Consider the following 57,671-nt stretch of genomic DNA (forward strand, 5'->3'; position numbering starts at 1 on the left):
GATGTCCATCGTCATAGTCGAGGTTGAAGGCCACCTGCTGCTTGGGCGTTTGGGGTGCAAACTTACCCTTGCTGAACACGTAGTCACCGCTGCTGCCAGCCGCGACATTGCTGTCCGTCCGAGCGTTAATGTACTCGGCAGAGATATAAGGGCGCAGATGATAAAGGATGGGGCGGGTGCCGATCTCGAAATCGACACCGTCAGCATGTGAACCACCGCCATTGATGCTCTGCGAATAGTAGGATCCGTTCGGCAGGACGACTGTCTGAGTATAGAGACGGTTGGTGAAGTTATAATGGAAGTAGGTCAGTGTGCTGTTGAACAGGCTTCCCTGGTAACGCACACCGGCTTCCTCTGAGATCGAGATCTCCGGCTTCTGATTCGGGTTCGCCTTCGTGCTGTAGCCCACGCCCTTGGTGTATGTGCCTGCATCATAAAGCGATGTATTCATCGGGATGCGGAAATTGGTCGTCCCGGAAGCAAAAAGCTGGAACTGGTCATTCAGCTTATAGCGTATGGACGCGGCTGGCAGCGGCTCATTCCAGCTTCCGTTGATATAGGGACCTGTCGACGTGTCAGGTAGATAGTTCTGACCCTGGCGCGTAATCATCGCATATTTAAGACCGCCCTCGATGGTCAGGCGATTGTTCAGCAATGAGAGCGAGTCATCGATGAAGAGCGTGTGAATACGCGTCTGCGTTAGCGTGTCGCGATATTGAGCGGTCGTGCCGTTGGCAAGGACGAGGTTCGGGCCGCCACCATATTCATCCAGCGGCGCACCCGTCGCAGGATCGACAAGACTATAAGGCGACGTCTGGATCTGCTTTGAATACTCGAACCAGTAACCAATCATCAGACGATTGGCCCCGGTATGCAGAGCCAGCTTTGTTACGGCACCCGGGCGATAAGTCTGTGTGTTGGACGGGTTATACAGGAGCAGGCTCTTTGTGTTCGATGGGTTGTATGGACCGATCGAGCCGCTCAGAGACTGCGAACCATACTGCTGACTCGTCAGGCTCTCATTATAAGCACCGCCGCCATTGCCGTTACCATACCAGAAATACGGTGTTTCCGTCAGCGTCAGGTTGTCCGTCAACGTAAATGTGGACGGCGCGCTGGCATAGATGTTTGTGAACGGGTTCTGATGCAGCTTGTAGTAGTTGGCGCTCGGACTTTTCGGATTCCACTTGGAATCATACGTGTAGGATGTGCCGTATTTCTGCCAGTTCGCGAGGCTCATGGACGGGAAGAGCGTGCTATCGCTTTGGTTGCCGACAATCGCCAGCGCGATACGATTGCCCTGCCCCCATTCATTCACCCATTTGGTCTCGCCGTGCAGCTTCTTCTGTGCACCGGGACCCCGCCATGAATCCTCATGGGCAGCCGAAAATGAGATATAGCCCTTGAGATGCGTGTTGCCGATGCGACCAGTATCCACGCGGCCAAAGATGCGGCGGGCATTATAGCTGCCATACGTACCGTCGAGATGGCCGCTGAATTTTTCAGTCGGGTCCAGCAGATACATATTTACAGCACCGCCCGAGGCGCTGATGTGGGGGCTATCGAGATCTGCCGAGCCCTGCTCCACATTGATCGTGCGCAAATTCTCTGAATCGACGATTTCCTGAGGATAGACAGCATAGTTGCCGATATCATTGATCGGGAAACCTTCAAGCGTAAAGCCGATCTGGCTGGCATTCAGGCCACGCAGCGTCAGGTTGCCACCGTTCAGGCCAAGAGGGTCAACCGAGGTGGTATTGACGCCGGGCAGCGAGGCGATGAGCTGCATCGGGTTGAGACCGGGCGTCTGTTTGGCGATAAACTCCTGCGTGACGGTCGAACGTGACTTCGCCGCGTCCTCATGCACCATGAGGCCGCCCCCCGCAGACGTGTGACGGCTCGCCCGTACCTGGACGGTTTCACTGCGTGCCGCATCCGCAGGAGACGTCGAACCCATCATGGACGGCCCAGAATCCGTACTCTGCGCGGTTTTAGACGAGGCCGTCTTACGACCGGTCTGGCTTTGCTCGGCCTGAGCGGCAGAGACACTCAACGCGAGGACGGATGTCGCACATAAAAAATAGCGGGCGTTAAAGCGCATCATACTTCCCGGAACACATACTGGATTATTAACGAACATAGATCGTTACGTTAATGTTCCTATCACAACGCATTGCGGTCGCGGGATGAAAATTTGATGACGATACGAAATATTAAAATCGTTTTATAAGAGTTACATGGGGTATCATTACGATACAATACAGACCGTCCGGCGCGACGCCATTATGTCGATACGAGTAGTTTTATAAGTTTAAGAAATGGTAACTTATATTTACGATTCTGTATTTGTTAATTTCGATGAAGTTTACTACTATATAGGTCTAATCATACGATAATTATTTCGATAACCACGTTCATGTGGGCGCCACCTCACACGAACAACGCCGAAGCCGCCCTCGTCGCGCGATATCAATACCCCCCCTCCACGGAACCGTCCCAGGTCGTTTTGTGCGCCGCCCCTTGGGAAGCAATGGCGATTGGTCCTGCGACCAACGTCCCTACGCCTGCTCAAACAATTCATTGCTTCGGAAAGCGCCGTAGGTAAATCGTTTGCCGAGCGCTGTTTCAGCGCGAATACCAAGACAAACATAGAGCTCTGCCCGGACAAGAGGATAGACGCGGCGACCGGCGATGTCTGACGCTGTTCATAGCTTCGCCCCGTGAAGCCAAATCCATGAATGCCGCGATGGCTGATCAGCGCCTTTCCTATATGCTGCGTGATATGGGTCACCGCTACAGCAAAGAGCCTCAGCTATCGTCACCCCACCCGGTCGGGACACTATTTTATCTTTGAGAAGCGCAGCACCATCGGTGATACCGGACTGATCGCTCGGCGCGGAACCATACGAATGAGAAGAGTGAGCGCAAGGGGCGGCCTAGCGCCGTGTCGCAGCACCAAAATCCAAGCTTGGATGACATTTGACAGCACCCCGTCGAACACGGTGCGGGATTTCGGCTAAACGGGAAAAGGCCCACGCAACTGCATCGTCTGCCCCCTTACTCTTTCAGCGGGGGCCATTCCAGGATCGTATCGCCAGACGATACAAGCTTCGAAACGTTTCCCACACCAAACACAGAGCTTTACGGGCGTGAGCGTTTGGCTCCCCCGATCAAACGCATACGAGAGGGTCACGCCAACTCGCATAATCTGCGCCTTCTCGACCCAGAGCAGGTCTCAGCTTTCGCGATACGACCAGCGCCTAAGCATTCCTGAGCGGCCTAACTCGCGAGCAAAGATACCCTACGGGGCATGCTCCTCTCTGCGCCAGATCGCAAAGGAAGGGCGCAACTCATGAACGAGATGGCGTCATCCGGACGTGCCTATGGCATGCGAACTAAGCAGGCAGTGACCTGTGCAAATCTTGATTTGGAAAGTTGGACCCGAAGGAAAATGGCTGGGGGACCTGGATTCGAACCAGGGCTGACCGGGTCAGAGCCGGTAGTTCTACCGCTAAACTATCCCCCAGCAGTTGAGCCGTAGCTCAGTGCCTTGCGGTGGCGGTCAGATAGCATCCACCCCACAGCGCCGCAACCCCCCTTTTTGCATTTTTTTCGACAAATCAGTCTTTGTCCCGTCACAAAATCCTTGCTGTGCTGTGCCAGCGCTATCACATTGTTTTTTACACAAGATTTCCGGTGCATCGCACCATCACAAAAAGGGGACGATCATGGGCTACCGCCAAAGCGATGCTGCTTCCCCCTCGATCGGGGGGCACGCCCCCAGGCATTTTGCCGCCCTCGATCTCGGCACCAACAATTGCCGCCTCATGATCGCCAGGCGAAGCGGGCACGGTGTGCAGGTGCTCGACCGCCAGAACCGCATGGTCTGCCTCGGTGAAGGGCTGGTTGAAACCGGCGAACTGAGTTCGCGTGCCATGGATCGCGCCATCCGAACACTCGACAGCTACGCCGCACGCATGGATGGCCTCCCCTCGCTTCAGGTGCGCGCCGTCGCCACGGAAGCGTGCCGCCGCGCCCTCAATCGCGACAGCTTCCTCTCGCGCGTGCGCTCGGAAACCGGCCTCTCTCTGGAAATCATCTCCCCAAGGGAGGAGGTAGAACTTGCTGTTGAGGGATGCCGGACCTTGCTGCACCGCGACCCCGAAGGGGGTCGACGGGCTATTCTTTTTGATATCGGCGGCGGCTCGACGGAAGTAGCGTGGCTTAGATTGCATCCAGAGACGCACGAGCACGAGGTTGTCGGCCTCGTCAGCCTGCCCTTTGGGGTTGTGACCCTCTCGGAGCAGTTCGGACACAAGCGCGGTGAGCAGCGTGGCGAAGACCCCGCCAGCCTGTATGAAGACATGGTTCGCCTCGTGCAGGAGCCGCTCACGGCATTCGAACGTGTTCATCAGATCGGTCAGGAAATGCGCCGAGGTGCCGTGCAGATGCTCGGTACGAGCGGCACGGTAACAACTTTGGCCAGTGTCGCGCAAAACCTGGCGCGCTACAGCCGCCATGCCGTTGATGGCTTCACGCTCACAGCAGAAGCCGCTTACGACGCCATCGGGCTTGTACGTCAGGCCGCCTCAGGCCAGCAGGAAACGCCTCCCGGCCTCACCCCGGACCGACAGCATTTCATGCTACCTGGCTGCGCGATTTTCGACGCCATCCATCGTGTCTGGCCATCACGCGAAATCATTGTCGCGGATCGGGGGCTCAGGGATGGGATGGTGGCCCGCATGGCGTCGCAGTCGCATCGCTCGCGCGTTCATGCTCAAGGTATGCGTCAACACGCGCCCTCCCATGACAGACACGCGAATTATCGTGGCCATCATGCACCGTCTTCCTTTATGGGACGCGCATGAGCAAAGATAATGACAAGCGCGGCCGTCAGGGCGGCAAGGTGCAGGAGCGCCGTATTCCGGGCAAGGCCCTCAAGAGTTCGGCCGCACCAGGTGAGTCAGACAGCGCATTGGATGGCAGCTCTGTCCAGACGGCGCGTAACAAGACAATCATGCTGCGCACGGCGCGCGGGCGCTCCACGGCGCAGCAGCGTTGGCTGAACCGCCAGCTCAACGACCCTTATGTGGCCGCAGCCCGCAAGCAGGGCTGGCGCTCGCGCGCTGCCTTCAAGCTGATTGAAATCGATGACCGGCTCAAGCTGATCAAGCCCGGGATGAGAATTATCGATCTTGGCGCTGCGCCGGGAGGCTGGACACAGGTTGCGGTCAAGCGCGGTGCCAGCGCTGTCGTGGGCGTGGATCTGCTGCCGGTCGACCCTGTCAGCGACGCTACAATTATAGAAGGCGACTTCACAGATCCCAACATGCCTGCGCGACTGATCGAATTGCTGGGCGGCCCCGCTGATCTGGTCTTGTCCGACATGGCACCCAACACAACAGGCCATGCGCCAACAGATCACCTGCGCATCATGGGACTGGCGGAAGGTGCACTCGATTTTGCAATGCAGGTTCTGGCGGTTGGCGGCGGATTCGTCGCCAAGGTGTTTCAGGGCGGTTCCGAGCGGCAGATGCTCGAGCCCATGAAACTGGCCTTCTCAAGTGTGCGTCATCTCAAACCCCCTGCGTCGCGCAAGGAGTCGAGTGAGCTCTATGTTGTGGCGACCGGCTTCCGCCCCGATCGCCTCAAGCAGGACTGAGAGGCGCCCCTTACTCGGTCACGTCCCACAGCCAGGCGGCACCGCGCACGCCTGAGCTGTCGCCGTGCTTGTTGCGCACGATGGGGGTGGTGCAGGTCGGGGTGATCACATGACGTGCCAGCAAGGGCGGCACACGTTCATAGATGCTGTCGAGGTTGGACACGCCACCCCCAAGCACGATGATGTCAGGATCAAGGAAGTTGATCGCTAGAGCACATGCGCGCGAGAAGCGGTCCATGTAGCGATCGAGCGCCCCGATCGCAGCAATATCACCGTTAGCGGCGGCTTCCTCGATCCCTGCCGTGTTATGGTGCCCGACGCCCTTCCAGTCCTTCGCCAGCTCCGGTCCGCAAAGATAGCGTTCAAGACAGCCCTCATTGCCGCAGAAGCATTTCGGCAGGGGGAATTCTTCCAGACGTACCCAAGGAAGTGGTGTGTGCCCCCACTCGCCCGCGATGCTGTGCCGACCGCCAATGACCTTTCCATCGACAACAATACCAGCGCCCATACCGGTACCGATGATGATGCCGAACACCGTACGGTTCCCTGCGCCAGCGCCGTCTGCGGCTTCCGACAAGGCGAAGCAGTTCGCATCGTTCTCAACACGTACCGAGCGATTGAGGGCACGATCGAGGTCGATACCGAAAGGCTGGTTGTTCAGCCAGGTCGCATTGGCGTTCTTGATAAGGCCAGTCTCGGGCGAGATCGAACCCGGAATACCGATGCCGAGTGTCGAGGTGAGCTGGCCCGGCGCCGCAAGATGCGAGGCCACGCTGCCAAGGCGCTGATCGACGCTGGCGACGAGATCGCGCACAGCGATCACGGCATCTTCATAAATTCCCGGGTTCGGTACGCGTTCGCGCAGTTGCAGATCGCCAGCGCGATCGAGAACTGCGATTTCGATTTTTGTGCCACCGAAATCGATGCCGAGGCGATAATCAGCCATCTCATGCCTTACTGATGTTGCTTCTGAAAACTGCGGCGCATGTTGCGGACGAATACGGTCCGAGTAAAGATCTATTGGTCAAACAGAGCGGTCAAACAGCGCCCGATCTTGAAACACACATGGCGCTGCGCGCATAGTCCTGAAAATGACAGCCTCGCCCCCAGAAACCCTGCTCGACGTTCGTGGAATGGCCTGCCCCTTGCCGGTGCTCCGGGCCCATCGCAGCCTCAAGACCCTCTCGCCGGGTGCAAAGCTGCGCGTTTTGGCCACGGACAGGGCAAGTGTTGCTGATTTTCAGGCATTCTGCCGCGAGACCGGCCACGCGCTGATAGCGTTTTCGGAAGATGGCGAGACACTCTCCTTTGTGATTCGTCGCAAATCGGACACAGCTGTGTCCTTGCCTGTCACGGAATAATCATACTCTCTCCACCCTTGGGCTTGGAGAATGGAGTGCGACAGGTTATCCCTCCATCCCAATGGCCGTCATATGCTGACGGCATTTTTCCGAAACAGCGGAGCGGGACGGCAGTTACGGCATGGACGCACAGCTATCACAGCTCTCTTTCGAGGATGCCCTGTCAGAACTCGACAGGATTGTACGCGGCCTCGAAAGCGGTCAGATGAAACTCGAGGACGCGATAAGCGCCTATGAGCGAGGTGCTGCCCTGCGCCGCCATTGTGAAACAAAACTCTCGGAAGCCGAAATGCGCGTTCGGGCTATCACACAGCGTGATGGTACGACAGGCACAACGCCGCTTGCCGAGTTCGACGAGAATTCTGGCGGAAAAGCCCCATGACGACCACCTCATCACCCTCAACTGCATCGCCCGAGACCCTTGCGGCCTCACTTGGCACGGCAGCGCGCGCGATCGAAAGCACTATTGATCGCCTTCTTCCCATGGTTGAAGGCGACGAATCGGTTCTGATTGAGGCCATGCGCTACGCAGCCCTTGGCGGTGGCAAGCGACTGCGCGGCTATCTCGTGACAGAGATTGCCGGCATTTTCGGGGCAGAGCCCGAGGGCGCCCTTCGTGTCGCGGCCTCGGTCGAAATGCTTCACGCCTACAGTCTGGTTCATGATGACCTGCCTGCCATGGATGATGACGATCTACGCCGCGGGCAGCCCTCAACGCACAAGAAGTTTGACGAGGCCATTGCCATCCTGGCTGGCGACGCCCTCCAGACCTCTGCCTTTGAGATCCTGGCGGACGAGGCCACCCATTCCGATCCTTCCGTGCGTATCGCCCTGGTGACCGCACTGGCACAGGCGTCGGGTGCGGCAGGCATGGTCGGCGGTCAGGTGGTCGATATCCGTGGCGAAGGCAAATCGCTGCCGCTCGATCAGGTGCGACGCCTACACGCCATGAAAACCGGCGCGCTGATCCGCTACGCCGCCGAGGCCGGTGCCATTCTTGGTGGCGCAACGCGCGTTCAGCGCGACGCCATCATTGCCTATGGTCGTGATATCGGCACCGCCTTTCAGGTGGCCGATGACGTGCTCGACACCACGGCCAGCGCCGAGGAACTCGGCAAGACGGCCGGCAAGGATGAAGCTGCCGGCAAATCCACCTATGTCTCCCTTCTCGGCATTGACGGCGCACGTGCGGAAGCCGCGCGCCTTGTCGAGCAGGCCACACAGGCCCTGACCTCTTTCGGGACCGAAGCAGCCGCGCTCAGAGCCCTGGCACACTACATCGTCGAGCGCAGGAATTAAGAGAATGAGCGATACCACCAAACCGAACCAAGCCTCGTCGATCCCGACCATGGGTCGTTTTCCTCATCTCGACCGGGTCGTCATTCCCGCCGATCTGAGAAACTTCTCGACCGACCAGCTCAAGCAACTGGCTGAAGAGCTGCGTTCCGAGACGGTAGACGCGGTGTCCACCACGGGCGGCCACCTTGGCGCTTCCCTTGGCGTGGTCGAGCTGACCGTGGCCATGCACGCCGTGTTCAACACGCCCGATGACCGAGTCATATGGGATGTCGGCCATCAGGCCTACCCGCACAAGATCCTGACCGGGCGCCGCGACCGTATCCGCACGCTGCGCCAGCCAGAAGGTCTCTCGGGCTTCACGCGTCGTTCGGAAAGCGAGTACGACCCGTTCGGTGCAGCCCATTCCTCCACGTCCATCTCTGCCGGTCTCGGCATGGCCGTGGCGCATCATCTGCGTGCCAATGATGATCCGTCCTATGAAGAGCGCAATGTGATTGCGGTCATTGGCGACGGGTCGATTTCGGCTGGCATGGCCTATGAGGCCATGAACAATGCCGCCGTGGCCGGTCCTGGCGCCAAGCGGCTGATCGTCATTCTCAACGACAACGAGATGTCCATCGCGCCTCCGGTCGGCTCGATGTCCAACTATCTCTCCCGTCTCATGACCTCGCGTCAGTTCCTGAGCCTTCGCGATCTGGCAGGCAAGCTGGCGAAGCGCCTGCCTGCCGGGCTGGAACGCACCGCCAAGCGTGCTGACGAACTGACGCGCGGCCTGATCACGGGCGGCACGCTGTTCGAGGAACTCGGCTTCTATTATGTCGGTCCGGTTGACGGTCATGACCTCAACCAGCTGGTGCCGATCCTGCGCAATCTTCGCGACAGCGATGAAGGCCCGGTCCTGCTGCATGTCATCACCGAGAAGGGACGCGGCTACAAGCCAGCTGAGTCCGCGGGCGACAAGTATCACGCTGTCAGCAAGTTCAACGTGATCACGGGTGAGCAGAAGAAGGCTCCCGCCGGTCCGCCGAGCTACACCTCCGTCATGGCACGCGAATTGCTGCGTCATGCCGAGATGGATGAGCGCATCACGGCCATTACTGCGGCAATGCCCTCGGGCACAGGTCTGGACAAGTTTGCCCAGAAGCATCCCGAGCGCTTCTTCGATGTCGGCATTGCCGAGCAGCACGCCGTAACCTTCGCTGCCGGCATGGCTTCGGAAGGGCTGCGTCCTTTCTGCGCCATCTATTCCACCTTCCTGCAGCGCGCCTATGACCAGGTAGTGCATGATGTGGACCTGCAGAACTTACCCGTTCGCTTTGCCATTGACCGTGCCGGTCTTGTCGGTGCCGATGGTGCTACCCATGCTGGCTCATTCGACCTGAACTATCTGTGCTGCCTGCCGAACATGGTGGTGATGGCCCCGAGTGACGAGGTCGAACTGACCCATATGACCGCCACGGCCTGCGTGTACGATGCGGGTCCGATCGCGTTCCGTTACCCCCGTGGTGGTGGCACGGGTCTCGATTTGCCGGAGAAGGGCGAGGTTCTCGAGATCGGTCGTGGCCGCATCGTCCGTGAGGCAGTTCGTCAGCCCGGCAATAAATCCGGCGTCGCCATTCTCTCGCTGGGTACGCGCCTGACCGAATCGCTCAAGGCAGCCGATCACCTTGCTGCGCAGGGCATTGCCGTGACTGTTGCCGATGCACGCTTCGCCAAGCCGATCGATACGGCTCTCGTCGAACGTCTGGCCCGTGAGCACGATGTCCTGATCACAATCGAGGAAGGCGCAGCAGGCGGCTTCAGCAGCCTCGTGGTCCGTCATCTGGCCGAGACGGCTCTTCTCGATCAGGTCAGGTTCCGCCCCATGGCGCTGCCTGACACCTATATCGATCATAACCTGCCGGACGTGCAGTATGACGAGGCCGGGCTCAATGCGCCGCAAATCGTCGATACGGCGCTTGCCGCGCTTGGTGCACAGAACGCCCAGCAGACGGCCTGATGGCCAAGAAGCGGGCAGACGTCCTGCTGGTCGAGCGCGGGCTTGTCGAGAGCCGCGCCCGCGCGCAGGCGTTGATCATGGCGGGGCTTGTGTTCACCAAGGACCGCCGCATTGCCAAGGCGGGCGATATGCTCGCCGAGGATACTGTGCTTGACCTCAAGGGGCAGGATCACCCCTGGGTCTCGCGCGGCGGTCTCAAGCTGGACCATGCGCTCAGCCATTTCGGGCTCGATCCCGCGGGAGCGATAGCAGTAGATGTCGGTGCCTCCACAGGGGGTTTCACCGATGTGCTGCTGACCAAGGGCGCCACAAAAGTCTATGCCGTCGATGTCGGGCACGGTCAGATTGCATGGAAGCTGCGGTCAGACCCGCGCGTTGTCGTCATGGAAAAGACCAATGCCCGGACGCTGGATGAGACGATCATCCCTGACCCAATTTCCATTGTTGTCTGTGATGCGAGCTTCATCGGGCTACGCATCGTACTGCCCCCTGCCCTCGCTCTCTGCCAGCCGGGTGGATGGGCGGTGGCCCTGATCAAACCGCAATTCGAAGCCGGACGATCCGAGATTGGCGCGAAGGGCGTCGTGCGTGACGCCGCGGTGCATGAGCGTGTTTGCGCTGAAATCCGTGCCTGGTGGGAAGAACTCGAAGGTTGGGAGGTTCTTGGCATTGAACCAAGCCCCATCACTGGCCCCGAGGGGAACCGCGAATTCCTGATCGCCGCCCGACGCGTTTGAAGAGTCGGGCGCACTGCATCTGAACGTAGCGAGAGGGTCAGCCCAGCAGCGCCCCGTGCCCTGCAGCGGTTTTGCTTGCGTTCCCGGTGCCTATTCGTGATAGAGCACCCCCATGTCCGACATCTCGACCACACTCGACCTGAATGAGCAGGAGCGCGCGCGCATCCTTGCCAAATCCGCGCTTTTTGCTCCGCCCCCGGCGGTCCTGCCCGACGGGCGGCGTGACCTCGTGGGCCTGTCCCGCGAAGAGCTGATTGCGGAGATGGCGGAATTCGGTGAAAAACCGTTCCGGGCCAAGCAGCTCTGGCATTGGATCTATCATCAGGGCGCCACCGATTTCGCCCGTATGAGCAGCATCGCGAAGCCGCTTCAGGCGAAACTTGCAGAGCGTTATGTCGTTGGCCGCCCTGCGACGAGCCTGGAACAGACCTCCAGCGACGACACACGCAAATTCCTGTTCCGTTTCCGTGATGGGCAGGAAGCCGAGACCGTCTATATACCGGACCGTCGCGAGGACCGCGGCGCGGTCTGCATCTCGTCTCAGGTGGGGTGCACTCTTTCCTGCACATTCTGCCATACCGGCACACAGAAGCTGGTGCGCAATCTGGGTGCGGCGGAGATCGTGTCGCAGTTCATGGCTGCCCGCGATTCCTATGGTGAATGGCCCAGCCCCAAGGGCGAGACACCGCGCCTGCTCTCCACCATTGTCCTGATGGGTATGGGCGAACCGCTCTATAACTACGACAACGTGGCCAAGGCGATGCGCATCGTGATGGATGGTGAGGGGATCGCCCTGTCACGCCGCCGCATCACGCTCTCGACGTCGGGCGTGGTGCCGATGATGGATCGCTGCGGTGAGGAACTGGCCGTCAACCTCGCGATCTCGCTGCATGCGGTAACAAACGATCTGCGTGACAAGATCGTACCGCTCAATCGCAAGTATCCGATCGAGGAGCTGATGGCGGCGTGTCGACGCTACCCTGCAGCCTCGAACTCCCGACGTATCACCTTCGAATACATCATGCTGCGCGGCATCAATGACAGTGAGGCCGATGCCCGTGAGCTGGTGCGGCTGATCAAGGGCCTGCCCGCGAAGGTGAATCTGATCCCCTTCAATCCATGGCCGGGGTCGGAATTCAAACCCTCGACGCGTGAGCAGCTGCAGAAATTTGCCGCCATCGTGATGGATGCCGGATTTGCTGCGCCAATTCGTATGCCACGCGGGCGCGATATCCTGGCAGCCTGTGGTCAGCTCAAGACCGAAAGCGAAAGACTGCGCCGCAGCACAACCGCCGAAGCAGAATAACCCGGTGCCGGTCAGCCTGTCAGGCTGGCCAGTGCGCGAGGCGAGTGATAAGAATGACTCTGTATTTGTCATTCTATCAGAGGGAAGCCTGGCCTCATGACTGCCCGGGACGTCAAAAAAGTTGTTCTCGCCTACTCGGGCGGGCTGGATACTTCCGTCATTCTGCGCTGGCTGCAGAAGGAATATGGCTGCGAGGTGGTCACCTTCACCGCCGATCTCGGTCAGGGTGAAGAGCTGGAACCGGCACGCCGCAAGGCCGAGATGTTCGGCGTCAAGGACATCTTCGTCGAAGACCTGCGCGAAACCTTCGTCAAGGATTTCGTGTTCCCGATGTTCCGCGCCAATGCGCTGTATGAGGGGCAGTACCTGCTGGGTACGTCGATCGCGCGTCCGCTTATCGCACAGCGCCAGATCGAGATCGCCAAGATGGTCGGTGCCGATGCCGTGGCCCATGGCGCGACCGGCAAGGGCAATGATCAGGTTCGCTTCGAGCTTGGCTATTATGCGCTGCAGCCCGACATCAAGGTCATTGCGCCGTGGCGTGAGTGGAACCTGACCTCGCGCACCAAGCTGCTGGCTTTTGCCGAGGAAAACCAGATTCCGGTCACCAAGGACAAGCGCGGCGAGGCGCCTTTTTCGGTCGATGCCAACCTGCTCCACTCGTCTTCCGAGGGCAAGATCCTCGAAGATCCCGCAGTTGCTCCCGATGAAATCGTTTTCCAGCGCACCATCTCGCCCGAAAACGCGCCCGATGTCGCAACTGAAATCGCCATCGATTTCTTTGAAGGTGATCCGGTTGCGCTCAATGGCGTCACGCTTTCCCCCGCCGAACTGCTGACGCGCCTCAACAAGCTCGGCCATGACAACGGCATTGGCCGTCTGGACCTTGTCGAGAACCGTTTCGTCGGCATGAAGTCGCGTGGTATCTACGAAACACCGGGCGGTACGATCCTGCTCACGGCGCATCGCAGCATCGAATCCATCACGCTCGACCGCGAGGCCATGCACCTCAAGGACAGCCTGATGCCGCGCTATGCCGAGATCATCTACAATGGCTTCTGGTTCTCGCCCGAGCGGCACATGCTGCAGGCACTGATCGACACCAGCCAGAAATCGGTCACGGGCCGCGTGCGGCTGAAGCTCTACAAGGGCAACGTGATCTGCGTCGGCCGCGAAAGCCCGAACAGCCTGTACGACACCCGCGTTGTCACCTTCGAGGACGATGAAGGGGCCTATAACCAGATCGACGCTCAGGGCTTCATCAAGCTCAATGCGCTGCGCCTGCGTCTGGGTGGCCAGATTGGCCGCACCGGCGGCCAGCCCTGATCGCCAGCGTTCAGAGGTACACCATGCGTATATCCCGCTCCATCAAGACCCTCGTTGCCGGGGCGTCTTTCCTCGCTCTCGCAGCCTGCGGCGGCCCGAAAGAAGAGCCGGAGCTGACGCCCGAGCAGTTCATGGCCAAGGTCCGCGCGGAGCCGGGGGTCAAGACCCTGCCCGACGGTCTGGCCTACAAGGTGCTGAAATCCGGCCCCAAGGACGGCGAACAGCCGTCCAAGGGTCGCCAGATGATGCTGATCTATGAAGGCCGCCTGCCCGATGGCGGAATCTTCGATAGTTCGGAACAGCATGGCAACGGCGCCTATATGCAGATGCCTCTCGACGGCCTCGTGAAGGGCTGGATGGAAGCCCTTCCGATGATGCATGTGGGCGATACCTGGATGCTCTATGTCCCGCCCGAGCTGGGCTACGGCAAGCGCTCCATGGGTATCATCCCGCCGAATAGCCCGCTCGTGTTCAAGATCCAGCTTCTGGGTCTGGGTGGTCAGGAACAGTAAGGGTCTGACCATGCGCGCGCCCCTCGCTCTTGCGCTTGTCGCCGCTCTCGCTTTGACAGCCTGCGGCAAGAAAAGCGCGGGGCAGAAGATCTACGGCCCCAATTGCGGCATCTGTCACCATGGCGGCAACGGCCTGCCCGGTGAAGTACCCCCGTTGGTCGGGCGCCTTGACCTGATTGCCAAGACGCCGGAGGGGCGCGACTATCTGGCGCGTGTCATGCTGAACGGTCTCGATGGCCCCATCGAAGCCAATGGCGGCCACTATAATTTCTCCATGCCAAGCTTCCGCAGGCTGAGCGATGAGCAGCTTTCGCTCATCCTCAACTGGTTGATCTCGCGTGGCGCGACACATCCCGCACCTCAGATCACGCCCGATGTCATCGCGGCGGCCAGAAAAGAAGAAATCGGCTCCAATCGCGTCCATGCCATGCGGCAGGCCCTTTCGGCCAAGGGACAAATTCCCTGATCCAAGGCTAGGCAAAAAGGGGCTCTTTGTCTTAACGAGCCTCCTACCCTGCCTTTACGGTAGCGTCGTGTGGGCGACAAACGCTCAGGGTGGCGCCCAGTGGCTTTCGCAACGGGCTTCGTAAAGATCGTCATCGCCCGTCTCGAGTACATACGCGGTCTGGCGCTTCTTGGCCGTCCAGTACGCCGGCGCCCCGCAAACATGGCAACGCGCCTGCAGCAGGACATATCGATCAGCCATGGCACGCAGTCGCGCCATGACATCGAATGCCTGACGCATGAAATCAGTGTCGAGGCCTGACACACTGACATGAATTCCCTGGCCCAGCGTCCGGTTGATATCGGCCACGACGTCACCCGCATAATGCGGCGCGATCATGAAATGCCCCTCATCAAGCAGGATATGCTCGTATTCTGTGGCGTCATCCGGCCATGCCCGTACCGATCGTGCGGGGCGGCTCAATCCCACACGACTATGGATAGCGGCACCTGAGCGCGTATCGAAGGCAGGGGCGAGACACAGTGTGGATCGGACATCCGGGTGCTCCTGCAACAGATGGGCAGATTTTCCCGCAAACATCGGGCCTGCATAGACTGTCAGAATTCCCCGTACCAAAAATCTTCTCCCGCTGCTCGATGCGCAGGGTCAAACGCGCATTGGCGAGGCATTACAGGCATTTGCATGGGCTCGGCAATCTTTCCACTTGACCGCTATGGCAGCACATTCGACAACACTGCCCATGCAACGTGTATTTTCCGGCATTCAGCCGACCGGTGTCCCCCAGCTTGGCAATTACCTTGGCGCAATCCGCAACTGGGTCCGGTTGCAGGACGATCATGACTGCGTTTTCTGCCTGGTTGATATGCACGCCCTGACCGTGTTCCGCGAGCCCGCGCAACTTCGTCAGGACAGCCTGGCGCAGGCCGCCTGCCTGATTGCCTCGGGCATCGATCCGCAGAAACACGTGCTCTACAACCAGTCTGCCGTCAGCGCGCATGCGCGTCTCGGCTGGATTTTCAACTGTGTGGTTCGCCTTGGCTGGCTGAACCGCATGACGCAGTTCAAGGAAAAAGCGGGCAAGGACCGTGAGCAGCATTCTGCCGGCCTGTTCGTTTACCCCGCCCTCATGGCGGCGGACATCCATGCCTTTCACGCCACACGCGTACCCGTTGGCGAAGACCAGAAGCAGCATCTCGAAATCGCAAACGACATCGCTGCCAAGTTCAACCATGATTACGGGGTCGATTTCTTCCCCACGATCGAGCCGCTCATCCCGCCTTCCGCCGCACGCGTCATGAGCCTGCGCGACGGCACAAAGAAAATGTCCAAATCGGATCCCTCCGCGCAATCACGGATCGAACTGACGGATACGGCTGATGAGATCGCGCTGAAGATCCGCAAGGCGAAATCGGACACGGAACCCCTGCCCTCGGAAAATGCCGGTCTCGCCGAGCGCCCCGAGGCACGCAATCTCGTCACCATTTTTGCCGCCATGTCCGATTTGAGTAATGACGACGTTCTGGCGCGCTTTGGCGGCCAGGGCTTTGGTTCTTTCAAATCAGCGCTGGCCGAATTGCTGGTGGAAAAGCTCGCACCCGTCGCCAACGAAACCCGTCGTTTGCTTGAAGATCGCGCGCATCTCGAACAGATCCTGCGTGAAGGCGCGGCGCGAGCCAACGTGATTGCCGAGCCGATCGTGACTGAGGCGGAACGCCTCGTGGGTTATCTGCGCTAGAACTGCCAGCAACATGCAGGGAGCCGGTGCAGACCACCGCGCTCCGGAGGAGGTCCATCTCATGAAGCAGGCATTTCACCGTCTGTCGGTACGCACCCGCGGCAAGGGCCTCACCATGATCACCGCCCCGATACTCGATTGGGTATCGGAGAGCGGAATAACGGACGGGCTCCTCACCCTGTGGTGCCGGCATACCTCAGCATCACTCATCGTGCAGGAAAACGCTGATCCGACGGTGCAACAGGACATCAACAGCTATTTTGAGGATCTGGTGCCCGAAAGCCGGGCCTATCGTCACGATTACGAAGGCGCTGACGATATGCCAGCCCATATCCGCTCCGTACTGACCAATGTTCAACTCACGATTCCGGTCATGGGCGGTCGGCCGGTGCTGGGCACATGGCAGGGTATCTACCTTTTCGAGCACCGCCGCGCCTCACACGGACGCGAGATTGTGCTGCATCTCCTCGGTGACTGAAACCTGACCGGCATGCGCCAGACATGCCGGTCAGACAAGGCTTCTACCAGCGCTTGACCCAGAATTCCGCCGGGCAGTTATCCTGATTTTGCGGCGATGCCAGATAGCTCCCTGCCGCAGGGAAGAGATGCATCTTGCCGGGTGCCAGCGTGAACCAGAGCTGCGTCAGAACAATGCGTCCCTCATGATCGGTCTCGCATCGCAGCTGCATGGCACGTGGCAGGGTGGTCTGGCTCGCTGTTCTGAAAAACGCCACAAGGTCATCATGACGCACCCGCAACCCGGCGCGTTCGGCAAGATAGGTACCCATCGGTGACTGCGCGAACCGCTCGCGCAAGGCGCTCGCCTTGGCGAAGAACGGACCCGCAGAATAGCCGAAGCAAGCCCCGTGTTTGACCCACTCATGTGTGATCAGCGAAGGCTGGGTGTGCGGCATGATCTGGTTCAGCGTCGCGCTCATGGCGTTATCGAGCACAGGTGCCTGAGCATCGGGCTCGAGCAGGCTGCACCCGTCACGCCACCAATGCTCAACCGGAATACTCTGCGCCTCCAGCGAATGGGGTTCTGACGCCCATAGACCGTGAAGCCCGATCAGGGGCTGGCGTGGCTGATCGGCGCTACATCCTTTGCCGACAGTGCAAAAGCCGGGCTGCCACGTCAAAGCCAGCGTGTTGTGATCGAAGTCAGCGTGACGTGTCGGTGTCAAGGCGGTCGGCCAGGGTGCGGGTCCGGTGCTGCATCCACCGAGCGCCGTCACACCCAGCGCCATGACAACCAGTGCGAAGCATGAGAGAGATCGCCATAACGCGCCCAGGCTCGCGGAAAGGGACTTGATCATCGGGAGGAAGCTCCGAGCAGGCTTGCGTGATGGGCCACATGGTCACGAATAACGGTCTGGATGAACCAGTATGAGTGATCGTATCCCTCATGATAGCGCAACGTGAGCGGCTGCCCTGCCGCCGCCGCCGCATTTTCGATCAGATCAGGCCTCAATTCCTGTGCGAGGAAAGGGTCCGCGACCCCCTGATCGATCAGGATGCTGGCAGGATGGATGCGATCCGCCTCAAGCAGCGAGACTGCATCCCATTGCGCCCAGATATCACGATCACTGCCTAGATAAGCCGTGAATGCTTTCTCACCCCAGGGAACGACCGAGGGATGCACAATCGGAGCGAGCGCGCTGATCGAGCGCCACTGATCAGGATTGCGCAGCCCATGCACCAGGGCACCATGCCCACCCATCGAATGACCCATGATCCCGAAAGATGCGCCATCGAGCGTGAATAGTCGCTTCAGCAGCGCGGGAAGCTCTGCGTCGATATAGCTGCCCATACGGTAATGTCGGTCCCAGGGTGTGATGAGCGCGTCCAGATAGAAGCCTGCCCCGGTGCCGAGATCATAGCTTTCCTCCTCGCCCGCAATGCCTGCACCGCGCGGCGAGGTATCGGGGGCCACCAGCATCAGCCCGTGCTCTGCGGCATGGGCAATGATTGTCGATTTCTGCAGGAACGTCTCATGCATGCAAGTGAGCCCAGCAAGCAGGAAAAGCACCGGAACGACCTCACCACGCAGCGCCTGCGCGGGCTGGAAAACACTGAATTGCGCATCCAGACCCAGAACTTCGGATCGGTGCCGCCAGCAAGTCACGCTGCCGCCGTGACAAAGCTGATCGGTGATTTTTTCCGGCGTCAAGCGTCGAATTCCACGACGGAGCGGATCGACTTGCCCTGGCTCATCAGCTCGAAGCCATAATTGATCTCGGACAGCTTGAGATTCTGGGTAATCAACGAATCAATATTGATGCGCCCTTCCATATACATGTCGACGATTCTGGGCACATCGGTGCGCCCCCTTGCCCCGCCGAAAGCCGAGCCGATCCAGCGCCGTCCCGTCACCAGCTGAAATGGACGCGTGCTGATTTCCTGACCGGACCCGGCCACGCCGATCACGCAGGAAACACCCCACCCGCGATGGGCGCATTCGAGCGCCTGACGCATCAGCTTCACATTACCCACACACTCGAAGGTGTAATCCGCGCCTCCACCGGTCAGCTCGACCAGATGGCCCACTAGATCGCCATTGGGGCCCAGATCGGCAGGGTTGACGAAATGCGTCATGCCGAACTCACGCGCAATGGTGGCACGCTCGGGGTTGAGATCGACACCGACGATCTGCCGGGCACCGACCATGCGGGCCCCCTGCACGACATTGAGCCCGATCCCCCCCAGACCAAACACCACAACAGTCGACTCTGCCTCAACCTTGGCCGTGAACAGCACGGCGCCAATCCCTGTCGTCACGCCGCATCCGATGTAGCAGATCTTGTCCAGCGGCGCGTCGCTACGCACCTTGGCCAGAGCGATCTCGGGCAGCACAGTGAAATTGGCAAAAGTCGAGCAGCCCATATAATGATGGACCGGCTGCCCCTTGTAGGAAAAGCGCGTTGTGCCGTCAGGCATAAGCCCCTTGCCCTGTGTGCCGCGTATCGAGGTGCAAAGATTGGTCTTGCGCGACAGGCAGGACGGGCAGTTCCGGCACTCGGGCGTGTAGAGCGGGATGACATGATCGCCCGGCTTGAGCGAGGTCACCCCAGAGCCGACCTCGCGCACAATGCCCGCCCCTTCATGGCCGAGGATGGCAGGAAACAGGCCTTCCGGGTCATCACCGGACAGGGTGAACTTGTCCGTATGGCACAGGCCTGTGGCCTTGATCTCGACCAGAACCTCGCCCGCGCGCGGTCCCTCGAGCTGTACCGTGTCGATTTCCAGCTTTCGACCGGCCTCGAGTGCAAGAGCGGCAATCACATCCATCTTATCAAATCTCCGATCACAGGCTGTTCACGATACGTCACAGAACAGATTACGTTTTAACGAGTTTTATCGGGGGCGTCCTGTCTAAGATATCGCCCCAGCCCAACAGCAGCTTTTGAGGACCAAAACACCTTGATCGTCGACAAGAATTACGGCCTTTGGATCCTGTTACGTGAGACAGCGGTCCCACTTGGTATTCTCGCCTTGTGGGATTTCGTCGTCGTCATTCTCTATCAGGTCTATCATCAGGAATGGATGGAGCAACCTGCACTTCCCATCTCACTGATGGGCTCGGCACTGGCCCTCTTTCTGGGTGTTCGGAACAATGCCGCCTACGCCCGCTGGTGGGAAGGCCGGTCACTCTGGGGCCTGATCACGAATAACTGCCGCTCCTTCGCCCGAGAGGCCGCAACGCTGCTGGGTGGCCGTCCTGACCTTGCACGCGCCATGGCCGCTTATCCCTACCTGCTGCGTACAGCGCTTTCCAATTTGGAGCAGGGTCCGGAAGCCCGACGCCTGCTCACGCCAGAGATGTATGAGCGCATCATGGCCCGCAACAACAAGCCCAACGCGCTGCTTTATGAAATCGGCCTCGGTGTGGCTGAGGAAGTGGCGCTCAAGAACATCGATGGCGCCGTGCATGGCACGGTTGATCGTATCCTGTCCGATCTTGCCAATGCCCAGGGTGGGTTGGAGCGCATCAAGAACACGCCGCTGCCCATACAATATTCCGTCCTGCCGCTGCTGGTGGTGCATGTCTTCTGCATCGTGCTGCCGCTTTCGGCCGTACAGTCGCTCGGCTGGATCACGCCGCTGGGTTCGAGCCTTGTGGGCTTCCTGTTTCAGGCGCTGGACAAGAGCGGTCGCGATCTTCAGGAACCGTTCGTCCCCAGCAAGCACGCCCTGCCCATGCTGACCATGTCGCGCAATATCGAGATCGACCTGTTGCAACCCATCGGCGACGATGTCGGCAAGCCCATTCCACCCAGCCGTGGCGTGCAGCCCTGATCGCTCTCGATACCTTGCCCGCCTGGCGGATGCACACCGGGCAACAGCCTGTCAGAGGCACAAGACAAACTGTGGAATTTCTGATATAGGCCTGTGCCATGAGCACGTTCAAAACCCCTCCCAAGGGAGGCATGACAGACGCGATGGCGCGTAGCGCCGCCGCGCTGACCGCAACACAGGCCGACTCTCATGCCGGAGACGACGATCCCTTCCAGGAAGGGGATTCCATCGTCTACGCCGCACATGGTGTCGGTCGCGTCGACCGCATCGGTGTCGATGAAATTGCCGGAACGAAGCTGGAAATCATCCAGATCTCGTTCCCCGGCAACCAGATGACACTGCGCATCCCTCTCTCGAAGGCCCGCAAATCGGGGCTGCGCAAGATCGTCACGCGCGATATTGTCGAGAAGGCGATGTCGATCATCAAGGGCAAGCCGCATGTCAGCAAGGGCATGTGGGCGCGTCGTGCCGTTGCCTATCAGGAAAAGATCAACTCGGGCGATCTGATCCAGATTGCCGAAGTGCTTCGTGACCTGCGCCGCAACGTCGACAGCCTCGATGGCAGCTTCAGTGAGCGCAAGCTGTTCGAAGCGGCACAGGAACGCTTCGTGAGCGAAGTGGCCGTTCTCGAAAACAAGGACCCTACGGCCGTCCTTCAGGCTCTGACAGAGACCATGAAAGCGGCCTGAGGTTTCAGGCATCCTTTCGCGCCCGGGTGCGTTTCACTCTTCAATCTGACCTGCCAGCCCTCAAGGGCTGGCTTTTCTCATGGAAGAGGAGCGCACCGCGTGGCTGAAGAAACGAGCAAACGTTTTGCCCACAAGAAGATCCTGATCACAGGAGCCTCACAGGGTATCGGCGAAGATGCAGCCATGCATTTCGCTCGCGAAGGCGCGCAGGTCGCCATCAATGGCCGCAAGGCGGAAAAGCTACAGCCTCTGCTGGAAAAACTCCCGAAACCGGTTGATGGCAATCATCTCATCGTCGCCGGCGACATGTCGGTCGAGGAAGATGTCAATCGCGTGATGAAGGAAACACTCGAAGGCTTCGGCGGTCTCGACGTGCTGATCTGTAACGCTGGTATGCAGATCGAATGTCCGTCGGAGGAGATCGCCCTCAAGGACTTCAACATGGTGATGGCCGTGAACGTCACAGGCGTTGTCCTTTGTGCCCGTGCCGCGCTGAAATACTGGCGTGAGAACGATGTCCCCGGCAATATCATCGTCAACAGCTCGGTGCATCAGCAGATCCCCAAGCCGCATTATCTCGGGTACTCGGCTAGCAAAGGCGCAGTTGGTAACATCGTGCGCACGCTGGCACTCGAATATGGCCGCTACAATATTCGCGTCAACGCTGTTGCCCCCGGCGCCATCGTCACCCCCATCAATGATGCCTGGGTGAAGGATCCGGAGAAATATGAGGCGACGGCCAAACATATTCCGATGAAGCGCCCGGGTGAGTGTCGCGAGATCTCCGATGCGATGGCCTTTCTTGCCTCCAAGGAATCAAGCTATATTACGGGGCAGACCCTGTTCGTTGACGGTGGGCTGACGCTCTATGCCGATTTCGAACAGAACTGGTCGTCCTGAATCGTTCGAGATCCACGCCTATGTCACTTCCTCCTACCATCCTTGTCGTCGAAGATGATTTCCTGATCAGATCCTGCCTGATCGAATTCCTTGAGGACAGCGATGTACATGTACTGGAGGCCGATACCTGCGAATCGGCGCGACGGTTGATCGATAGTGATCAACCGCTCGACGTGATGATCATGGATATCTCCCTGCCGGATGGCAGCGGGGCTGATCTCGGGCAGGAAAGCCGCGTCAAGCGGCCAGACCTGCCCATCATATACACAACAGGCCACGGTGTGCAGGTCGACCAGAACTCTCGCCTCGACCGTGTCATGACCAAACCCTACCAACTGGATGCCATACTGAGCGTGGTTCAGGAGCTCGTTCCGGAGTCTTGACCGTGTTCTCCCAAACAGCCCAAACAACAGCCCAAGACGTGGAGACGCAGCAGACTCTCTTGGCGGAATCCTTTCGGCGGCAGGATATGGCGCAATGTCTCGCACTCCTGAAAAGAATGGTGCCGGGACAAGGAGCCCACCCTCTCGAGGGCCTTCTACGGCTGGCTGAGGCGCTGGACCGACGCGGTGATCTCCTGATGCTCGTTGAAACTGCGAGCAAGAGCGCGCCTGACGATTGCCGCCTGCTCGAACTCAGTGGCACATTGCTCATGCAGAGAGGCGAGCTGGCTGAGGCTGTTGCCCGCCTCGAACTGGCCGTATCGCGTCGCCCCTGTCATCTACCAGCTTTGAGCCTGCTGGCCACGGCGCTCAATCAGGCCGGGCGGTTCAATGAGGCCCGGGCCGTGCTCGACAGGATCTACACCCTGGACCCTGCCGATCCGAGCTCGCTCTCCAACATCGCCTATCTCATGTCTGCAGCTGGAGACATGGACGCGGCGCTCAACCTGTACCGGAAAGCCATCCAGATCCAGCCCAATCACCCGCAGATGCGGCTGAATTACTCCATCGCCCTGCTCAAGGCCGGATATTTCCAGCAGGGATGGACCGAGCATGAATGGCGGTTCCAGCTTCCCGGCCATACCTCCCTGCCCATGGCGCGCCTTTTGCCCAACATCACCCCCGCGCTGGACCTTCGAGGCAAAAAGGTGCTGGTGACCCATGAAGAGGGATACGGCGATACGTTCATGTATCTGCGCTACATCCCGCTTCTTGCCGAGCGCGGGGCGATCATACGCGTCTGGGGGGCCGGCATCATGGCGGATCTTTGCCGTCGTGTTGCCGGGGTCGATAGCGTACAGGTGGGCGGAGATATTCCGCCATATGACTACCATTGCCCGTTCATCAGCCTGCCCCGTGCTTTCGCAGCCAGCAAAACGCCATTCGGTATCACACCGCCCTACATCACGGCCGATCCAGCGAAATCCGCCCGCTTTGCCACGCGTCTCGCGCAGGATAGGAAATTGCGGGTGGGCATTGTCTGGGCCGGTGCGCCCCGCCGGGATCAGACCGAAGCCTATATGCTCGACCAGCGCCGTTCGATGCCGCTCTCGGCACTGGCTCCGCTTTTCTCGCTCGATGGGGTCAGCTTCTACAGTCTTCAGAAAGGTGACGCAGCGGCACAGCTCGCCTCAATGCCCAACCCCGTTATTGACCTAATGCCTGCAATCGAGAGCATGGATGACACGGCAGCCCTGATCGACAACCTCGACATCGTGGTTTCAGTCGACACCTCGATGGTCCATCTCGCAGGTGCCATGAACAAACCCGTCCTGCTGATGGACCGGATCAATCCGTGCTGGCGCTGGATGACCGACCGTGAGGACAGCCCGTGGTACCCTTCCCTGCGCATCGTTCGTCAAACCACAGCGTGGGAATGGCAGGACGTCGTCTCCCGGGTGAGGAACATGATCTCACACAACGCCGAACGGAAAATCCATGACGCATGATTATCAGGCCGCCAAAGCGCGCGTATCCCGGCTCCTGACACGGCCGGGGCGGGTGATTCTAGGGCTGGCTGGCGCACCGGGGGGCGGAAAATCTACCCTCGCAGCCCAGCTTGCTGAAGATTTCGCTGATCAGGCCATGGTCGTGCCCATGGATGGCTTTCATCTGGCCAATCGCGAACTGGCGCGCCTCGGTCGAGCTGGCCGAAAAGGTGCTCCCGACACCTTCGATGCGACCGGCTTTGTGAGCCTGTTGTTGCGCATACGTCATCAGGAAGATCAGATCGTCTATGCGCCTTTTTTCGATCGTGCGATCGAGGAGCCGATCGCGGGCGCCATTCCGGTTCTGCCCAATGTGAAACTGGTCATCGTGGAGGGAAACTATCTTCTCTGCGATGGTCCCTGGAGCCCGGTCCGCGTCTGTCTGGACGAAAGCTGGTTTGTGGCGACCGACGAGGCGCAACGCAATCTGTGGCTTGAAGCGCGGCACGTTCAGTTCGGGCGCACACCGGAAGAAGCCAGGGCGTGGATTGAGAGCACCGATGCCCCCAATGCGCAGGTCATCCTCGCGACGCGCGACAAGGCGGATTGGATCTACGTGCCAGCACTCACAAGTTAGCGCCATTAGTGGCTGCCCGGTTGTCGCCTCCTCTAGCGCCAACCGGGACGTAACATCGGCTCAGTAGTCAAAACCATAGCTGAGCCCGACACTCGAACCGGGATCATTCTCCGGCGTGGTAAAGCCGGTGATCTGTCCTCCCGTGCCAACCGTCGTGTTCAGCTTGAGCCTCTTGGTCAGATCCACCTGAACCTGCGCCTGCGTTCCCGAACCGCTCGTCGCCTGCTTGGCCCCGACATAAACGCCTTTCATGACGTATTTCCCGGCCTCAAGGCTCGCACCACCATTATTCACCCCGCTGCCACCGCCCACAGCCAGACGGTCAAGCCCCAGAAACCCGCGAACCTTATCGAGCGGATCGAAGCTCGATCCACCGCTGATCTGGGCGACCGCAGCCGCCAGGCTGGCCAGCTGGGTGGGTGAGAGCGAGGCCGTCGAGCTGCCGAAGAGCAGCATGGCCAATACCTGATCCCGCGGAAGCGATGGCTGCGATGTAAAATCGATCTTGGGCGCGCTTGCATAGCCACCCACCACAAGGCTTGCCACGGTCCCCTGCACATTGCGATCGGCCCGGAAATCGAGCGATGGATCCAGCTTGTGATCCACGCCCGAGCCATCGAAAGCCACCCGCCCCTTGGTGAAGTTTAGATTGACGCCGGCAAGGTTGAAGAAGCCACGCTTTAGATCAAAACCGCCAGATATATCCGGCGCAGTACTTACGCCCCCGACATGGAGCTTGCCCGACATCTCCGCATCGAGACCATGCCCCCGCACGAAGAAGCTGCCGGGTGAGATCACGTTCAGATCCAGCCCAATGATCATGGCCCGTGTCGTGGCCTCGCGCTTTTCGCCGGGTCGTATCACTGTGAGCTGCGGCACCGAGGCGGGCATCGAATTGGGAATATTCACAATCACGGAGGGCAAACGGATGGTGCCATCGACATCGAGGCGCGTAGAGAGCTGACCATGGGCCCTGACATCCGTATCGATCACGGCGGTCAGCAAATCACTTGTGATCGGCTGGGCCTTGTGGGCAATGACCTTAATATCAAGCGGCAATCCAGGACGGAGCACCCCGACACTCCCAGACAGGGCGATGGTGCCCTTTCCTGCATGCGCCAGAACATCCTGCAATGTGAGCGTATCATTGGCGGCAATAATTGCGCCGTTGATGTCGGTCAGGCGCACGCCCTGCCCGTAATGGGCAAAGTTGATCGCCTCAAGGGTGACTCGGCCGGTCGCGGAGGGAGACGACACCGCACCCCCAAGGGCCAGATCAATCCTTGACGTGCCACTCAGGGCCATGCCCTGTGCACCCAGAACGGCATTGGCGACCGCCAGATCCACCGCGCCATTAACCTTCAGATCAAGATTTCCTGCCTCACCTGTCGGCACGCTCCCCGCCACACGCAGACTGATGCGACGCCCGGCGTCGGCCTGCGCATTGATTTGCGCCCGCTGTCCAGAGAGGGTCGCATTGGCCTGCATGTTCAGAGCGGGCAACGATTCAGCCGGCCCGCTGCGCATATGCAGGCCCGACAAGGTCACGCCAACCGTTCCGGTAGGACGCGACAGATCACCACTGAGATCCGCCTGCGCGGCAAGATTACCGGAAGCATCCAGTGTCGGCATAAAGGGCTTGGCAAGCGCCGGCGTGACACGGGCCACACGCAGATGCACGTCCAGACGTGGTTTGATCGTACCGGACAGATCAAGTGTCGCGGGCGCGACGCCGGGGGGTGCTACAGCGACTTGCAGACGATCCACGCCGGTCTTTTCACCGAAGCTGATGGTACTCACACCGGCGCTTCGAAGGGTCTCCCCCTTGAGGAGCGCAGATAGACGATCGAGCCGGACGGTCTTGCCAGGAAGATCGAGCAGGAGGGCTGTATCCAGCGTCGCAGGTGCCCCCAGTACATGGTCGAAGCTGCCTTTCGCGGCTAGCGCCAACGCATCGAGCGTACCCCGTGCCGACAAGGTCGCCCCACCCCTCATTTCCTGAAAGGCAACACTGCCCACAGCAAGCCTAAGATCCATATCCGGCTTATCGACGGGATTACGCACCGTGCCAGCCAGATCGAGCGTCCCAATGCGGGCCGGATCCGCCTGCACGCCCCCCTTGAGCGACACGGTCAGAACAGGAGGCGTTTCGGGCGTCGGATCGCTCGTCTTGAGGTCAAGCACGAGCCGTCCCCCGAGTTTTCTTCCGGCCAGCGCGGAGAAATCGTTGAGATTACCCGCCGTGACAGCCAGATTGCCGAGCGGCAGTTTGGCCCCGGCGGGCAATGTCAGATGCCCCTTGCCGGAGAGACTGGCCCAGTCGAGCGCCGTCAGATCAAGTTCCACCTCTCCATCCTTGTGGCGGGCAAAACCTGCATCGATCGCAAGCTTTCGGCCATCGAGCTTACCATCGGCATGCAGCGTCCCTTCCGGCGCGGAGGGGAGATGGAGCAAGGCAAGGTCAAGGGTCAGCGGGCCGGAAGGGACAGCGCTGGCACCGATCTCTCCCTTGAGCTGCAGCTTGGCCGCAAGATCATCCAGCGGGCCTTCACTATGCGCCGTCAAGGCCACATGGCCATGCATCTGCGGTGCCGCCGCCTTGAGGTCAGGCAAGGCCAGCAAAAGCTCATTGACGATGGAAGGCTGCGCACCCAGCGTCATCGAGCCTTCGTCACGAAGATGAAGGGCGCGACCATCGACAGTGAGCGCCTCTATCCTGACCTGGCGTGCGGCTTTAGGCCCGGAGACCATCGTGGCATCGAGCCCGAGCGAAGTGTCGGCACCCAGCAGCGCCACAAGCTGCTTCATCCCTCCTGTGATCGCGAGCTTGTCACGCAGCGCGATATGGGAATTGCCATCAGGTCTATAGGTATAGTCGAGATGAGCAACATTGTGCCCGGCCAGGTCGAGCTTGCCGATGCCCGCCAGCGGTTTGAGATCGGGCAGCACGAGGTCGAGCGCCCCGGCAATATCGGGTTTCAGCGTGCCGGTTGTGCTGATCTGGAACAGCGGATGCGTGACCGTAAGCGAGAAAGGTTGCGTCGCTTTCTCCGGTGCCGCGTCGAGAACCGCGTCAATCGGGGCTTGCGCCAGCAATCCGGCAGGGACACCCGGCGCCCGGACGCCGTCCGCGTGTGCATTGAGCCTTATCCTTGCCGCCTTCGGCCCCTGTCCTTCATCGCCAGCAAAACGCAGGGCCAGATGATTGATGCCAGCCCCGGCAGCGGACAACGCGTCAATGTCGAGTGTACCATCCCCGGATGGCGCGAGCAGATCTCCGCGCAGATGAGCCTTGAGGGCTATGCTGGACCACGCAACACCTGCCACAGGCTTCATGGCGGGCGTGGAGGCAGAAAGCCCTAAAGTACCAACATGATGAGCGAGGTCGAGATTGCCCTGCGCATCGGCCCGCACGGCACCGGCTTGCAGCGCCAGTCTGAGATCATTCGCCCGGACAGGTCCGTCGAGGTCGAGCGTGAGTGTCAGGGGGTCAAGTTCATCAAGCTTCGCAGCCTGCGCAACAAGACCATGCGCGCCGTCCTGGACCCGAAGATGCAGGTTGATTGCATCGCGTGGTGTCGCCAGCGATACCGCTATGCTCGCCGGACGATCCAGACGCCTGATATCGAGCCTCAGATCGGCCCTCGGCAATTTGCCGATCTGTAGCCCGTCGAGCACGGGTGCGAGATCCGCCAGCGTCAGATGCCCCTGTGCCGAGGCGCTAAGCGGGAAACCTGCCAGAGGCTTGCCCAGATCAATACGGCCGATGTCGAGCCGGGCAAGCGCGATACCAAGGTGAAGACTGGACGGCTCGTTCGATGCGGGCGCTGGAGCAGGTGCGGACGGGTCCGATACGGGCAGACGCTCGAAGCGCAGGGAAACAGCCTGCAGGAGCGATGCGCGCACCGTCATATGGATAAGCGCAAGTGGCGACCAGTTGAGCCGCGCTTCATCGACAGTCAGATAGGGGCCGAGATGATCATGGAGTGTGATCCGCCTGATATGCAGGCGCGATGGAATGAAGCCACCCACCCCCTGCAACTCGACCATACCACTAGTCAGGCTCGCGGTCTGACGCTCGATGACGCGCTGACCGTAAGGAATATTGACGAAAACCAGTATGGCCACGAGAGTAATCGTGACCAGCGCTACGGGCACACCAACCACCAGCCCGGTCACCCACAGCAGGATACGACGCGTGCGCGACATGCGGGGTCTGGTGTTTTGTGCCCTATCCGCATCAAGCGAGGCCGTAGCGGTCGCGTGCGAAGCCCTACGTCGGGGAAAGCGGATCATCAGAACGTCTCCCCGAGACCAATATAAAGTTCCCACTTGTCACCGTGGGGCGGTCGATTGGCTGGCAGGGCGACATCGAGACGCACAGGGCCAATCGGGGTGTAATAGCGGACACCCGCGCCATAACCGACCCTGAGCTTTCCCTGGAACGGACGACTTCCGACGCCAACCTGACCGGCATCGACAAACGCAGCGGCCCCGAAGCTCTTGAGGATACGCTGCCGATATTCCACCGTCCCGGCATCGAGCGAGGTTCCGCCTATCCCGTATTTACCGTTCTGCGGCCCGACACCCTGATAACGGAAGCCACGCACAGTTGCGGGTCCACCAGCATAGAGGCGTTGATCAGGCGGAATCTGATACGTCGATGCGCCCTGCACTGAACCGACAATACCACGCACAGCGATAACCGAACGCCCAGGGGCCGTCAGCCCGATCCGGTTCAGGTCGAAATAGGTCGATGCGCCGGCACTCATGATTGTGAAAAACGTGCTGCCGCTCTCGAGTGATTCGGAGGGCGTGATATTAACGTTCGCCCTGATCCCATGCGTGGCAGGATCAATCGGGTTAGCAAGCTCGGTCGAATCGTAATTGGCGCCGAGCGGCAGCTGCACGATCAGATAATCGGTCGAGACGCCAAACTGCTTGATGTTTTCCTGCTCGGCCAGAACGCTCCCAGACACGTTCCAGTAGCGGCTGAGCTTTCTGATCAGCCCTCCACGCACCAGCAACGCGGTCTGGTGATAGGAATAAAGGAGCTGACGGATGCCTTCGACGCGCAGGCTGAGATTCTGGTCGCGCCGCATGAAGTCCGGCTTGAGGAAGTCAGCATAGACATCGTAGCCGAGCCCCTGCTGGGCACTTCCACCCAGTCCCGTGACGAGTGCCGTCAGACGCAAACGCTCTGCCGCACCCAACAGATTGTGATGTGTCCAGCTCGCACCAACCCGCCCACCGAGATCGGTTGAGTAGCCTACCTGCGCCGAAACCGTATGCCGCCGTGACTCTTCCAATGTGAAGCGAAGCGGCATGGCCTGCGAGACGCCCGGTGTCGCCTTTCCGCGCGCCAGTGCCACCAGTGGTGGTGCATCGTGAACACCGACGGAAGAAAAGATCCCGACACTGGCCAGATCCTGTCGCGCCTCCTCAATCTTGCTGGGCTGATAAAGCTGACCCTCGCGAATGAGCAGACGGCGACGCAGAAATGCCTCTCTCGTGCGTTTCTGCCCTTCAAAGCTGATCGGGCCGATATCCACGACCGGGCCCGTGCCAACTGCAAATTCGAGGTCCAGCGTATGCGTAGCAGGTCTTAGATAGGCCAGTGGTGTCGCAACGCTCGCCTGAGCATGACCTTCCTCAAGCAGAACATGTTGCAGCGAGGACTGGGCCGCGAGAATATCACCGGCAATGGCCTTCTGTCCGGCCTCCAGGCTGAAAGCCTTCTGCTCCTCGGCACTCAGCGTAACCGGCGTAGGTGTCATGGCATGCGCTGCCGTCGCCGCGCCAGGTGCTACCGGTTTTCCGACCGACGCAGTCCCTTGCTGCGCGCCATGTGACGACGCAGCATCCTGTTGTACCGCCCCTCTATCCCCGGGATTACCGGTGCTGGACGGTGATGCATGTTGCCCCTGAGCATCGGCCGCTCCTGCATCATGCGGTAATCCGTCATTGAGAGGACCGCTGACAAGTGTGATCTTGCCAATATGAAATTGCGGCCCCGTCTCGGGCTTGATCGTGATATGCAATCTGCCCTGGCTGTGCAGCGCCGCAAGGCGGTCCGGCAATGCCGGATTGCGACCATCAATGGTCTGTCCGTCAGGCAGTTTGACGCTGATCACAACTTTGCCCGCGTAGAAACCGCGGCTCTCCAGTGCTGTCTGTACACGATCATAATCGCCACGGATGCGCCCTGCGAGCGCGTAGGGATCGACAGCCTTCGTTTTTTGCAGGGAAATCAGCGTCGATGCCGCCTGAACCATTGGGTCCAGTTCCGGGTCGCTCGATGGTGTAATCTCCACCTGATAGGCCGTGTCAGGCTCGCCATTCTTGCCTGCGCTCTTATCCTTGTGGGCTGCAAGAGCGCTGTCTGGCTGCCCGAAGGCCGCTAGAGTGGCCGCAGAAACGATAAAACACAGGGCAGGCGTTCGCTCAGGCCGTGACCGCCTGACCCCGGTTTCAGAGTGACGAGAAAGGCGGGAAGCGCGGTAAAACGACAGCAATAGAACTCCTGCTGCAGGCTGAAATCCTGAATTCGGTGGCAGAAAACCGTGTCAGGATCATGTCACGGGAGAGCCGGCAAGAAAAGGCACTGTGCAGCGCAAAACCAATGCGGGACCATCCTCCTTGAGCGTTCGCCCCTGCGTTTCGTTCAATCTTAATAAAATCGATCCCGGATGGCTGTTGTCCGGCTTGACCGTTTCACGCTAGGTATCAGGCAATGACAGACGCGATCACGCGCCGCCGTCCTGCTAGTGACGCTTCCGGCCCCGACTCCTGGACCGCCCCGCTTGAACCTGCCCTCCCTATGGAGCGTGCATCGGGGAATGGTATGATCTGCCGGCTCCGCGCGATACGTCGCATGGGTCTGTCTTGCTTATGGACGCTCGTTGCCAGTGTCCCGCAGCGCATCCTGCTCAAGCGCCAAGGTGCGGCAAAGATCGTTTTTGCACGGTTCTACTGGGCAACCATCTGCCGCATTCTTGGCATGCATGTTCGGGTTGTTGGTGAACCTGCCGGAACGATACGCGACAGTATTGCCGTAAAAAACGGCGAGCGTCCGGTCATTTTCGTCGCGAACCATTCCTCGTGGCTTGATATTGCTGTCGCCGGCGGCATCCTGCCCACCGTTTTTGTCGCCAAACAACAGATTGCCGACTGGCCCGTGATCGGCACCCTTGCGCGTCTCGGCCGCACGATCTTCGTCAGCCGTCAGCGCAACAACACGGGTCGCGAATTGCAGGCGATGACCGACCGCCTCAACAATGGTGACAATCTGATCCTGTTCCCGGAGGGCACCTCGACTGATGGCACGCATGTGCTGCCCTTCATGTCGTCCTTTTTCGCCATCGCGAAGCCGAGCCGTATCGATACGACCCTGCCAACGCCGCCTTCCGTCCTGATCCAGCCTGTCTCGATTGTCTATGACCGCCTCGATGGTCTTCCCATCGGTCGCGCACGACGCACAGCGCTGGCCTGGTACGGCGATATGGACCTCGCACCCCATATCTGGTCTGTCACGCAGTGGCGCTCTCTGGGAGCCACCGTGATCCTGCACCCCCCTGTCGATCCGGCGGATTACCCGAGCCGCAAGGAGCTTTCGACTGCGGTTCAGGAGATCGTGGCGCAAGGCGTGGCACAATTGCACCATAATCCCGAGCACCCGGAGCCGGTGCAGCACTGAAGCAGGCGGGCCGCGCCATTATGTCCAGCCGTAACAGCACGTATGGCACGGCTAGCATACGCGCCCTGCATCGCTGCGCAGCACAGCGCATGAATATTAGCCATGCATTTACCGCTACCTTGCGCTACAAAGCGCGAAGGACATATCGAAATGATCGGCTCCGCCTGATGGACAGCCCCCGCATTAAAATGGTGCGTGCTCTCCTATCGTTGCCGACACAAGCGGACCACAGGGCCAAAGGTTAGGATACGTGAACGTCGAGACTTTAACCGACAGCACTCTCCCCGTGCAGAACGACAGCCAGACCAACGCGCGTGGGCTGCATGTCATCACCTGGGGCTGTCAGATGAATGTCTATGACAGCGCACGCATGACCGACGTGCTTGCGCCGCTTGGCTTCAAGCCGGTGACCACGCCAGAACAGGCAGAGATGGTCATTCTCAACACGTGCCATATCCGCGAGCGCGCTGCCGAGAAGGTGTTCTCGGAGCTGGGCCGCCTGCGCAAGATCAGTGAAGAGCGCGAGACCGCCGGGCTCAGCCGCTCGATCATCGCCGTTGCCGGCTGCGTGGCCCAGGCAGAAGGCGAGGAGATCCTCGCCCGCGCGCCCTATGTCGATATCGTTCTCGGCCCGCAGACCTATCACCGCCTGCCCGAGATGGTGGCGCGTGCCGCCCGTGCTGGCGGTGCCGTGATCGATACGGATTTCCCGGTCGAGATGAAGTTCGACTTCCTGCCGCAGGATTCTGCCCCTCAGGTGGAAGGAAACCTGACAGCGTTCCTGACCATTCAGGAAGGCTGCGACAAGTTCTGCTCCTTCTGTGTCGTGCCCTACACACGCGGCGCCGAAACAAGCCGTTCCCTCCCTTCCGTGCTGGCCGAGGCGCGCCGTATGGTGGAGAGCGGCGTCCGGGAGATCACGCTGCTCGGGCAGAACGTCAATGCCTATCACGGCGATGATGGCGAAGGCGGTACGGCCGATCTGCCACGCCTTGCGAAAGCCCTGGCGGAACTGCCCGGCCTTGAACGCATCCGGTACATGACGTCGCATCCGCGCGACATGGACCAGTCCCTGATTGACGCGCATCGTGACAATCCTGCGCTCATGCCTTTCCTTCACCTGCCTGTGCAGTCCGGGTCGGATCGTATCCTCAAGGCCATGAACCGCGGTCATACGGGCGACGAGTACCGCGCGCTGATTGCGCGGCTGCGTGAAGCTTGTCCCGATCTTGCTCTTTCTTCCGATTTCATCGTCGGCCATCCGGGGGAAACGGAAGAGGATTTCGAGGCGACGATGCAGCTTGTGCGCGATGTCGGTTTCGCCCAGGCATTTTCGTTCAAGTACTCGCCCCGCCCCGGCACACCAGCAGCCGGCCAGCCCTTCCAGATTGAAGAGGCGGTCAAGGACGAGCGCCTGCAACGTCTGCAGGCCCTGCTGCGTGAGCAACAGGACGCCTTCAACGCCGATATGGTTGGCCGGACACTGCCTGTGCTCTTTACCGGGCGCGGCCGCAAACCCGGACAGATCACCGGGCGTTCACCCTATCTGCAACCGGTTCATGTCGAAGGGACCGATGACCTGATCGGTCAGACCGTGCCGGTTGTGATAACCCAGCGTCTCACCAATTCGCTGGCTGGTATACTCTTACGGGAGAGAGTCTGCGCTTGAGCCACCCCACGGCACCCCAGTCGCATCCCGGATACGGGACCAATGACCGTAACTCCAGGCGGCACCTCCCGCCTGAAACCCCTCCTCACGAACAGGGACACCGCACCTCGGCGCTGCGCTTTGGAGATAACATTCTTCTTCAGCAGCTGCTGGGCGATCACGACCGCCATCTCATCAGGCTCGAACAGGGTTTCGATGTCCGCCTGACGTGCCGCGGCAACAAGATTGCCATCACGGGTGAAGCGGCTTCTGTCGCTCGCGCTCAGGCCGCCATCACGGCGCTCTATAATCAGCTTGAGCATGGCGGCAAGATCGACGGCCCCGTGGTCGACAGCGTCATTCGCCTATCTGCCCTGCCGCGGCCCACCCGCGCGGCAGAGCCCCGAAACACGCCCCGCCAGAACGAGGCAGCAGCAGCCGAACTGCCACGCAACGAGACCGAGGGACCAGCGCCCTTTCTCGACCTGCCGGCCATCAAGACCAAGCGCGGGGCCATTGCGCCGCGTTCGCGCGGGCAGGCTGCCTATATGCAGATGCTGGCCAAGACCGAACTGACTTTCGGGATCGGGCCGGCCGGTACCGGCAAGACCTATCTGGCTGTGGCGCAGGGTGTTGCCATGCTTCAGGCCGGTCAGGTGGACCGGATCATCCTCTCCCGCCCTGCCGTTGAGGCTGGCGAACGTCTGGGCTTCCTGCCTGGCGACCTGCGGGAGAAGATCGACCCCTATCTGCGCCCACTCTACGATGCGCTCAATGACATGCTGCCGGGTGATCAGGTCGCCCGCCGGATGGCCAATGGCGAAATCGAGGTGGCACCGCTTGCCTTCATGCGCGGCCGAACCCTCGCCCATGCCTTTGTCATTCTCGACGAGGCCCAGAACACCACCCCGGCCCAGATGAAGATGTTCCTGACCCGCATGGGTCAGGGCGCTCGCATGGTCATTACCGGCGATCTCAGCCAGATCGATCTGCCTTCGGGCGTCGCTTCGGGCCTGCGTGAAGCGGTCGAGACCCTTGAAGGCTTGCCGGGAATTGGTATTACCCGTTTCGAGTCCGCCGATGTCGTGCGTCACCCGCTGGTGGCACGTATTGTGGACGCTTATGATCAACGAGTGGCTGCGGCACGGGACTATTCCCGAGGCAGGTCGCGCCGGGAATACAATGGAACCTCGAAGTAGTCTGACCCCATCCGCCGAAGAGCCGTCCTCTATCACGAGGGCGGCCCTTCGTTCACGTCTCGATCTGATCGTGGCCGATCGCCGCTGGCGTGCCAGTGTGCCCAATCTGGAAGCGCTCGTCGCCCGTTGCCTTGAGGCAAGCTGGCCGTGGCTTGACCGCGACCGTGTTCCGGCCTTCCTTCTTGCGGGCGACCAGGCCATCAAGGCGCTCAACGCGACGTTCCGTGACAAGAACAAGCCGACCAATGTCCTGACCTTCGAGGAGAACGGTGCGTTTGGCGATGGCGACATAGCCCTCGCCTACGAGACCGTCCGTCGCGAGGCCAAGGCAAGCGGCAAGAAATTCTCGCATCACTTTGCGCATCTCGTCGTTCATGGCCTGCTGCACCTCGCAGGTCACGACCATCACCGCCCCGACGAGGCGCGGCTGATGGAAATGACGGAATCCCGCATTCTGGCCCGTCTCGGTGTTCCCAATCCCTGGCGCATGGGCGGGGGGCGCGGCGCATGAGCGAGAGCGACGACCATCGCCAGAGACCGGCCAAGGGATTATTCGGCATCTTCAATCGCAAGGGGCGCGAACAGGGGCTGCGGCTTTCGATTGCGGCTCTTGTGGAAGAGGCAGCTGCCCCCCACCCCGAAGCGGGCACCCGTCCGGAGCTGGATCGGCAGGAACGTGCACTCATTACCAATGTGCTGCATCTGCGCGAAAAAACCGCCGATGACGTCATGGTACCCCGTGCCGATATCGTCTCGATGTCAGCGGATATCACGCTGGACGAAGCGCTGGACTTCATGCGCCGTGAAAACCATTCACGCGTGCCGGTCTATCGCGAGCATCTCGACAACGTCATCGGGATGATTCACGTCAAGGACCTCATTGCCTATATCGGCACTTCGGAGGCGTTTGATATCGAGCCCCTTCTGCGCCAGCCCTTGCTGGTAGCGCCGCAGATCCCTGTGCTCGATCTGCTGTTGCAGATGCGTCAGCGCCGCACCCATCTGGCGCTCGTCATCGACGAGTATGGCGGCGTGGACGGGCTGGTCACTATCGAGGATCTCGTGGAGACCATCGTGGGCGACATCTCCGACGAACATGACGAGCCAGTCTCGGCCATGATTTCAGAGCGTGCCGATGGGTCCTTCGACCTTGATGCCAGATTGCCTGTGGATGAACTCGAAGGCTTCATGGGGCCGGTGCTGACCGAGGCGGAACGTGAGGCGGAAATCGAAACCGTGGGCGGTCTCGTCTTTCGTCTCGCCGGGCATGTGCCGATACGCGGTGAGGTCTTTACCCATGAAAGCGGCCTTGTCTTTCGTGTGACCGATGCCGATGCACGCCATATCCGAGCGCTCCGGATGCGCGTGCCGCCCGATTGGGTCCGTAGCGACAATCCAACGCCCCACCACGGCGACGAGAAACGCTGAACCGCTCACTCTCCTCCGCCTCATGATGTCCGGCGCGGCGTCGCGCGGGACACTTGACGCGGAGAGGGCTTCCGGTCTTCAAAACTCCGGTATCATTCACGGGGAGAGTTCTTCATGTCTTTGTACCGGCGCAGTTTCCTGGCAGCCATGCCCGCCCTCGCCCTCATGCCGAAGGCCCGCGCAGAGGATGCCCGACTGACCCCGCGCACCCTTGGCAACCCCAAGGCGCCCGTCACGGTCAATGAGTGGTTCTCTCTCACCTGCACCCATTGTGCCCATTTCGAGATGACGGTCTTTCAAGATGTTAAGAAAAACCTGATCGATACCGGCAAGGTGTTTTACGTCTATCACGATTTCCCGCTCGATCAGATCGCCCTGCTCGGGGCGATGGTGGCGCGTTCGCTGCCTGTCGATCGCTATGTGCCGTTCGTCAATTCGATGCTCTCAAGCCAGGATCGCTGGGCTTTTGCACGGGACGTGAACCCCAAGCAGCAGATCCAGCAGATGGCTGCACTCGCAGGCATTTCGGCTGAGCAATTTGCGAAGATTGACGCCGATGACACATTCCGTCAGGCACTGGTCGCCCAGCAGGATGCCGATCAGGCGAAATACAATATCGGCGGCACGCCCTTCTTCATGTTCAACAAACAGCCCTATAATCAGGAGCTTCTGACCTATGAGGCCTTCGAGGCCGAGGTCAAGAAAGCCGGCGGCTAAACAGAGGACCCCGCTTTTCGCGTATGTCAGCCAAGATCACGCGCCTGCGGATAGCGGGTTTCAAGAGTTTTGCCGATCCAGCCACAATCGACATCCTGCCTGGCCTCACCGGTATCGTGGGGCCGAATGGTTGTGGCAAATCCAACGTCGTTGAGGCCCTGCGCTGGGCGATGGGCGAGAGTTCCGCTCGTGCCCTGCGCGGCGGCGAACTGGACGACCTGATTTTTGCAGGGACGAGCGCACGTTCGGCCCGCAGCCTCGCCGAGGTGACGCTGTGGCTGGATGAGGCACAGGGTCTCGCCCCACCCCCGTTCAGCGAGACTGACGGGCTCGAAATCACCCGGCGTTCCGAACGCGGATCGGGCAGCGAGTTCCGCCTCAACGGGCGCGCCCTTCGTGCGCGTGACATCACCACGATGTTTGCCGACCTCTCTTCGGGGGCTCGCAGCTCATCCATTGTCAGCCAGAACCGTGTCAGCGCGCTCATCAGCGCCAAGCCCGAAGAAAGACGATCGCTCCTTGAAGAGGCTGCGGGCATCACGGGTCTTCATGCGAGGCGCCATGATGCTGAAATCAAGCTCCGGCAGGCTGAGGGCAATATGGAGCGCTCGGAAGACCTGCGTCAGCAGATCGAGACGCGGCTGGCCACACTCGATGCGCAATCGGTTCAGGCACGAGCCTATCGCAGCCTTTCCGAAGCGATACGTACAGATGAACTGACCCTCTCCTGGCTCGTACACCGCCGGGCCGCCTTGCTGGTCGAGCGCACACGCGAGCAGCTTGAGGCTGCGGAAAAATCCCGTGACGATTCGGCGCGCGCTGCCGAAGAGGCTGGGCAGCAGGGCGCAGCAGGACGCGAACGCCTGCTCGCCCTGCGCGACCATACCGACGCCCTGCGTACCACCCGCGACAGGCTGCGCGTTATCAGCGAATCAACCCGCGAGGCCGTGGCGCAGGCCCAGGCGCGCCACGAACAGACGACCCAGCGCCACGAGCAGATGGAAGCCGATCACCAGCTGGCCCTGAAACGATTGGAGGAACTCACGCAGCGTGAGGCGCTGCTGAGTGAGGAAGAGCAACGGCTCGCCGCCATCCTGCACGAGCTGCCCGACACGCTCGTCACCCTGCGCGAATCCGCTCAGGAATGCGCCGAAATCCTGTCCCGCCTCGAGCAGACAAGACTGGCCCTTGCTGACAAGCTGACCACACGACGCATGACCGCTCAGGCCCTCACGCTGGAGCATGAAGCTGCTGCAAAGGCCGTTGAAGCCCTGACGGATGAGTCGACAACGCTTGCAAAGGCGATAGCCGAACTCCAGGATGAGCTCCCTGATGAGACGGCGCTAGAGCAACTCGCCCGGCGACTGGACCAGCAGCGTCAGGAAAGAACCGCTCTGGACCAGCAGATCCAGCAGCAGGCGCAGCTCAGACAGGAACAACTCGTCAACACCTCCAAAGCCGAACAGGATCTGGCCCGAATCGAGAGGGAAGCCCGCGAAAATCGCGAGATGCTTGCGCGGTTAACGGCGCGGGCAAGCAACCTCAACCAGCAGATCGCAGCGCACCAGAACGAACTGGAAGCCCTCGAAGCCGCCCGGCTTGATGAGGCTGCGCTGAACGCGCTTGATGCCAACGCCCACACCCTGATGACGGCACGGGATGTCGCCAGAGCGAAAGCGGAAGAGAGCCGCTCCGCCCTTGCGCATATCGAGCAACAGCTCAGCGCCCAGCAAGCCGAGGCGCGCAGCATCGCCCGACAGCGGGAGCTTCTCGAGAAAGACCGCGATCAGGCCCGCCAGAGTCTTGAGCGTCTTAATCAGTCTCTCGAGACCCTTATCGCCCGGCGGGAGGCTCTCGGCCGCGATATGCCCAACGATGCTGTTATCAGTCACGCCGTTGAAGCCCGGGAGGCCGCGCAACACGCGCTGTCGTCCCTGACTTCCGAAATTGAGACGACAAGCCAGGCGCGGCGCGATACGCAGCAGGCGCGGGACGAGGCCGAGAATGCCCTCCGCCTTGCCAGCGCCGATCATCTCGCCCTCGTGGCGAGGCGTGATGCCTTGCAGGCCAATACGCCCGACGATGCCCTTCCAGACCCTGCACTGGCGCAAATGGAAATTCCCGCGGGGCTTGAGCGCGCCGTTGCTGCGGCCCTCGGGCAAACGCTCGAGGCTTCGCTGGACACACTTCAGAGCCGCGCATGGCAGGCGCTTCCGCCTCTGACCCCGGCACAGTTCGGGGCTGGTTGCAGATCGCTCTCGGCCCTGATCAAGGCCCCTGAAGCGCTCCGGCGCTGCCTTGATCATATCGGCCTAGTTGATAGCACGCAGGATCCTGAATCACTTCAGACGCGTCTCCTCCCCGGTCAGTGCCTCGTCACAAGCGAGGGAGCCCTGTGGCGCTGGGATGGCTATCGGGAAGCAGCCAATCTGCCCTCGACCGCCCTTAGCCGGGTCGAGCATCTGGCCGCGCTCAGGGATCTGGATACCCGGATAACTGCCGCGGAGGCCGCCATTCCTGCCCTGCGGGCAAAGCTTGGCTCCTTCAATGATCAGGAGGCCGATTACGCGGCAAAGCTGACAGCCCTGCGCGAGACGGTACAACGCGAGGAAAAAAATCTAAGCGCTCTGAAACAGGCCGAGACCGACCTGCTCGATCGTCGGGACCGACTCGCCGGGCAGATTGCCCAGATCGATCAGAACAGCACCGAGACCACAATCCAGCGGGACGAAACCCGCGACCGGCTGAACAACGCCGTGGCAGGCCTTAAGGCTCTGGGCGATGAAGCGAAACTGCACGAGGCCCTGCACGTCCTGAATGGCGAGGTTTCCAGACAGCGCAGCGTGACCGGGGCGGCTATTACCGCCGCGAGCCAGATCGAGACCGACTACACGACCGCCCAGCAGGATGCGACAAGGCAACGCCTGCAGAACGATTCCTGCGTCGCCAAGCTCGCCACGATCGGCGCCGTGCTGGAGCAGGCACGTGCTGATCATGATGACGTGGCCGGTCAGCGTCAGGCGCTCTCGCAAAACGATCACGACGCCGCACTAGCCTCTGCCCGCACGGTGCTTGAACAGTGCAAGAGTGCTCTTGTTACAGGTGATCGGGAACGCGCTGCGCTGAAAACAAGGCTTGAGGCCCTCGGCCGTGATATCGGCCATTCCAGCCGCGAACTTCAGACGCGCCGTGACCTCAAACTCAGCCTGAACAGCCGCCTTGCGGCCCTGACCCCACGCCAGAACACTGTCAGGGATCAACTCGCGCGGGCAACGCAAGCACAGGAAGCTCTGGCACCGATCCCGGATCTCGCGCCCTCTGAAGCAGAGCTCAGCGCGGCGCTGGCCGCCGAGGCCGATCAGCGCGAATGCGACCTCGCCGCCAGAACGCAGGTGCAGGAGGCCCAGTCACGGCTGGATCAGGCGACGCAGGAGAAGCACGCCATCGCGCTCAGGCTAGGTGAAACGCGCGCACAGGGTGTGACCCTGCGCGACGATTGTTCCCGTCTTGAGGAGCGTCTGACACTCAGCCACGAGGAAATTTCCCGTAGTGCGGCTGAGAGAGCCGCGCAGGATGAGGCGCTGCAAACCCATCATTCCGCCCTGCAAAACGCCGAGCAGGAACACGAACAGGCTACTATCGCGCTGACAGAGCTCGATAAGGCTTTGCAGGATCTGGCTCACAGCCAGCGTGAGGAGGAGCAACGCGGTGCACAGGCCCGCGAGAACGCCATCCGGCTGCAGGAACGCCTCGCCCAGGCACTGTCGCAGCATGAGAAACTGGCCGAAACACCGCTCGTCGAGCCGGAGTCACCCCCGGATATCCCCCTCACCGAGGCAAGCGAAACGACGCTCAAACGGCGGCTCGCCCGCGCCCATAAAGACCGTGAGGCCCTCGGGCCGGTCAATCTTCTGGCCGATCAGGAATACACGCAGGCCAAGGAGCAATCCGACCATCTGACACGCGAGCATGAGGAACTGACCTCCGCCATCCAGCGCCTGCGTGGGTCAATCAATGCCCTCAAGAAGGAAGGGCGCGAGCGCCTGCAGGCGGTATTCGTTGAGGTGGACCGCCATTTCCAGTCGCTTTTCAGCCGTATGTTCAATGGCGGCAAGGCGCATCTGGGTCTCGTCGGCAGTGATGATCCTCTCGAGGCGGGGCTCGAAATCTTTGCGCAGCCACCGGGCAAGAAGCTGTCGACCCTCTCATTGCTTTCTGGCGGTGAGCAAGCGTTGACAGCGCTATCACTGATATTCGCCACCTTCCGGTGTCAGCCCTCACCGCTCTGTATCCTCGATGAGGTGGATGCGCCGCTGGATGATGCCAATGTCGAGCGCCTCTGCGGTCTGCTCAAGGACATGGCCGAGGAAGCCCAGACACGCTTTCTGATCGTGACCCATCACCAGTTGACCATGGCCCATATGGACAGGCTGTTCGGTGTGACCATGCAGGAGCGTGGCGTCAGTCAGGTGCTTTCGGTGGATCTGTCGCTGGCTGCCGCTTTTGCAGAAAGCGGCACCGTCGCTGTGGCGTCCTGACAGCGATCGGTTATAACCATGTCTTCATTGTGTTTTTCGCCAGATGCAGCTCATACTGGCAGTTTCGACATGTGAGAGCACTGAAAGGCCCCGACGATTACCTTTTCTCCCCCCCCTCCTCCCGACCTGTCCAGGCTGAGTGCCGGTCGCGGCATACGCGTGGTGGGAGACGTGCATGGAGACCTGACTGCGTTTGAACATGCGGTCGCTACCGACCGGTTCATCATCCAGCTGGGCGATCTGGTCGATCATGGTCCTGACAGCGCAGGCACGTTAAGGCTCATGCTCGACCTGATTGATGATGGTCGCGGCCTGTTCATCCTTGGCAACCATGATCGAAAGCTCGGTCGAGCCCTCGAGGGGCGCAGGCTGCGCCGTGATCCCCCTCTGGAGGAGACACTGCACCAGCTTTCCGGGCCCGTTCAGGCGGGGCTGCGCGAGCGCGCCTATGAGGCGATCGCTACCGCACCCGCCTGGATCATTCACGACAAGCTGATTTTCGTCCATGGCGGCTTCCACACCGACATGCTTGTGGAAGCGCCCCCGCCCGCACTCGGGAGCATGAGCTCGTTGCTGTCGCGCGCGCTCTTTGGCGAGACCACGGGAAGAATGCAGCCTGACGGCTATCCCGAGCGACGTCTGCGCTGGATCGACCATATTCCCGCAGGCCATGTCGTGTATTGCGGCCATGACCGACGCTCAACCGACGGACGCCCCTGGATACGCGATGGGCGTAACGGAGGGCGTGCGATATTCACCGACCTTGGCGCCGGTAAAGGCGGCCATCTTGCCTGGATTGATCTCGATGTCTGAAACCGAAACCCGTACTCTCCTCGAACAGCATCGGCAGAGTATCGATAATATCGATGCCGCCCTGATCCACATGCTGGCAGAGCGATTCCGGCAGACCCAGGCCGTGGGTGAGCTCAAGGCTCGCGCCGGCCTGCCCGCTGCCGACCCATCACGCGAATCCAGGCAGATCGAACGTTTGCGTCAGCTTGCCTCGTCAGCACGTCTGGACCCCGACTTCGCAGAAAAGTTTCTTGCCTTCATCATCAAGGAAGTGATCCGTCATCATGACTCAATCGCCGGGCGCAGCCCGCGCTGAATGACGGAGCCTGCATGACCGTGCATCACCTCATCCTCGCCAGACACGCTGAGGCTGCACCTGAAATGCGCGGCGGCAGCGACCGCGAGCGTGGCCTGACGCCGGCAGGCGAGCATGATGCTCTCTGCCTGGGGCACAAAATCGCAGCGCTCGATATCCCGCTTGAGCAGACGCATCTATGGCACAGTACTGCCACCCGAACGACCCAGACAGCGTCGGCCATCATGCAATCCCTGCCAGGTTCAAGCGTCATGCTTGGTCTCGATGCGCTGTATGATCTCGACCTGTACGGAATTCTCGAATTGCTTCGGGAGACACCTCGCGCCATCACGACCCTGATCATCGTGGGGCACAACCCGGGTATTGCCGAGACATGCCGTCACCTGGCCAGCAATGCTGTTGATGGCCCGATCGCGCGTGACCTGATGAAGTCCTACGATCCTGGTACAGCCACCCGTTTCACCGTGGCATCTGACTGGGCTGGTCTCTCTCCCAACACGGCTGGCCTTGGTGCGGTGCTCCATCCGCAAGGCTCATCACCCATATGTTGATTGCCCCCGTCCGGCACAATTCGTAAGGCATTTCCTATGGCTGAACACGACACTAACGGACCTATCTCCGCAACGGCGGCCCTCAGCATAGGCGAGCGCTCTGCCGAATTCCCCATCATGAAGGGTACGATGGGCCCCGATGTGGTGGATATCCGCAAACTCACAGCCGAGACCGGAATGTTCTCCTTCGATCCGGGCTATGGTGAGACGGCTTCCTGCCGTAGTGCTGTCACCTTCATCGATGGTGATGAGGGCGTGTTGCTGCATCGGGGTTACCCCATCGAGCAGCTCGCCACCGAGGCCAGCTTCACTGAAACAGCCTATCTTCTGGTCTATGGGGAGCTTCCGAACCGGGCGGATTACGATCGGTTCCAGCACGACCTCAAGGAGCAGGCGCTTCTGCATGAGCAGATCCGCAACTTCTTCAATGGCTTCCGCCGCGATGCTCATCCAATGGCCATCCTGTGTGGCACCGTGGCCGCGCTGTCGGCCTTTTACCCTGACGCCGTGGATATCTCCCACGAAGCCTCGCGTGACCTCTCCACACGCCGTCTGATCGCCAAGGTGCCAACCATCGCCGCCTGGGCCTATAAATACACGGTGGGTGAGCCATTCGTTTACCCTGACAACAGCCTGACCTTCTCGGAAAACTTCCTGAAGATGCTGTTTGCCAAGCCAAACGCCGACTACAAGGTCAACCCGGTTCTGGCCCGCGCCATCGACCGTATCCTGATCCTGCATGCCGATCACGAGCAGAACGCCTCGACCTCGACGGTGCGCCTCGTGGGTTCGACCGGCTCGAACCCGTTTGCCTGTATCGCAGCCGGTATCGCAGCGCTCTGGGGGCCTGCGCATGGCGGGGCCAATGAGGCCGTTCTGGGCATGCTTTCCCAGATCGGATCGAAGGAAAACATCCCGGCCTTCATCACTCAGGTGAAGAACCGTGAGAGCGGCGTAAGGCTGATGGGCTTCGGCCATCGCGTATACAAGAACTTCGATCCACGTGCGAAGATCATGGAGCAGACCTATCACGAGGTGGTGGCCGAGCTTGGGCTCAAGCACGATCCGATGTTCGATCTTGCTGCCGAGCTCGAACGTATTGCCGTTAACGATCCCTATTTCGTGCAGCGCCGCCTCTACCCCAATGTCGATTTCTATTCAGGGCTGATTCTGAAGGCGATGGGTATCCCGACCTCGATGTTCACCGTGCTTTTCGCGGTGGCCCGTACGGTAGGTTGGGTCAGTCAGTGGCGCGAAATGATCGAAGAGCCCGGCCAGCGCATTGGACGCCCGCGCCAGCTCTATGTGGGCCAGGCGCGTCGTGACTACGTGCCGCTTTGTCGGCGAAGCTGAAGACACCCGGCCAACAAAAAACCGGAGCATTGCTCCGGTTTTAGCCTGGCACGTCAAAAAGGCCGCCGCCCCCGTCAGAGATCATGGTGTCGCGAGGCCTGGCCGCTCACCCAAGTCGCTGAGCATAAAAATCTGTCAGCAAGTATCCCGAGCGGATGTCGCTGGAGTTCAGCAATCGCAGCCAGGCGTCGCACCCTTGTCCTGACGCACGATATGATGATCGATCCATTCCGACACCAGACGGCGCGCCTCATTGATCGACGCTTCAGGATGATGGATGCGATAAAGGGTCGTGCATGCGGTGAAAGCCTGGATGTCAGGCTGACCCACTTCCCGCAATTCTTCATACGCCGTGATCACGGCGCGTTCGCACTTTCGGGAAATGCGGTTGAGATCAACAGTCACGCAAACAGATCCTAGTTGAGAATTATTATCAATTGCTGCATTGTAAATCTTTTCCGATGGTAAATGCAAGCGTAGCCTATCGCACTCACGGGAGCGTTTTCTCTGCTTATTTGTCTTACTTTTCTCACGAAGGCCGGATAATCCTGCACGGCTAAAGATCATGGAGTGACAAGAGATGGCTCTCAGCAACGAGATCAACGGTGGTGCGGTTCGTCAGACCCAGTGGGACAGGGACGCAGCCCTGACCACAGCGCGCATCCTTCTGGAAATCAAGGCGATCAATTTCCGCCCTGACGAGCCCTACACCCTGACCTCGGGCTGGAAATCGCCGGTCTATATCGATTGCCGCAAGATCATCTTCTTCCCGCGCGCACGCGCCAAGATTGTCGAACTCGCCGTCGAGAAGATCGGCCGCCACATCGGCTATGAGAGCATCGAATGCGTCGTTGGCGGTGAAACCGCAGGTATTCCCTTCGCTGCCTGGATTGCCGATCGGATGATGGCGCCGATGGCCTACGTCCGCAAAAAGCCCAAGGGCTTTGGCCGTAACGCGCAGATCGAGGGTGACGTCCCGGAATCGATGCGCACCCTTCTGGTGGAAGACCTCACCACGGACGGCGCGTCCAAGGTCCGCTTTGCCAATGCGCTGCGTTCGGCGGGTGCCATTGTCGATCACACCTTTGTCGTCTTCTTCTATGGCGTGTTTCCCGGCGCACAGAAGACCCTTGCCGACATGAATGTCTCGCTTCATTCGCTCTGCACCTGGTGGGACGTGCTTGAGGCCTGCTCCGGCGCCAATTATTTCTCCGAGAGCGACATCCATGAGGTGCGTCGCTTCCTCGAGGATCCCTGTGGCTGGTCCAAGGCACATGGTGGTGTCGGCAGCGCCGAGGAGGCCGCAGCCCTCAAGGCCAAGGCGGAGGGCTGACTTGCCTACCGATCCGGGTCGCGTTCTGGCTTTTGACTCGGGCATAGGCGGTCTTGCGGTGGTGCAGGCTCTGCGCACCACCCTGCCGCCCGGCACCCTGATCGACTATCTGGCCGATAACGCGCTTTTTCCTTACGGCGAACAGGACGATGCCGTCCTCGTCACGCGCATCCTAGCGCTCATGGAAGAGCGTATTGCCCGACTTCACCCCGATGTCGTGCTGGTTGCATGCAATACGGCCAGCACCATCGCCTTGGATGCCCTGCGCGCTCGTTTCGACGTACCCTTCGTGGGCTGCGTACCCCCTGTCCGCTGGGCGGCGCGCGTCAGTCAGACGCGGGTTTTCGGCCTATTGGCCACACGAGGCACAGCACGTCGCCCCTATCTGCGCAGCCTGCGCGACAATTTCGCTGCCGATTGCGAGATGATCGTACACGGGGCCCGTACCCTTGCCGATCTGGCGGAACAGGCCTTTCTGGGCCGTCCGATTGATGACGATCTGGTAGCCCAGGAACTGCGCCATCTGTTCGAGGCGCCCAATGGCGATCGGATCGATACAATCGGACTGGGCTGCACCCATTACACGTTCCTCAGCAATGCTTTCCTGCGCCTGTGCCCACCGGACATCAACTGGCTCGACCCGGCTCTTGCGGTCGCCCGGCAGGTCAATCACGTGCTTGAAATGCGGGTGGCAGATCGTTCGACCAGCGCCTCGCCGGAATCGCTCTGCCTGACCGGCCCAGCTGCGGATGAGCAGGCCCTGAGACACGCCATTGCTCGGCTGGGGTATCAGGATATCACGGTTCTGGACCCAACCCCCGTCTCATGAACAGGGGCGCGCTGGGCCTGCCTCGCGGCCAAGCCAATGAAGCGCGACCTGCCTGATAACAGGTACCGGAGGGAGAGCTTTCTGCTCCCTCGTCTCTTGGATCAGTTGGCGCGGCTGACCGTATAGGAGGCCGCTTCAATCATGAGCTGCCGGATTGAGCTGTCTGGGAAAGACGACAGGGCTTCGATAGCCGCATCCGCGTAAAGCTGCGCCCGATCCAGGGTCGTCTGGATTGCCCCGGTTTTCTCGATAAGGGCGAGCGCGTGCGGCAGGTCCTCGTCGGTCTGCTCACCGGTTTCGATCACACGCAGCCAGAACGCACGATCAGCCTCATTGCCAGCCTGGAAAGCCGCCAGCACAGGCAGGGTAATCTTGCCCTCACGCATATCATCACCCACGGTCTTGCCCAGCACCTGCTGGTCGGCCGCGTAATCGAGCGCGTCGTCGACAAGCTGGAACGCCATGCCCAGATTGGTGCCATAGGCCTCGAGCGCATTCTCGTCGCTTTCCGGACGTGCGGCCACCACCGCGCCTACCCGGCATGCAGCGGCAAACAGCGCGGCCGTCTTGCCGTGAATGACCTCCAAATATTTCTCGATCGGTGTGGAGAGATCGTTCTGTGTCGCCATCTGCAACACCTCGCCTTCAGCAATCGTAGCCGAGGCGGCAGAAAGAATGGCCATGACCTTGAGAGAGCCATCTGCCGTCATCAGCTGGAACGAACGGGCAAACAGAAAATCGCCTACCAGCACCGAGGCCTTGTTGCCAAACACGGCATTGGCGGAGGCAAGGCCACGGCGCAAGGTGCTCTCATCCACCACGTCGTCATGCAGCAATGTGGCCGTATGGATAAATTCGACGCAGGCGGCCAACCCGACATGGCGCTGATTTTCGGGCGAAGGCTCATAGCCACACAGACGCGCCGATGCGAGGGTAAGCAACGGGCGCAGCCTCTTGCCACCAGCGGCGACCAGATGGGCGCCTAATTGGGGGATGAGCGGGACCGGGCTTTGCATACGCGCGACAATCTCGCGGTTGCAGGCCTCCATGTCGTCCTTGAGAAAGTCGGAAAGGGCGTTAAGGGCTGAGCGCTCGCCATTGACGGGCACGGCTGCACTGTTGTTTTGCTCGGCCTTCATATCGGCCAGGCTGTCGGCACCACCCAAGGCAACTCTCCACTTCCTACTTGGCCACTGACGACCCTGATGCAGTATAAGGCACGAGCCGACATTCCGCACGGCGTAACAGGACACCGAGACAGAAACCGGATTTCATGCATGAGCCATTCAGACCGGAGAACCGGCCCTCTGACAGTCAAATCCATATGAGCGGCAGGACGGCCCCGGTCAACCCGGCAACCCTCAAAGCTGATGCTGCCGCTATCAATACAACCGATACGATGCCCGGTTATCTGCTCGACCGACGCGTCCAGTATCATCAGTTCACAAAGGGCTATCGCACTGGCATAGAACCAGTGTTGATGGCTGCCTTCGTACCCGCCCGACGTGGCGAGAGCATTCTCGAGGCTGGATGCGGCGCAGGTGCGGGCCTGCTTTGCCTCATGACGCGATGCCCTGAGACCAGCGGCGCAGGTATCGAAGCCGATGGTGCGACGGCGGAACTAGCGAGACTGAACATGGAAGCCAATGGCCTGGGCGCCCGCGTCTCGATCATTCAGGGCAGTCTGCCCGACATCCCCCCTGCCCTGCGGCAAATAACACCGGGGGCCAATGGCCGTTTCCATCACGCCATGGCCAACCCTCCGTGGCATCCTGCCGATCATACCGGAGCCGCTGATGCCCGACGTCGCCTGGCGATGACCATGCCAGAAGGAGGCTGGACCGCATGGATCGACGCGCTGTCAAAATGGGTGCTTCCCGGTGGCAGCCTGACGCTCGCCCTGCCTGCCTTCGTCATTGACACAGCCTGCGAGGCCTTGCGCCAGGCCGGGTTCGGGAGCCTCACCCTCTGCCCACTTTGGCCCAAACAGGGTCGGGCAGCGAAGATCGTTCTGCTACGCGGGATATGGGGGGGCAAGGGCGCGTTCCGCCTTCTTCCCGGCCTCGTGCTTCATCGTCAGGAGGGCGGTTACACGGATGAGTGTGAGGCAGTTTTACGTCAGGCGAGTGCGCTGGAGTAAACGCGGAGAGTTCGCGCGGCTTCGCCAGTCTGACAGCGACGCTTCGACACCGGAGCATAGGTGCCCTGAAAATGATCTAGGGTATTTTCACCCTCGTCCGGGAGCCATCCGCTCGAGCGTCCGTTCGACTTGCGAAAGACAAACGGTGCTGAGGTGTCGGGGCGGGGTATGACCCCGCCCTGCATTTCAAGAAGCGAAAACGTCCGCCTCGAAAGCTTCTTCCCAGGATCCCGAGGTTGAAGCGCGGGAATATTCCGTCGAGCGGTTTTCGAAGAAATTGGCGTGCTCTACCGCGTTTAGCATGTCGTCGAGCCAGGGCAGCGGGTTCTCTTCGATGCCATAGAACGGATCAAGACCAAGCTGCGTCATGCGACGATCGGCAATAAAGCGAATGTATCGCTTGACCTGATCGGCGCTCAGGCCTTCGACATCGCCCATCTCGAAAGCGAGATCGATGAACGCATCCTCATGCTCGACCGTTGTCGCACAGATCTCTGCGAGTTCAGCGCGGAAATCCTCTGTCCAGATCTCACGGTTTTCGCGCACGAAAGTGCGGAAAAGGCGGATCATGGACAGGCAGTGCAGCGTTTCATCGCGCACCGACCAGGAAACGATCTGCCCCATTCCCTTGAGCTTGTTGAAGCGGGGGAAGTTCAGCAGGATCGCGAAGGAGGCAAAAAGCTGCAGCCCTTCCATGAAAGCGCCAAACGCTGCCATGGTCTTCGCAATTTCTCGTTTGTTGTTGATGTTGAAGGACTGCATGAAATCATACTTGTCCTTCATCTCCTTGTACTTCAGGAATGCCGAATACTCTGTTTCCGGCATACCGATTGTATCAAGAAGATGCGAATAGGCAGCGATATGAATCGTTTCAATATTCGAGAACGATGACAGCATCATCAGCACTTCGGTCGGTTTGAAGACCTGGCTGTAATACTTCATATAGGCCGAGTTCACCTCGACGTCGGCCTGCGTGAAGAAACGGAAGATCTGCGTGACCAGATGGCGCTCGCCCTCGCTCAGCGTACGATGCCAATCCTTCACGTCATCGGCCAGAGGCACCTCTTCAGGTAGCCAGTGGACACGCTGCTGGATCAGCCATGCGTCATAGGCCCAGGGGTAACGGAAGGGCTTATAGACCGGGTTGGCGGTCATCAGGTCGAAATGCTGTTCTTCGGCGAGCGGCGCGCCGGCGTTCTGTGTCTCGCTCATGGGCTCTTCCTGCTCCGTTCTGTCTGCGAGCCGGCATCGGTCCGGCCCTGATTTTCCTGCAATGTCAGCGCAGCCACGCCGTGATCGTCACTCAGGATCAGGCGATCACCCTCCCTGCGCCATTCACGCACGGCCTGCATGGCCTTGAACACGGCATCTTCCTGCGTCATGCGCACGCCCGGGCAGGCCATGCGTGTTCCCGCCGTCGGGCCAAAGGTGAAATGGGTCGCGTCGGCAACTACATGCCCCATCATCCGGTTGCATCCGCCAGTGCCAGACAGCGCACCATCAGCACGTATGACCATGAAGGCAGGCGCTGCGGGATCAACCTTCTGGGCGCCAATATCCGTGATCGCCCACGCACCGGCAACGGGCTGAGGCACAGGCTGGCTGACGGATTCAACGGTCACCGTCGTGTCTGACGGCACAGCGCCAGCTTCCATAGTGGCGGTCTTGCTTATGGCAATCAGCTTGCCACTCTGGCGGATCGCAGCATGAAGCGCATAGCGGTGCCCGGCCGTCAGGTGCTGCGCATCGTAATGCAGCGCGTAGCCATAGGGCGACTTGCCAACCGGCGTGAACTCGGTCCTGCCAAGCGTCACCGAGGGAGCGTCGGCCAGGCTCACATCATCCAGCCGCACCGTGATTATCGCGCCTGTCGGTATGATCATACCGACAGGCGTGACGACCACCCCCTTCACGACGGTCTGTTTCACCTCGGACCCGGGAGCCGGCGCTTCCGCCGCAACGGCACACCAGTTACCAGCGAAAGCTGCTGTGAGTGCGCCTGTCAGCAGCGCCACCGCACAGAGCGAATGCTTCACTGACATGACAGACATTCCTCATAGCTCGTCGTTGCTGCGGGCTTCTTGGCGGTCTCAGCCGCGTCACTGCTGTAATCCTCGTCTTCGAGAATATTGTTCTTGAGGGCCATATCGCTCACTGCGTCAGCGCGCTGGATCGAGAGTGAACGGCAGTAATAAAGCGACTTCACGCCACGCTTCCATGCAAGGAAGTGGATCTGATGCAGGTCGCGCTTGTGGATATCGGCAGGCAGGAACACGTTGATGGATTGCGCCTGACAGATGAACCCGGCGCGATCAGCCGCATGTTCGATCACCCAGCGCTGATCCAGTTCGAATGCCGTCTTGTAGACATCCTTCTCGTCCTGGGTCAGGAAGTCGAGATGCTGCACAGAGCCCTTGTTCAAGGTGATCGATGACCAGACCGCGTCGTTGTTATACCCCTTCTGCTCCAGCAGCTTGAGCAAATGGCGGTTGCGCACGGTGAACGAACCCGAAAGGGTTTTCTGCAGGAACACATTGGCCGAGATCGGCTCGATACCGGGGCTGGCATTGCCGGCGATGATCGAGATCGAGGCCGTGGGGGCAATCGCCATCTTGTTCGAGAAACGCTCCATGATGCCGTATTCCTCGGCATCGGGGCACGGCCCGAGCAGCTCGGCAAGATGCTTGGAGGCCGCGTCGGCCTGCACCTTGATGTGCTGGAAGATGCGCTTGTTCCACACACGCGCCATCACGCTCTCGAACGGGATGCTGCGCGCCTGCAGGAAGGAATGGAAGCCCATGACACCGAGCCCGACCGAGCGCTCGCGCATGGCGGCGTAACGGGCGCGCTCCATGTCATCGGGCGCGCGGTCAATGAAGTCCTGCAATACGCGATCGAGGAAGAGCATGACGTCTTCGATGAATTGCGGGTTGTCCTTCCACTCGTCCCATGTCTCGAGATTGAGCGAGGAGAGGCAGCATACGGCGGTACGGTTCTTGCCGTGATGATCGAGCCCGGTGGGCAGGGTGATTTCCGCACAGAGATTGGAGGTCTTGACCTCAAGCCCGGCAAGCTTGTGATGCTCGGGGCGCGCCTTGTTCACATGATCAGAATAGATGATGTAGGGCTCACCCTGCTCCATGCGGGCCGTAAGGATACGGATCCAGAGCTGACGTGCCGGAATGCTGCGGATGACGGACATGTCCTTGGGCGAGCGCAGGCCCCATTCCTCATCTTTCTCCACGGCGCGCATGAAGTCGTCGGTGAGCAGCACGCCGTGATGCAGGTTGAGGGCCTTTCGGTTCGGGTCACCACCGGTCGGGCGGCGCATCTCGACGAATTCCTCGATCTCGGGATGCCAGACGGGCAGATAGACTGCCGCAGAACCGCGACGCAAGGAGCCCTGCGAAATGGCAAGTGTGAGGCTGTCCATGACGCGGATGAACGGAATGACACCCGAGGTCTTGCCATTCTTGCCGACATTCTCGCCGATCGAGCGCAGATTACCCCAGTAAGAGCCAATGCCGCCACCTTTGGAGGCCAGCCAGACATTCTCGTTCCAGAGGTCCACAATGCCGCGCAGGCTATCATCGGCCTCGTTCAGGAAGCACGAGATTGGCAGACCACGTGACGTTCCCCCGTTGGACAGCACCGGGGTTGCGGGCATGAACCAGTGTTGTGAAATATAGTCGTAGAGACGCTGTGCATGGGCGGCATCGGCACCGTAATACGAGGCGACACGACCGAAGAGGTCCTGATAGTGCTCGCCCGGCAACAGATAGCGGTTATCAAGCGTCGCCCGGCCGAAATCCGTCAGCAGCGAATCACGCGACCGGTTGACCCGGACAGGGTGGTGGCCCTCAAGCTGAACGACATCATCGAACATATCCGGTTCGGCCTCGATCTCCTGGGGCGCGCGGTCACAGGGCTCGGGCAGAACATCAGCGGTCGCTGAAACAGGCTCACGGATCGTGTCGTCTAGCAGGCTCACGGGCCATCTCCCCAGGATCAAATCGAGTTTGGTATCGCAATTTCCGAGTGTCCTCTTGGCGCAAGTCGCGCCCACCAGACAAGCAATATATCGGGTTAAATTTCGCTCTCGGCACTACATATGGTGTTGACAGGGGCAGAAGCCCTTGGAGAACATGGAGTTCCCCCAAGCCGCTTTTTTTACGGTACGCTCCCGGCGTTGCGATGATGTCACAGCGTTACAGGTGAACAATTCCCCGGCCCCTGCGTTGGCTGAGCAACCGGAGGCTTCTGCGTCCGGAATCCAGCAGGAGGACTTGCACATGACGATCAAGAAAACTGCCAGCGCCCAGTGGAGCGGTGGCCTGAAGGACGGCAAGGGTACGATCTCGACGCAGAGCGGTGCGCTCTCCAGCCAGCCCTATGGCTTCAACACGCGATTCGAGGACAAGCCCGGCACGAACCCGGAGGAACTGATCGGTGCGGCGCATGCCGGCTGCTTCACCATGGCACTCTCCATGATCCTCGGCGAAGCCGGTCTCACGGCAACGTCGCTCGAAACCAAGGCAACTGTCTCGCTCGACAAGACCGAGGGCGGTTTCGAAATTTCTGCCATTCACCTCGACCTCAAGGGCACTGTCCCCGGCGCCGATCAGGCAAAGTTCGAAGAGCTCGCCACGAAGGCCAAGAATGGCTGTCCCGTCTCGCAGCTTTTCAAGGCAGATATCACCCTGTCTGCCGCGCTGGTCTGAACCATCGGGCTGGCGATTGCCAGCCTGACACTCCCTCCCTCGAGCTCCGATACGTGCGCGTGGTTCGCGACAACGCGTAGGTGAGCCTGGAGGTGCGCCGGGGTAGTGGTGGCGGATCGTGGAACGCTTCACCTCACTCAGCTGAGTGTTCGATCGACCTGGCATCGGACTCGATCTACCCCACGTGTGGGGTTGCGCCGCGGCGTACAGCATCCGCCGGAAAGTGCCCCCTAATCGCGGGCGCGATGCCAGCTGTTCTGAGCATGGTCACGCAGGATGTGGTCTGCCAGCAGGCAGGCCAGCATTGCCTCAGCTACGGGCACCGCGCGAATACCGATGCACGGGTCATGGCGGCCCTTTGTCATGACATCGATATTCTCACCCTGACGGTTTACCGAGGGTACCGGCACCAGAATTGAACTGGTAGGCTTAATCGCGAAACGCGCGGTGATAGGCTGGCCAGTCGAGATGCCGCCCAGAATACCGCCCGCCCGGTTTCCTTCGAAATGAAGCGCGCCATCACGCATGCGCATCGGATCGGCGTTCTCCTCACCCCGCAACGCCGCAACGCCCATGCCCTCGCCAATCTCGACTGCTTTCACGCCGTTGATGCCCATGAGGGCAGACGCGATGTCGGCGTCCAGCTTGCCATAAAGCGGCGCACCGAGACCGGCCGGGAAATTCTCGGCGACGACTTCAACCAGCGCACCGATGGACGACCCTTCCTTGCGCACGCTCGAAAGCAGACCCTCCCATTCGACCGCCGTAACCGGGTCCGGACAGAACAGGGGATTGCGATTGACTTCATCCCAGTCCCACCGCGCCCTGTCGATCGCCAGGCCGCCAATCTGCACCAACGCAGCGCGTATGGTCGCCATTTCGCCCAGCAGGGTCTCGATCACACGCCGCGCAACACCGCCCGCTGCGACACGACAGGCGGTCTCTCGGGCCGATGAGCGTCCGCCCCCGCGATAATCCCTGTGACCGTATTTCAGGTCATAGGTGACGTCGGCATGGCCGGGACGATAGCGCGATGCGATATCCGAGTAGTCTTTCGAGCGCTGATCCGTATTCTCGATCATGAGCGCAATCGGCGTGCCGGTCGTCCTGCCCTCAAACACGCCGGAGAGTATACGGACCTGATCTGCTTCCTGACGCTGGGTGGTGAATTTGGACTGCCCGGGCCTGCGTCGATCGAGCCAGGGCTGGATGTCACCCTGGTTCAGGGTGATACCGGGCGGGCAGCCATCGACGACGCAGCCAATGGCCGGCCCGTGGCTCTCGCCCCAGGTCGTGACACGAAACAGCGTCCCGAAGCTGTTATCCGACATGTCAGCCTTCTGAGGATGCGACAGCGATATCGGGCGCGGTCGGGTTTTTCATACCCACCAGATGATAGCCGCAATCGACGTGATGGACCTCACCTGTTGTTCCCGATGAGAGGTCAGACAGGAAATAGAGGCCGGAACCCCCTACATCCTTGAGCGACACGTTGCGCTCCATCGGTGCGTTGAGCTGGTTCCAGCGCAGAATATAGCGGAAATCGCCGATGCCATTGGCCGCCAGCGTCATGATCGGCCCGGCAGAGATTGCATTGACACGGATATTGTCCTTGCCAAGATCCGCGGCCATGTAACGCACCGAAGCTTCGAGGGCCGCCTTGGCCACGCCCATCACATTATAATGAGGCATGACGCGTTCCGCGCCCAGATAGGACAGGGTCAGGAGTGAACCGCCATCGGTCATCAGGGCCGCAGCCCGGCGCGCGACCGCCGTGAAGGAAAAACAGGAAATATCCATCGCCTTCAGAAAGGCATCGCGCGGCGTATCGACATAACGCCCGCGCAGGAACTGCTTGTCTGCCCAGCCAATGGCATGGACCACGAAATCGATTTTGCCCCAGGCTTTTTCGATCTCGTCGAAAGCACGGTCGATATCGGCATCGTCACTGACATCGCAAGGGATAACCAGAGAAGCACCCACGCTCTCTGCGAGAGGCTTTACGCGCTTGCCGAGTGCTTCGCCCTGATAGGTGAAAGCGAGCTCAGCCCCCTGTGCGGCGCAGGCAGAGGCGATGGCCCAGGCGATGGAGCGGTCATTGGCGACGCCCATCACAAGGCCGCGCTTGCCCGCCATCAGCGTCCCGGTGGGGAGATCGAACGAAGCGGTGGACATAAGGCAGATCCCGGTTAATGTCAGAGAAAGAAACAATAATGCTCCGCTACGTCGCACATGCCTGCCGCGCAAACAAGTGTCGAGATGACACGTTAGCAGTGACAACGAAGACGGACCCTAATAACGCAGGAGACCCCCTGTCATGGCTGAAGATACCACCCGCCCCCTTATCCCGCTCGACGCAGACCCCTTTGTTCTCTTCGCCGAGTGGATGAAGGACGCCGAGGCCAGCGAGCCAAACGACCCCAATGCCATGGCACTCGCTACCGCCTCACCCGAGGGTATTCCCTCCGTCCGCATGATCCTGCTCAAGGGCGCGGATGAGCGGGGTTTTGTGTTCTATACCAATCTCGAGAGCCGCAAGGGTGGTGAACTATTGAGCAACCCCCATGCAGCATTGCTCTTTCACTGGAAATCCCTGCGCCGCCAGATCCGTATCGAAGGTCCGGTTGAACCGGTCAGCGCGGAGGAAGCGGATCGCTATTTCGCCAGCCGCAGCCGCAATTCCCGGATCGGTGCCATCGCCTCCGACCAGTCACGGCCGCTTGCCGAGCGCGCTGATTTCGAAAAACGCATAGAGGCGGTGACAGCGCGTTTCGAGGGGAAGGAGCCCGAGCGTCCGGCTAACTGGTCAGGTTTCCGCCTTGTGCCCCGGCAGATCGAGTTCTGGCAGGACCGTCCCTACCGCATGCATGACCGCGCCACATGGACACGTGAAGAGAATGACTGGGCCGTTACACGGCTCTATCCCTGACACTACCTGACACGGGCGCACTCGCGGGACCTCGCCCACCCGGCCAGACACATCATTTATCTAGTGAGACCCCTCATGGCCAACGACGTCAGAAACATCCTCGTCCCGCTGAATGGCGCAGGCAATATCGATGCCGTTCTGCGTGTCGGCCTTCTCCATGCGCGCGCGTTCAACGCTCACCTCTCGACCGTTCTCGTGGGCGACGATCCCAATGAAATGGCAGCGCTCACAGGCGAGGGCCTTTCAAGTGCGATGATCAATGAGATGATGGAGGCGGCCGAGCATGAGGCGCATCGTCGCATGCTTCAGGTTCGGCTAAAATTCGATACGTTCATTCGCGACAATGACATCGAGCCCAAGCAGGGTTTTCTTGAAAACGACCCCCTCGCCCATTCACGACTGAGCGCCTCCCTCGAATTTCTGACGGGATCGGAACACGAAGCCGTGACCTGGCGAGCCCGCCTGTCAGACCTCACCCTCATGCCGCATCTAGGGCCCAACGATAATGCCCGTGCCTCGGAAGTCCTGCATGCGGTGCTCTATGATAGTGGCTGCCCGCTGGTTATTGCCCCCCCGACGCCACCTGTCAGTTCAGGCAAGCGCCTGTGTATTGCCTGGAATGGCACCGCAGAGGCGGCATCGGCCCTGCGCGGGGCTCTCCCTTATGCCAAACAGGCCGAAGCCGT

The 57,671-nt window shown here is 60.4% G+C and carries 51 protein-coding genes and 1 tRNA gene (2 of these 52 running past the window's edge); 36 read left to right on the forward strand and 16 right to left on the reverse strand.

Annotation, left to right across the window (positions count from 1 at the left end):
- Positions 1 to 1,960 carry the 5' portion of a TonB-dependent receptor domain-containing protein gene (locus P5689_RS01705; RefSeq protein WP_285531879.1) on the reverse strand. It extends 317 nt beyond the left edge of the window, so 1,960 of the gene's 2,277 nt are visible here — the first part of the coding sequence; it begins with the start codon at positions 1,958 to 1,960; the stop codon falls past the left edge of the window.
- A 1,492-nt stretch (positions 1,961 to 3,452) separates the two neighbouring features.
- Positions 3,453 to 3,526, reverse strand: a tRNA-Gln gene (locus P5689_RS01710).
- A 202-nt stretch (positions 3,527 to 3,728) separates the two neighbouring features.
- Here P5689_RS01710 and P5689_RS01715 point away from each other — a divergent pair.
- Positions 3,729 to 4,868 carry a Ppx/GppA phosphatase family protein gene (locus P5689_RS01715; protein ID WP_023978690.1) on the forward strand — a complete coding sequence of 380 codons (1,140 nt, stop codon included), beginning with the start codon at positions 3,729 to 3,731 and terminating at the stop codon, positions 4,866 to 4,868.
- Positions 4,865 to 5,662, forward strand: coding sequence for an RlmE family RNA methyltransferase (locus tag P5689_RS01720; protein WP_285531882.1), 798 nt, complete (start codon positions 4,865 to 4,867; stop codon positions 5,660 to 5,662). Before P5689_RS01715 ends, P5689_RS01720 begins: the two co-directional genes overlap by 4 nt.
- Positions 5,663 to 5,672: 10 nt before the next feature.
- Here the strand turns inward: P5689_RS01720 and P5689_RS01725 are convergent, their stop codons facing one another.
- Complete coding sequence (locus tag P5689_RS01725; protein ID WP_023978692.1) at positions 5,673 to 6,608, reverse strand: ROK family protein; 936 nt, start codon at positions 6,606 to 6,608, stop codon at positions 5,673 to 5,675.
- Positions 6,609 to 6,753: 145 nt separating this feature from the next.
- Between P5689_RS01725 and P5689_RS01730 the strand changes: the two genes are divergently transcribed.
- From P5689_RS01730 to P5689_RS01770, 9 genes are all read left to right on the forward strand, one after another.
- Positions 6,754 to 7,023 (forward strand): sulfurtransferase TusA family protein, encoded by a 270-nt coding sequence (locus tag P5689_RS01730; RefSeq protein WP_023978693.1) that lies wholly within the window; start codon positions 6,754 to 6,756, stop codon positions 7,021 to 7,023.
- Between the two features lie 121 nt (positions 7,024 to 7,144).
- Positions 7,145 to 7,405 (forward strand): exodeoxyribonuclease VII small subunit, encoded by a 261-nt coding sequence (locus P5689_RS01735; RefSeq protein WP_023978694.1) that lies wholly within the window; start codon positions 7,145 to 7,147, stop codon positions 7,403 to 7,405.
- Positions 7,402 to 8,322 (forward strand): polyprenyl synthetase family protein, encoded by a 921-nt coding sequence (locus tag P5689_RS01740; protein ID WP_023978695.1) that lies wholly within the window; start codon positions 7,402 to 7,404, stop codon positions 8,320 to 8,322. The genes P5689_RS01735 and P5689_RS01740 overlap by 4 nt, the downstream gene beginning before the upstream one ends.
- A gap of 4 nt (positions 8,323 to 8,326) precedes the next feature.
- The gene (gene dxs, locus P5689_RS01745) at positions 8,327 to 10,321 is read left to right on the forward strand and encodes a 1-deoxy-D-xylulose-5-phosphate synthase (protein WP_023978696.1); all 1,995 of its coding nucleotides are present in this window, start codon (positions 8,327 to 8,329) and stop codon (positions 10,319 to 10,321) included.
- Positions 10,321 to 11,058, forward strand: coding sequence for a TlyA family RNA methyltransferase (locus P5689_RS01750; RefSeq protein WP_285531883.1), 738 nt, complete (start codon positions 10,321 to 10,323; stop codon positions 11,056 to 11,058). The genes dxs and P5689_RS01750 overlap by 1 nt, the downstream gene beginning before the upstream one ends.
- Positions 11,059 to 11,170: 112 nt before the next feature.
- Positions 11,171 to 12,364, forward strand: coding sequence for a 23S rRNA (adenine(2503)-C(2))-methyltransferase RlmN (rlmN, locus tag P5689_RS01755; RefSeq protein WP_122040034.1), 1,194 nt, complete (start codon positions 11,171 to 11,173; stop codon positions 12,362 to 12,364).
- A 96-nt stretch (positions 12,365 to 12,460) separates the two neighbouring features.
- Positions 12,461 to 13,690, forward strand: a complete 1,230-nt coding sequence (locus P5689_RS01760; RefSeq protein ID WP_023978699.1) for an argininosuccinate synthase — start codon at positions 12,461 to 12,463, stop codon at positions 13,688 to 13,690.
- A 23-nt stretch (positions 13,691 to 13,713) separates the two neighbouring features.
- Entirely contained in the window at positions 13,714 to 14,202 is a 489-nt protein-coding gene (locus tag P5689_RS01765) for an FKBP-type peptidyl-prolyl cis-trans isomerase (RefSeq protein ID WP_062164749.1), read from the forward strand.
- Positions 14,203 to 14,212: 10 nt separating this feature from the next.
- Positions 14,213 to 14,668 (forward strand): cytochrome c, encoded by a 456-nt coding sequence (locus tag P5689_RS01770; RefSeq protein ID WP_285531884.1) that lies wholly within the window; start codon positions 14,213 to 14,215, stop codon positions 14,666 to 14,668.
- Positions 14,669 to 14,752: 84 nt separating this feature from the next.
- Here P5689_RS01770 and P5689_RS01775 read toward each other — a convergent pair whose 3' ends face one another.
- Positions 14,753 to 15,283, reverse strand: a complete 531-nt coding sequence (locus tag P5689_RS01775; protein ID WP_285531885.1) for a thymidine kinase — start codon at positions 15,281 to 15,283, stop codon at positions 14,753 to 14,755.
- A gap of 124 nt (positions 15,284 to 15,407) precedes the next feature.
- Here P5689_RS01775 and trpS point away from each other — a divergent pair, with 124 nt between their 5' ends.
- Positions 15,408 to 16,403, forward strand: a complete 996-nt coding sequence (gene trpS, locus P5689_RS01780; protein ID WP_285533785.1) for a tryptophan--tRNA ligase — start codon at positions 15,408 to 15,410, stop codon at positions 16,401 to 16,403.
- 61 nt (positions 16,404 to 16,464) lie between these two features.
- Entirely contained in the window at positions 16,465 to 16,881 is a 417-nt protein-coding gene (locus P5689_RS01785) for a secondary thiamine-phosphate synthase enzyme YjbQ (protein ID WP_023978704.1), read from the forward strand.
- A gap of 43 nt (positions 16,882 to 16,924) precedes the next feature.
- Here the strand turns inward: P5689_RS01785 and P5689_RS01790 are convergent, their stop codons facing one another.
- The 3 genes from P5689_RS01790 to P5689_RS01800 are packed head-to-tail and all read right to left on the reverse strand — an operon-like array spanning position 16,925 to position 19,691.
- On the reverse strand, positions 16,925 to 17,719 hold the full coding sequence (locus P5689_RS01790; protein WP_285531886.1) for a ribonuclease T2 family protein: 795 nt from the start codon (positions 17,717 to 17,719) through the stop codon (positions 16,925 to 16,927).
- Entirely contained in the window at positions 17,716 to 18,573 is an 858-nt protein-coding gene (fghA, locus tag P5689_RS01795) for an S-formylglutathione hydrolase (protein ID WP_031240802.1), read from the reverse strand. Before fghA ends, P5689_RS01790 begins: the two co-directional genes overlap by 4 nt.
- On the reverse strand, positions 18,570 to 19,691 hold the full coding sequence (locus P5689_RS01800; RefSeq protein ID WP_023978707.1) for an S-(hydroxymethyl)glutathione dehydrogenase/class III alcohol dehydrogenase: 1,122 nt from the start codon (positions 19,689 to 19,691) through the stop codon (positions 18,570 to 18,572). The genes fghA and P5689_RS01800 overlap by 4 nt, the downstream gene beginning before the upstream one ends.
- A gap of 132 nt (positions 19,692 to 19,823) precedes the next feature.
- Between P5689_RS01800 and P5689_RS01805 the strand changes: the two genes are divergently transcribed.
- The 6 genes from P5689_RS01805 to P5689_RS01830 all read left to right on the forward strand — a co-directional run bounded on the left by P5689_RS01805 (position 19,824) and on the right by P5689_RS01830 (position 24,795).
- The gene (locus P5689_RS01805) at positions 19,824 to 20,699 is read left to right on the forward strand and encodes a bestrophin family protein (RefSeq protein ID WP_023978708.1); all 876 of its coding nucleotides are present in this window, start codon (positions 19,824 to 19,826) and stop codon (positions 20,697 to 20,699) included.
- A gap of 98 nt (positions 20,700 to 20,797) precedes the next feature.
- Positions 20,798 to 21,388, forward strand: coding sequence for a CarD family transcriptional regulator (locus P5689_RS01810; protein ID WP_023978709.1), 591 nt, complete (start codon positions 20,798 to 20,800; stop codon positions 21,386 to 21,388).
- Between the two features lie 99 nt (positions 21,389 to 21,487).
- Positions 21,488 to 22,288: a glucose 1-dehydrogenase gene (locus P5689_RS01815; protein WP_285531887.1), complete on the forward strand. Its 801-nt coding sequence runs from the start codon at positions 21,488 to 21,490 to the stop codon at positions 22,286 to 22,288.
- 20 nt (positions 22,289 to 22,308) lie between these two features.
- Entirely contained in the window at positions 22,309 to 22,671 is a 363-nt protein-coding gene (locus P5689_RS01820) for a response regulator (RefSeq protein WP_023978711.1), read from the forward strand.
- Positions 22,672 to 22,730: 59 nt separating this feature from the next.
- Positions 22,731 to 24,179, forward strand: a complete 1,449-nt coding sequence (locus tag P5689_RS01825; protein WP_152530193.1) for a tetratricopeptide repeat protein — start codon at positions 22,731 to 22,733, stop codon at positions 24,177 to 24,179.
- Positions 24,169 to 24,795: a nucleoside/nucleotide kinase family protein gene (locus P5689_RS01830; RefSeq protein ID WP_285531888.1), complete on the forward strand. Its 627-nt coding sequence runs from the start codon at positions 24,169 to 24,171 to the stop codon at positions 24,793 to 24,795. The genes P5689_RS01825 and P5689_RS01830 overlap by 11 nt, the downstream gene beginning before the upstream one ends.
- A 60-nt stretch (positions 24,796 to 24,855) precedes the next feature.
- Here the strand turns inward: P5689_RS01830 and P5689_RS01835 are convergent, their stop codons facing one another.
- On the reverse strand, positions 24,856 to 29,004 hold the full coding sequence (locus P5689_RS01835; RefSeq protein WP_285531889.1) for a translocation/assembly module TamB domain-containing protein: 4,149 nt from the start codon (positions 29,002 to 29,004) through the stop codon (positions 24,856 to 24,858).
- An 86-nt stretch (positions 29,005 to 29,090) separates the two neighbouring features.
- A complete protein-coding gene (locus P5689_RS01840; RefSeq protein ID WP_408868524.1) occupies positions 29,091 to 31,310 on the reverse strand; it encodes an autotransporter assembly complex protein TamA in 2,220 nt (739 codons plus the stop codon).
- A gap of 359 nt (positions 31,311 to 31,669) precedes the next feature.
- Between P5689_RS01840 and P5689_RS01845 the strand changes: the two genes are divergently transcribed.
- The 11 genes from P5689_RS01845 (at position 31,670) to P5689_RS01895 (ending at position 45,033) form a co-directional block, all read left to right on the forward strand.
- The gene (locus tag P5689_RS01845) at positions 31,670 to 32,491 is read left to right on the forward strand and encodes a lysophospholipid acyltransferase family protein (protein WP_285531890.1); all 822 of its coding nucleotides are present in this window, start codon (positions 31,670 to 31,672) and stop codon (positions 32,489 to 32,491) included.
- A gap of 286 nt (positions 32,492 to 32,777) precedes the next feature.
- Positions 32,778 to 34,160 carry a tRNA (N6-isopentenyl adenosine(37)-C2)-methylthiotransferase MiaB gene (gene miaB, locus P5689_RS01850; protein WP_285533788.1) on the forward strand — a complete coding sequence of 461 codons (1,383 nt, stop codon included), beginning with the start codon at positions 32,778 to 32,780 and terminating at the stop codon, positions 34,158 to 34,160.
- Positions 34,161 to 34,273: 113 nt separating this feature from the next.
- Positions 34,274 to 35,338: a PhoH family protein gene (locus P5689_RS01855; RefSeq protein WP_285533790.1), complete on the forward strand. Its 1,065-nt coding sequence runs from the start codon at positions 34,274 to 34,276 to the stop codon at positions 35,336 to 35,338.
- The gene (gene ybeY / locus P5689_RS01860; protein ID WP_285531891.1) at positions 35,322 to 35,849 is read left to right on the forward strand and encodes an rRNA maturation RNase YbeY; all 528 of its coding nucleotides are present in this window, start codon (positions 35,322 to 35,324) and stop codon (positions 35,847 to 35,849) included. Before P5689_RS01855 ends, ybeY begins: the two co-directional genes overlap by 17 nt.
- On the forward strand, positions 35,846 to 36,766 hold the full coding sequence (locus P5689_RS01865) for a hemolysin family protein (protein ID WP_122050073.1): 921 nt from the start codon (positions 35,846 to 35,848) through the stop codon (positions 36,764 to 36,766). Before ybeY ends, P5689_RS01865 begins: the two co-directional genes overlap by 4 nt.
- A gap of 114 nt (positions 36,767 to 36,880) precedes the next feature.
- On the forward strand, positions 36,881 to 37,483 hold the full coding sequence (locus P5689_RS01870; RefSeq protein ID WP_023978721.1) for a thioredoxin domain-containing protein: 603 nt from the start codon (positions 36,881 to 36,883) through the stop codon (positions 37,481 to 37,483).
- Positions 37,484 to 37,506: 23 nt separating this feature from the next.
- Entirely contained in the window at positions 37,507 to 42,021 is a 4,515-nt protein-coding gene (locus P5689_RS01875; RefSeq protein WP_285531892.1) for an AAA family ATPase, read from the forward strand.
- A gap of 96 nt (positions 42,022 to 42,117) precedes the next feature.
- Positions 42,118 to 42,834 carry a metallophosphoesterase gene (locus P5689_RS01880; RefSeq protein WP_371861649.1) on the forward strand — a complete coding sequence of 239 codons (717 nt, stop codon included), beginning with the start codon at positions 42,118 to 42,120 and terminating at the stop codon, positions 42,832 to 42,834.
- Positions 42,827 to 43,129 carry a chorismate mutase gene (locus P5689_RS01885; protein WP_023978724.1) on the forward strand — a complete coding sequence of 101 codons (303 nt, stop codon included), beginning with the start codon at positions 42,827 to 42,829 and terminating at the stop codon, positions 43,127 to 43,129. The genes P5689_RS01880 and P5689_RS01885 overlap by 8 nt, the downstream gene beginning before the upstream one ends.
- 14 nt (positions 43,130 to 43,143) lie before the next feature.
- Entirely contained in the window at positions 43,144 to 43,680 is a 537-nt protein-coding gene (locus P5689_RS01890) for a histidine phosphatase family protein (RefSeq protein WP_285531893.1), read from the forward strand.
- Positions 43,681 to 43,716: 36 nt separating this feature from the next.
- Complete coding sequence (locus P5689_RS01895; RefSeq protein WP_023978726.1) at positions 43,717 to 45,033, forward strand: citrate synthase; 1,317 nt, start codon at positions 43,717 to 43,719, stop codon at positions 45,031 to 45,033.
- A 168-nt stretch (positions 45,034 to 45,201) separates the two neighbouring features.
- Here P5689_RS01895 and P5689_RS01900 read toward each other — a convergent pair whose 3' ends face one another.
- Positions 45,202 to 45,438, reverse strand: coding sequence for a hypothetical protein (locus P5689_RS01900; protein ID WP_023978727.1), 237 nt, complete (start codon positions 45,436 to 45,438; stop codon positions 45,202 to 45,204).
- A gap of 175 nt (positions 45,439 to 45,613) precedes the next feature.
- Here P5689_RS01900 and P5689_RS01905 point away from each other — a divergent pair, with 175 nt between their 5' ends.
- Both P5689_RS01905 and murI read left to right on the forward strand, forming a co-directional pair.
- Positions 45,614 to 46,366 carry an orotate phosphoribosyltransferase gene (locus P5689_RS01905; protein ID WP_023978728.1) on the forward strand — a complete coding sequence of 251 codons (753 nt, stop codon included), beginning with the start codon at positions 45,614 to 45,616 and terminating at the stop codon, positions 46,364 to 46,366.
- 1 nt (position 46,367) lies between these two features.
- Positions 46,368 to 47,195 (forward strand): glutamate racemase, encoded by an 828-nt coding sequence (murI, locus tag P5689_RS01910; RefSeq protein ID WP_285531894.1) that lies wholly within the window; start codon positions 46,368 to 46,370, stop codon positions 47,193 to 47,195.
- A 101-nt stretch (positions 47,196 to 47,296) separates the two neighbouring features.
- Here the strand turns inward: murI and P5689_RS01915 are convergent, their stop codons facing one another.
- Entirely contained in the window at positions 47,297 to 48,334 is a 1,038-nt protein-coding gene (locus tag P5689_RS01915; RefSeq protein ID WP_285533792.1) for a polyprenyl synthetase family protein, read from the reverse strand.
- Positions 48,335 to 48,519: 185 nt separating this feature from the next.
- Here P5689_RS01915 and P5689_RS01920 point away from each other — a divergent pair, with 185 nt between their 5' ends.
- Positions 48,520 to 49,335, forward strand: coding sequence for a methyltransferase (locus tag P5689_RS01920; protein WP_285531895.1), 816 nt, complete (start codon positions 48,520 to 48,522; stop codon positions 49,333 to 49,335).
- A gap of 186 nt (positions 49,336 to 49,521) precedes the next feature.
- On the opposite strand, the gene P5689_RS01925 is transcribed toward P5689_RS01920, so the two are convergent.
- From P5689_RS01925 to P5689_RS01935, 3 genes are read right to left on the reverse strand one after another with little or no spacing between them, the layout of a single operon-like run.
- Positions 49,522 to 50,547, reverse strand: coding sequence for a ribonucleotide-diphosphate reductase subunit beta (locus P5689_RS01925; RefSeq protein WP_062164769.1), 1,026 nt, complete (start codon positions 50,545 to 50,547; stop codon positions 49,522 to 49,524).
- On the reverse strand, positions 50,544 to 51,377 hold the full coding sequence (locus P5689_RS01930) for an META domain-containing protein (RefSeq protein WP_023978732.1): 834 nt from the start codon (positions 51,375 to 51,377) through the stop codon (positions 50,544 to 50,546). The genes P5689_RS01925 and P5689_RS01930 overlap by 4 nt, the downstream gene beginning before the upstream one ends.
- On the reverse strand, positions 51,368 to 53,221 hold the full coding sequence (locus P5689_RS01935) for a ribonucleoside-diphosphate reductase subunit alpha (protein ID WP_081866689.1): 1,854 nt from the start codon (positions 53,219 to 53,221) through the stop codon (positions 51,368 to 51,370). Before P5689_RS01935 ends, P5689_RS01930 begins: the two co-directional genes overlap by 10 nt.
- A 406-nt stretch (positions 53,222 to 53,627) precedes the next feature.
- Here P5689_RS01935 and P5689_RS01940 point away from each other — a divergent pair, with 406 nt between their 5' ends.
- Complete coding sequence (locus P5689_RS01940; protein ID WP_023978734.1) at positions 53,628 to 54,056, forward strand: OsmC family protein; 429 nt, start codon at positions 53,628 to 53,630, stop codon at positions 54,054 to 54,056.
- Between the two features lie 230 nt (positions 54,057 to 54,286).
- Here P5689_RS01940 and aroC read toward each other — a convergent pair whose 3' ends face one another.
- Both aroC and fabI read right to left on the reverse strand, forming a co-directional pair.
- The gene (gene aroC / locus P5689_RS01945) at positions 54,287 to 55,387 is read right to left on the reverse strand and encodes a chorismate synthase (protein ID WP_285531896.1); all 1,101 of its coding nucleotides are present in this window, start codon (positions 55,385 to 55,387) and stop codon (positions 54,287 to 54,289) included.
- Position 55,388: 1 nt separating this feature from the next.
- The gene (gene fabI / locus P5689_RS01950; RefSeq protein ID WP_062164772.1) at positions 55,389 to 56,231 is read right to left on the reverse strand and encodes an enoyl-ACP reductase FabI; all 843 of its coding nucleotides are present in this window, start codon (positions 56,229 to 56,231) and stop codon (positions 55,389 to 55,391) included.
- A 142-nt stretch (positions 56,232 to 56,373) separates the two neighbouring features.
- On the opposite strand from fabI, the gene pdxH reads away from it, so the two are divergent.
- Both pdxH and P5689_RS01960 read left to right on the forward strand, forming a co-directional pair.
- Positions 56,374 to 56,985: a pyridoxamine 5'-phosphate oxidase gene (gene pdxH, locus P5689_RS01955; protein WP_285531897.1), complete on the forward strand. Its 612-nt coding sequence runs from the start codon at positions 56,374 to 56,376 to the stop codon at positions 56,983 to 56,985.
- A gap of 75 nt (positions 56,986 to 57,060) precedes the next feature.
- On the forward strand, positions 57,061 to 57,671 hold the 5' portion of the coding sequence (locus tag P5689_RS01960; RefSeq protein WP_285531898.1) for a universal stress protein. It continues 277 nt past the right edge of the window; only the first 611 of its 888 coding nucleotides appear in the window; the start codon lies at positions 57,061 to 57,063; its stop codon lies beyond the right edge, outside the window.

Origin of the sequence: Asaia sp. HumB, from assembly GCF_030263835.1 — a bacterium.
Lineage (GTDB): Bacteria > Pseudomonadota > Alphaproteobacteria > Acetobacterales > Acetobacteraceae > Asaia > Asaia bogorensis.

What these genes read in the sequence shown, in the direction of transcription:
- P5689_RS01715 (WP_023978690.1), top strand. Translation starts at nt 3,729, where the DNA reads ATGGGCTACCGCCAAAGCGATGCTGCTTCCCCCTCGATCGGGGGGCAC.
- P5689_RS01720 (WP_285531882.1), top strand. Translation starts at nt 4,865, where the DNA reads ATGAGCAAAGATAATGACAAGCGCGGCCGTCAGGGCGGCAAGGTGCAG.
- P5689_RS01725 (WP_023978692.1), bottom strand. Translation starts at nt 6,608, where the DNA reads ATGGCTGATTATCGCCTCGGCATCGATTTCGGTGGCACAAAAATCGAA.
- P5689_RS01730 (WP_023978693.1), top strand. Translation starts at nt 6,754, where the DNA reads ATGACAGCCTCGCCCCCAGAAACCCTGCTCGACGTTCGTGGAATGGCC.
- P5689_RS01735 (WP_023978694.1), top strand. Translation starts at nt 7,145, where the DNA reads ATGGACGCACAGCTATCACAGCTCTCTTTCGAGGATGCCCTGTCAGAA.
- P5689_RS01740 (WP_023978695.1), top strand. Translation starts at nt 7,402, where the DNA reads ATGACGACCACCTCATCACCCTCAACTGCATCGCCCGAGACCCTTGCG.
- dxs (WP_023978696.1), top strand. Translation starts at nt 8,327, where the DNA reads ATGAGCGATACCACCAAACCGAACCAAGCCTCGTCGATCCCGACCATG.
- P5689_RS01750 (WP_285531883.1), top strand. Translation starts at nt 10,321, where the DNA reads ATGGCCAAGAAGCGGGCAGACGTCCTGCTGGTCGAGCGCGGGCTTGTC.
- rlmN (WP_122040034.1), top strand. Translation starts at nt 11,171, where the DNA reads ATGTCCGACATCTCGACCACACTCGACCTGAATGAGCAGGAGCGCGCG.
- P5689_RS01760 (WP_023978699.1), top strand. Translation starts at nt 12,461, where the DNA reads ATGACTGCCCGGGACGTCAAAAAAGTTGTTCTCGCCTACTCGGGCGGG.
- P5689_RS01765 (WP_062164749.1), top strand. Translation starts at nt 13,714, where the DNA reads ATGCGTATATCCCGCTCCATCAAGACCCTCGTTGCCGGGGCGTCTTTC.
- P5689_RS01770 (WP_285531884.1), top strand. Translation starts at nt 14,213, where the DNA reads ATGCGCGCGCCCCTCGCTCTTGCGCTTGTCGCCGCTCTCGCTTTGACA.
- trpS (WP_285533785.1), top strand. Translation starts at nt 15,408, where the DNA reads ATGCAACGTGTATTTTCCGGCATTCAGCCGACCGGTGTCCCCCAGCTT.
- P5689_RS01785 (WP_023978704.1), top strand. Translation starts at nt 16,465, where the DNA reads ATGAAGCAGGCATTTCACCGTCTGTCGGTACGCACCCGCGGCAAGGGC.
- P5689_RS01790 (WP_285531886.1), bottom strand. Translation starts at nt 17,719, where the DNA reads ATGATCAAGTCCCTTTCCGCGAGCCTGGGCGCGTTATGGCGATCTCTC.
- P5689_RS01800 (WP_023978707.1), bottom strand. Translation starts at nt 19,691, where the DNA reads ATGGATGTGATTGCCGCTCTTGCACTCGAGGCCGGTCGAAAGCTGGAA.
- P5689_RS01810 (WP_023978709.1), top strand. Translation starts at nt 20,798, where the DNA reads ATGAGCACGTTCAAAACCCCTCCCAAGGGAGGCATGACAGACGCGATG.
- P5689_RS01820 (WP_023978711.1), top strand. Translation starts at nt 22,309, where the DNA reads ATGTCACTTCCTCCTACCATCCTTGTCGTCGAAGATGATTTCCTGATC.
- P5689_RS01830 (WP_285531888.1), top strand. Translation starts at nt 24,169, where the DNA reads ATGACGCATGATTATCAGGCCGCCAAAGCGCGCGTATCCCGGCTCCTG.
- P5689_RS01835 (WP_285531889.1), bottom strand. Translation starts at nt 29,004, where the DNA reads ATGTCGCGCACGCGTCGTATCCTGCTGTGGGTGACCGGGCTGGTGGTT.
- P5689_RS01845 (WP_285531890.1), top strand. Translation starts at nt 31,670, where the DNA reads ATGGGTCTGTCTTGCTTATGGACGCTCGTTGCCAGTGTCCCGCAGCGC.
- ybeY (WP_285531891.1), top strand. Translation starts at nt 35,322, where the DNA reads ATGGAACCTCGAAGTAGTCTGACCCCATCCGCCGAAGAGCCGTCCTCT.
- P5689_RS01865 (WP_122050073.1), top strand. Translation starts at nt 35,846, where the DNA reads ATGAGCGAGAGCGACGACCATCGCCAGAGACCGGCCAAGGGATTATTC.
- P5689_RS01870 (WP_023978721.1), top strand. Translation starts at nt 36,881, where the DNA reads ATGTCTTTGTACCGGCGCAGTTTCCTGGCAGCCATGCCCGCCCTCGCC.
- P5689_RS01875 (WP_285531892.1), top strand. Translation starts at nt 37,507, where the DNA reads ATGTCAGCCAAGATCACGCGCCTGCGGATAGCGGGTTTCAAGAGTTTT.
- P5689_RS01885 (WP_023978724.1), top strand. Translation starts at nt 42,827, where the DNA reads ATGTCTGAAACCGAAACCCGTACTCTCCTCGAACAGCATCGGCAGAGT.
- P5689_RS01890 (WP_285531893.1), top strand. Translation starts at nt 43,144, where the DNA reads ATGACCGTGCATCACCTCATCCTCGCCAGACACGCTGAGGCTGCACCT.
- P5689_RS01895 (WP_023978726.1), top strand. Translation starts at nt 43,717, where the DNA reads ATGGCTGAACACGACACTAACGGACCTATCTCCGCAACGGCGGCCCTC.
- P5689_RS01905 (WP_023978728.1), top strand. Translation starts at nt 45,614, where the DNA reads ATGGCTCTCAGCAACGAGATCAACGGTGGTGCGGTTCGTCAGACCCAG.
- P5689_RS01915 (WP_285533792.1), bottom strand. Translation starts at nt 48,334, where the DNA reads ATGAAGGCCGAGCAAAACAACAGTGCAGCCGTGCCCGTCAATGGCGAG.
- P5689_RS01920 (WP_285531895.1), top strand. Translation starts at nt 48,520, where the DNA reads ATGAGCGGCAGGACGGCCCCGGTCAACCCGGCAACCCTCAAAGCTGAT.
- P5689_RS01925 (WP_062164769.1), bottom strand. Translation starts at nt 50,547, where the DNA reads ATGAGCGAGACACAGAACGCCGGCGCGCCGCTCGCCGAAGAACAGCAT.
- P5689_RS01930 (WP_023978732.1), bottom strand. Translation starts at nt 51,377, where the DNA reads ATGTCAGTGAAGCATTCGCTCTGTGCGGTGGCGCTGCTGACAGGCGCA.
- P5689_RS01935 (WP_081866689.1), bottom strand. Translation starts at nt 53,221, where the DNA reads ATGTTCGATGATGTCGTTCAGCTTGAGGGCCACCACCCTGTCCGGGTC.
- P5689_RS01940 (WP_023978734.1), top strand. Translation starts at nt 53,628, where the DNA reads ATGACGATCAAGAAAACTGCCAGCGCCCAGTGGAGCGGTGGCCTGAAG.
- aroC (WP_285531896.1), bottom strand. Translation starts at nt 55,387, where the DNA reads ATGTCGGATAACAGCTTCGGGACGCTGTTTCGTGTCACGACCTGGGGC.
- fabI (WP_062164772.1), bottom strand. Translation starts at nt 56,231, where the DNA reads ATGTCCACCGCTTCGTTCGATCTCCCCACCGGGACGCTGATGGCGGGC.
- pdxH (WP_285531897.1), top strand. Translation starts at nt 56,374, where the DNA reads ATGGCTGAAGATACCACCCGCCCCCTTATCCCGCTCGACGCAGACCCC.